27 protein-coding genes and 1 pseudogene are annotated in these 41,734 nt (G+C 48.4%); 21 read left to right on the top strand and 7 right to left on the bottom strand.

The genetic code is table 11. From position 1 onward, the window contains the following. Window positions 1-840: pseudogene (gene secA / locus KVT36_RS29280) on the bottom strand (preprotein translocase subunit SecA); the annotation flags it as partial. A 376-nt stretch (window positions 841-1,216) separates the two neighbouring features. Here secA and KVT36_RS29275 point away from each other — a divergent pair. The 9 genes from KVT36_RS29275 to KVT36_RS29235 all read left to right on the top strand — a co-directional run bounded on the left by KVT36_RS29275 (window position 1,217) and on the right by KVT36_RS29235 (window position 12,515). Beyond that, a complete protein-coding gene (locus KVT36_RS29275; RefSeq protein ID WP_217606986.1) occupies window positions 1,217-2,467 on the top strand; it encodes a sugar MFS transporter in 1,251 nt (416 codons plus the stop codon). Between the two features lie 67 nt (window positions 2,468-2,534). Next, on the top strand, window positions 2,535-3,701 hold the full coding sequence (locus KVT36_RS29270; protein WP_217606985.1) for a Gfo/Idh/MocA family protein: 1,167 nt from the start codon (window positions 2,535-2,537) through the stop codon (window positions 3,699-3,701). 150 nt (window positions 3,702-3,851) lie between these two features. After that, window positions 3,852-4,904: a sugar phosphate isomerase/epimerase gene (locus tag KVT36_RS29265; protein WP_217606984.1), complete on the top strand. Its 1,053-nt coding sequence runs from the start codon at window positions 3,852-3,854 to the stop codon at window positions 4,902-4,904. A gap of 154 nt (window positions 4,905-5,058) precedes the next feature. Then, a complete protein-coding gene (locus KVT36_RS29260) occupies window positions 5,059-5,478 on the top strand; it encodes a c-type cytochrome (protein WP_217606983.1) in 420 nt (139 codons plus the stop codon). Window positions 5,479-5,742: 264 nt separating this feature from the next. Beyond that, window positions 5,743-6,462, top strand: a complete 720-nt coding sequence (locus tag KVT36_RS29255) for a DUF1080 domain-containing protein (protein WP_217606982.1) — start codon at window positions 5,743-5,745, stop codon at window positions 6,460-6,462. A gap of 123 nt (window positions 6,463-6,585) precedes the next feature. Further along, window positions 6,586-7,326 (top strand): ThuA domain-containing protein, encoded by a 741-nt coding sequence (locus KVT36_RS29250; RefSeq protein ID WP_217606981.1) that lies wholly within the window; start codon window positions 6,586-6,588, stop codon window positions 7,324-7,326. Window positions 7,327-7,340: 14 nt separating this feature from the next. Continuing rightward, complete coding sequence (locus KVT36_RS29245) at window positions 7,341-10,763, top strand: ThuA domain-containing protein (RefSeq protein ID WP_217606980.1); 3,423 nt, start codon at window positions 7,341-7,343, stop codon at window positions 10,761-10,763. A 180-nt stretch (window positions 10,764-10,943) separates the two neighbouring features. Further along, window positions 10,944-11,219 carry a hypothetical protein gene (locus KVT36_RS29240; protein WP_217606979.1) on the top strand — a complete coding sequence of 92 codons (276 nt, stop codon included), beginning with the start codon at window positions 10,944-10,946 and terminating at the stop codon, window positions 11,217-11,219. 174 nt (window positions 11,220-11,393) lie between these two features. Continuing rightward, on the top strand, window positions 11,394-12,515 hold the full coding sequence (locus tag KVT36_RS29235; RefSeq protein ID WP_217606978.1) for a redoxin domain-containing protein: 1,122 nt from the start codon (window positions 11,394-11,396) through the stop codon (window positions 12,513-12,515). A gap of 226 nt (window positions 12,516-12,741) precedes the next feature. On the opposite strand, the gene KVT36_RS29230 is transcribed toward KVT36_RS29235, so the two are convergent. Beyond that, window positions 12,742-13,167, bottom strand: a complete 426-nt coding sequence (locus KVT36_RS29230) for a transmembrane 220 family protein (protein WP_217606977.1) — start codon at window positions 13,165-13,167, stop codon at window positions 12,742-12,744. Between the two features lie 321 nt (window positions 13,168-13,488). Here KVT36_RS29230 and KVT36_RS29225 point away from each other — a divergent pair, with 321 nt between their 5' ends. The 7 genes from KVT36_RS29225 (at window position 13,489) to eboC (ending at window position 26,751) form a co-directional block, all read left to right on the top strand. Continuing rightward, entirely contained in the window at window positions 13,489-16,701 is a 3,213-nt protein-coding gene (locus KVT36_RS29225; protein ID WP_217606976.1) for a TonB-dependent receptor, read from the top strand. A 102-nt stretch (window positions 16,702-16,803) separates the two neighbouring features. Next, window positions 16,804-18,546 carry a RagB/SusD family nutrient uptake outer membrane protein gene (locus KVT36_RS29220; RefSeq protein ID WP_217606975.1) on the top strand — a complete coding sequence of 581 codons (1,743 nt, stop codon included), beginning with the start codon at window positions 16,804-16,806 and terminating at the stop codon, window positions 18,544-18,546. Window positions 18,547-18,673: 127 nt separating this feature from the next. Continuing rightward, entirely contained in the window at window positions 18,674-22,246 is a 3,573-nt protein-coding gene (locus tag KVT36_RS29215; RefSeq protein WP_217606974.1) for a VCBS repeat-containing protein, read from the top strand. A 37-nt stretch (window positions 22,247-22,283) separates the two neighbouring features. Next, the gene (locus KVT36_RS33305) at window positions 22,284-23,690 is read left to right on the top strand and encodes a vanadium-dependent haloperoxidase (RefSeq protein WP_217606973.1); all 1,407 of its coding nucleotides are present in this window, start codon (window positions 22,284-22,286) and stop codon (window positions 23,688-23,690) included. 208 nt (window positions 23,691-23,898) lie between these two features. Then, window positions 23,899-24,795 carry an EboA domain-containing protein gene (locus KVT36_RS29205; protein WP_217606972.1) on the top strand — a complete coding sequence of 299 codons (897 nt, stop codon included), beginning with the start codon at window positions 23,899-23,901 and terminating at the stop codon, window positions 24,793-24,795. Between the two features lie 13 nt (window positions 24,796-24,808). Continuing rightward, window positions 24,809-25,795: a TatD family hydrolase gene (locus tag KVT36_RS29200; RefSeq protein WP_217606971.1), complete on the top strand. Its 987-nt coding sequence runs from the start codon at window positions 24,809-24,811 to the stop codon at window positions 25,793-25,795. 98 nt (window positions 25,796-25,893) lie between these two features. Further along, window positions 25,894-26,751, top strand: coding sequence for a UbiA-like protein EboC (eboC, locus tag KVT36_RS29195; RefSeq protein ID WP_089908188.1), 858 nt, complete (start codon window positions 25,894-25,896; stop codon window positions 26,749-26,751). Window positions 26,752-26,882: 131 nt separating this feature from the next. Here eboC and KVT36_RS29190 read toward each other — a convergent pair whose 3' ends face one another. Continuing rightward, a complete protein-coding gene (locus KVT36_RS29190) occupies window positions 26,883-27,521 on the bottom strand; it encodes a response regulator transcription factor (protein ID WP_217606970.1) in 639 nt (212 codons plus the stop codon). 63 nt (window positions 27,522-27,584) lie between these two features. After that, window positions 27,585-29,552 (bottom strand): sensor histidine kinase, encoded by a 1,968-nt coding sequence (locus tag KVT36_RS29185; protein ID WP_217606969.1) that lies wholly within the window; start codon window positions 29,550-29,552, stop codon window positions 27,585-27,587. Between the two features lie 446 nt (window positions 29,553-29,998). Between KVT36_RS29185 and KVT36_RS29180 the strand changes: the two genes are divergently transcribed. The 4 genes from KVT36_RS29180 to KVT36_RS29165 all read left to right on the top strand — a co-directional run bounded on the left by KVT36_RS29180 (window position 29,999) and on the right by KVT36_RS29165 (window position 35,512). Then, on the top strand, window positions 29,999-31,174 hold the full coding sequence (locus KVT36_RS29180) for a 3-dehydroquinate synthase (protein ID WP_217606968.1): 1,176 nt from the start codon (window positions 29,999-30,001) through the stop codon (window positions 31,172-31,174). Window positions 31,175-31,216: 42 nt separating this feature from the next. Then, window positions 31,217-32,428 (top strand): metabolite traffic protein EboE, encoded by a 1,212-nt coding sequence (gene eboE / locus KVT36_RS29175; protein ID WP_217606967.1) that lies wholly within the window; start codon window positions 31,217-31,219, stop codon window positions 32,426-32,428. 54 nt (window positions 32,429-32,482) lie between these two features. Further along, complete coding sequence (locus KVT36_RS29170; RefSeq protein WP_217606966.1) at window positions 32,483-33,847, top strand: alkaline phosphatase family protein; 1,365 nt, start codon at window positions 32,483-32,485, stop codon at window positions 33,845-33,847. Window positions 33,848-34,171: 324 nt separating this feature from the next. Continuing rightward, entirely contained in the window at window positions 34,172-35,512 is a 1,341-nt protein-coding gene (locus tag KVT36_RS29165) for a Gfo/Idh/MocA family protein (RefSeq protein WP_217606965.1), read from the top strand. Between the two features lie 98 nt (window positions 35,513-35,610). Here the strand turns inward: KVT36_RS29165 and KVT36_RS29160 are convergent, their stop codons facing one another. The 3 genes from KVT36_RS29160 to KVT36_RS29150 all read right to left on the bottom strand — a co-directional run bounded on the left by KVT36_RS29160 (window position 35,611) and on the right by KVT36_RS29150 (window position 39,756). Continuing rightward, window positions 35,611-35,961, bottom strand: coding sequence for an MmcQ/YjbR family DNA-binding protein (locus KVT36_RS29160; RefSeq protein WP_217606964.1), 351 nt, complete (start codon window positions 35,959-35,961; stop codon window positions 35,611-35,613). Between the two features lie 500 nt (window positions 35,962-36,461). Further along, window positions 36,462-38,228: a DUF885 family protein gene (locus KVT36_RS29155; protein ID WP_217606963.1), complete on the bottom strand. Its 1,767-nt coding sequence runs from the start codon at window positions 38,226-38,228 to the stop codon at window positions 36,462-36,464. Between the two features lie 151 nt (window positions 38,229-38,379). Further along, entirely contained in the window at window positions 38,380-39,756 is a 1,377-nt protein-coding gene (locus tag KVT36_RS29150; protein WP_217606962.1) for a DUF1080 domain-containing protein, read from the bottom strand. Between the two features lie 383 nt (window positions 39,757-40,139). On the opposite strand from KVT36_RS29150, the gene KVT36_RS29145 reads away from it, so the two are divergent. Next, window positions 40,140-40,967, top strand: coding sequence for a purine-nucleoside phosphorylase (locus KVT36_RS29145; RefSeq protein WP_217606961.1), 828 nt, complete (start codon window positions 40,140-40,142; stop codon window positions 40,965-40,967). Window positions 40,968-41,734: the final 767 nt, after the last annotated feature.

The raw sequence follows: 41,734 nt of genomic DNA, 5'->3' as shown, positions 1-41,734 counted from the left end.
CATGTTATCAGGCAGGTAGTCAAATCCCAATTCGTTATTGGTACCATAGGTAATATCAGCGTGGTAGGCGTTGCGGCGTTCCGCGCTGTTGGGCTGATGTTTATCTATACAATCAACCGTAATACCTAAAAATTCAAAGATAGGGCCGTTCCATTCGGAGTCACGGCGGGCCAGGTAATCACTCACCGTTACAATGTGCACCCCTTCACCGGCCAGCGCATTCAGGTAAGCCGGCAGGGTAGATACCAGGGTTTTACCTTCACCCGTAGCCATTTCGGATATTTTACCCTGGTGCAGCACCATACCACCTACCAGCTGTACGTCATAATGCACCATATTCCAGGTTACATCACTGCCTGCAGCAGGCCAGGTATTCCTCCACGTCACTTTGTCACCTTCAATGGTCAGGTATTTTTTGGTAACTGCCAGCTGGCGGTCCAGCTCAGTGGCGGTAGCCGTAAGGGTCGTATTCTGGGAAAAGCGACGGGCTGTTTCCTTTACTACGGCAAAAGCTTCCGGTAACAGCTCATCCAGCACTACTTCTATCTGTTTGTCCCGGTCTTTTTTCAGCTTATCTATTTCCTGGTAAATATTGTCTTTGGTAGAAACATCGGCTTCGTGTTCTGCGGCTTCCTGTTTGGCAGCAATAGCATCATCTATAGTGGCCAGGTGTTCTTTGATCCGTTGGCGGAAAACCTGGGTTTTATTACGAAGCTCATCCAAAGGAAGGGATTGCAGTTTTTCATACGCCTCATTGATATGTTTCACGCGCGGCAGTAAAGCCTTAACATCTCGTTCAGACTTATGTCCGCCAAAAATTTTTGTCAAAAAACCTAACATGAGTATAAATTATTGAATGCAATAATGGTCAACACAAATAACATGCTTGGAAAATACAGGTGACAAGCTGTCAGCAATACACCCTTTTTTACAAGGACTGTAAAATTATGAATTATTTACTGATAGGGGAGTATTAATTAACTGGTACTTATAAAGTGATCATTTAAGCCGGCGGGAATTGTCATTTTTAGCGCTGGCTGGCAACTGTAATTTTTTAACCGCAACCCACAAATGCAGGCTTCCATCTATCAAATAAAAACAAAATAATCAGAGGCAGGAGTGGAAAATATGCAATAAGTTTTTATAAATTTAAACGTTTTAAGGTCCATACTATATATTAACACGTTTAAAACTAAATCTAAAATTCACACGTAATATGGAGAATCTGATACAGCCCAAAAAACTGTTTTATACAAGTTGTTTGGCGTTAATTGTCACCGCTATGACCTTTGCAATCAGGGCTAAGATCATGACCATGTGGGGAACCGATTTTAAGCTTACCGGCGAGCAGGTAGGGCTTATTGCCGGCACAGCCTTCTGGGGGTTTACCCTGGCGCAGATCATAGGTGGCCCGTTAATAGATATAGTAGGTATGCGCAAAATATTAACGCTGGCTTTTGTAGGACATTTGCTGGGTGTGGCAGTTACCATTTTTGCTACCTCTTTCTGGACGCTTTTCCTGGGTACCTTGCTGATAGGCATTGCCAACGGAAGTGTAGAAGCAGCCTGCAACCCATTGGTGGCTACTATTTACTCCACCCAAAAAACCAAAATGCTCAACCGCTTTCATATGTGGTTCCCGGGGGGAAATGTAATAGGCGGCTTAATAGCCTATTTTATGATTGATGCGTTGCACCTGAGCTGGCAGGCGCTTATGGGCGTGTTGCTGGTACCGGCCATAATATATGGTGCATTGTTCCTGACCCAGCGTTTCCCGCAAACGGAGCGTGCCGCTTCCGGCATTTCATATAAAGGAATGCTGAAAGCCTGTATAGGCCCATTGTTCATATTTATGGTATTATGCATGTTCCTCACCGCCTCCACAGAGCTGGGAACCAGCCAGTGGATAGAGGCCCTGCTGAAACAAGTAGGTGTATCTGCCATCCTGGTATTTGTGTTTATAAACTTTATAATGGCCATTGGCCGTTTGTTTGCAGGTCCGGTGGTACACCGCCTGAACCCGGCTGGTATGCTGCTTTTCTCTGCCATATTTGCTACATTAGGCCTGTTCTGGTTAAGCCATGCCAGCGGGTATGAAGCTTTTGCAGCTGCTGCCGTATTTGCTGCGGGTGTTTGTTATTTCTGGCCTACTATGCTGGGTTTTGTATCAGAATATATTCCGGAAACCGGCGCGCTGGGCCTGAATATTATGGGCGGCGCAGGTATGCTGTCTGTAGCCATTATATTACCTTTTATGGGTAGCTGGTATGATGGTAATAAAGCCAAAGCATTACAGCAGGGCGCCGACCAGGTAGCCGCAGAATTACAGGCCGGCAGGGATACTATGATGACCGTGATCATCTTACCGGTAATACTGATCGTTGCCTTTTTGGTCCTCTTCCTGAAATTCAGGAAAAAATCAAAAGTTGCCTTAACACAAACACAGCCCGCTGCACAAACCTTATAACCTGAGCAGTTGAGGCCGCGATGCATATATATAAATCACTAAGCATAATTGATAAATTGATTTGCCAATGAACCGTAAGCTAAGAATGGGAATGATCGGAGGCGGTAAGGATGCCTTCATCGGAGCAATCCACCGTATTGCCGCCAACATGGACGGCCTGATCGAACTGAAAGCCGGCGCGCTGAGCGTAAACCCGGAAATAGCCGTGGATTCAGGAAAAATGTTATTCCTGGACCCCGAACGTACCTATACGGATTTTAAAGTAATGCTGGAAAAAGAGGCCGCCCGCCCTGCGGATGACCGCCTGGATTTTGTAACCATTGTTACGCCCAACTTTGCCCACTTTGAACCAGCCATGCTGGCCCTGGATAAAGGTTTTAACGTAGTAATTGAAAAACCCATCACCTTTACCCTGGACGAAGCCAAACAGCTGAAAGCCAAAGTAGAGCAAACCGGTTTAACCTTGCTGCTTACCCATACCTACACGGGTTACCCCCTGGTAAAACAGGCCCGCCAGATGGTGAAGGAAGGCGTGTTTGGCAAGATCCGTAAAGTGTGGGTAGAGTACCCGCAGGGATGGTTAAGCAAAATGTCAGAAAGAGAAGGTAATGCGCAGGCAGCCTGGAGAACAGATCCAAAACGCTCCGGCAAAAGCGGTTGTATGGGCGATATTGGTACCCATGCCGCCAACCTGGCAGAATATATCAGCGGCGCTAAAATTGAAAAGCTGTGCGCTGACTTAAACATACTGGTACCGGGCCGCGCCCTGGATGATGATGGCGGTGTGCTGCTGCGTTTTGATAACGGCGCAGCCGGCGTATTACAGGCATCGCAGGTAGCAGCCGGTGAAGAAAATGCATTACGTATAAGGGTATACGGCGAAAAAGGCGGCCTGGAATGGGCGCAGCATGAGCCCAATACTCTGCTGGTAAAATGGCTGGACCAGCCCACGCAGATCTACCGCGCCGGCGGCAATTACGGCAGTTACCAGAGCAGCTATGCCGTGCACAATACCCGCACCCCTGGTGGCCACCCGGAAGGTTACCTGGAAGCATTCGGTAACCTGTACCGCAACTTTGCACTCACGCTCACGGCTAAGCTGGATGGCACGCAGCCATCACCCGAAGCGCTGGATTTCCCCAGTGTAGAGGATGGCGTACGCGGCATGGCGTTCATTGACAATGTGGTAAAGTCAGCACAGAGCGAGCAAAAGTGGACGACGTTCGAGATTTAATAAGATCATACATGTAAATGCCGGAGGTAAAATGTAAAAGTATGTGAGCAAAGAGGCACTTATGCCAACGTTGGCTTTCCGCATTTACCTTTTGCAGCTGGCATTTACAGATGGTATTTTACATTCTTCACAACGGAAACAGAGCATAGTATGAAAACAATAAAAGGACCAGGCATATTCCTGGCGCAGTTTGCAGGAGATGCCGCGCCTTTCAATAACCTGAAAAATATTTGTGAATGGGCCGCCGGCCTGGGTTTTAAAGGAGTGCAGATCCCTACCTGGGTAAGCAGCTTTATTGATCTGCAAAAGGCTGCGGAAAGCAAAACCTATGCAGATGAAATTAAAGGGATCGTAAACGCCGCCGGCCTGGAAATAACAGAGCTGAGCACCCACTTACAGGGCCAGCTGGTAGCCGTGCACCCTGCGTATAATGAAATGTTCGATGGGTTTGCACCTGAGCAATACCGTAATAACGCCGCCGCACGTACGGAGTGGGCGGTGCAGCAATTGAAGTATGCGGCCAAAGCCAGCCAAAACCTGGGTTTAAAGGCGCATGCCTCCTTTAGCGGCTCGCTTCTATGGCATACCGTGTACCCCTGGCCTCAGCGCCCCGCCGGCCTGGTAGAAACCGGATTTAAGGAGCTGGCCAAGCGCTGGCTGCCCATCCTCAACGAGTTTGATGCCAATGGCGTAGACCTCTGTTATGAGATACATCCCAACGAAGACCTGCACGATGGTATTTCCTACGAGCGCTTCCTGGAAGCCACTGGTAACCATAGCCGTGCCTGCCTCCTGTACGACCCCAGCCATTTTGTATTACAATGTTTGGATTATCTGGAGTATATTGACATCTATCACGAGCGCATCCGCATGTTCCATGTAAAAGATGCGGAGTTCAATCCAACCGGCCGTTCCGGCGTGTACGGCGGGTACCAGGGCTGGATAGACCGCCCCGGCAGGTTCCGCTCCCTGGGCGATGGACAGGTAGATTTTAAAGCGATTTTCAGTAAATTAACGCAATATGGCTTTGACGGCTGGGCAGTAATGGAATGGGAATGCTGTATAAAACATCCTGAAGACGGTGCACGCGAAGGCGCGCCTTTCATCAAAGATCATATCATAAGAGTAACGGAAAAAGCCTTTGATGATTTTGCCGGCACCGGCCCTAATGAAGCGCTCAACAGGAAAATACTGGGACTTTAAAAAGCAACTGGCTTTTAGCTATTGGCTATTAGCATGCACTTAAAATTACAAACGCGTGAACAATTGGCTAACAGCAGCTAAAAGCCAACAGCTAAAAGCTAACAGCTTAGAAATAAACGATCAACATTTAACAACTAAACTACGAGAATCAAACATGAGAAAGCGATTTTTGGCGCCGTTTGTACTGAGTGCCTTTTTCTTCGCAGCCTGCGGCGGTGGACAGAAAAGTGGTGAGCAGGCAAGCAGCAGCAACGCAACAGCGGGCCAGGAAGGTGGTGCGGTAGATACCTCAATGGTATCACCCGGTGCCAATGCACCCGTGGCAAAAGGCAAAACCCTGATCGATGACCAGGATTGCAAAACCTGCCATAAGGAAGATACCAAGCTGGTAGGACCAGGCTATAAGGAAATAGCACAGAAGTACGAGAATAACGACAAGAACGTGGAAACCCTTGCTGACAAGGTGATCAAAGGCGGAAGCGGTAACTGGGGCGAAGTAGCTATGCTGCCACATCCCACCTTACAGAAAACCGACGCTGAAGAAATGGTGAAGTATATTTTGTCATTGAAATAAATGAACGATCCCGGAAAAACACCTGTTTTTCCGGGATACTGTTTTACTGCCCTTGTTACGCAGGAACAGCCCCTACACACAAATTAGGAGATCCGGAAACCATGCGGCCAGCAAATGAACGGCACGCACAGGATATGATTTGTCTGTTACGCAGGAGCATAGGCAGCAGCAGGAACACGGCCCGTTCCGTTCATAAAAAACAATATCAAAAAGAAATTAATCTTATCTACATTACAACTGCTAAAATTCTAAACGTACTCAGTTATGAAATTACCATTCAAAAGCTTGCTCCTGGCTGGTACCCTCATTACCACGTCTGCCATGGCGCAACAGGTGAATACATTATCATCCAAGGAAAAAAAAGAAGGCTGGAAACTGCTGTTTGATGGTAAAACCACCAAAGGCTGGCATACCTATCTGCAAAAAGATGTAAGCCCCGCCTGGAAAGTAGTAGATGGCGCGCTGGAGCTGGATCCGGAAGCTAAAAAGAGCGGCGCACCCGGTGGCGACCTGGTAACAGATGGCGAATATGAAAATTTTGAGCTGTCCGTACAATGGAAAATATCAGAAGGCGGTAACAGCGGTATCATCTTCCTGGTACACGAAGATCCTGAGTATAAGCAAACCTATCTTACCGGTCCTGAAATGCAGGTGCTGGACGATGCTAAACATCCTGATGGTAAGATCACCAAACATAATTCCGGCGACCTGTATGATCTGAAAAAATCAGCGCAGAACGCAGTAAAACCAGTGGGAGAGTGGAACACGGCTAAGATCAGGAAAAACAACAACCAGCTTACTTTATGGCTCAATAATGTTGAAACCGTGAATGTAACAATAGGTTCCGATGAATGGAAAGAGCTGCTGGCCAATAGTAAATTCAAAACCTGGCCAGGTTTTGCCAAGTTCTCCAAAGGGCACATTTCCCTGCAGGACCATGGCCATGAGGTATCGTATAGAGATATTAAGATCCACGTTCTTTAATTTAATTACGATGAATGCTGAATGCAGGGCGCTTAACGCTAAAGACCCTTTGCTTGGAACAAAACACGATCAGCGTTAAGCGTTCGGCATTTAGCATTCAGCATTCCTCACTATTACGCGCATATGAAAACTAAAAACATCACACTCCTCTTATGCTTGCTGGGCTTCTTCCTCACTTCCCAGGCAAAGCCTAAACCCAAACTATTGGTGTTTGCAAAAACCGCTGGCTTCCGGCATGATTGTATACCCGTTGGCAAACTGGCCATGATAAAGCTGGGTGAGGAAAACGGCTTTGCAGTAGATACTACGGAAGATGCCAGTGTATTCACCCCTGATAACCTGAAACAATATGCAGCCATCTTATTCCTATGCACCACCGGCAATGTGCTGGATGATGCGCAGCAGGCAGCTATGGAAGGTTACATCCGCGGCGGTGGCGGTTTTATGGGCATCCATGCCGCAACCGATACGGAGTACGACTGGCCCTGGTATAACAAGCTGGTAGGCGCCTGGTTCCTGAGCCATCCCAAACAGCAGGAGGCAACTTTGCTGGTGGTGGACAAAAACAATGCCGCCACCAAACACCTGCCTGAAAAATGGATCAGGAAAGATGAGTGGTATAACTTTAAAGACATTAATCCGGATACGCACGTACTGATTAAAATAGATGAAACCTCCTATGAAGGAGGTAAGAACGGGGATAACCATCCAATGTGCTGGTACCATGATTTTGATGGCGGCCGCGCATTTTATACTGAAATGGGCCATACCAAAGAATCCTATGCCGATCCCCTGTATTTACAACATGTGCTGGGTGGCCTGCAGTACGCTATGGGCACCGGTCATACAAAAAAGAAGCATTAAGCACTTACCATAAAATGAGATACATACTAGCTATTACGGTAATGCTGGGCCTGGGCGTCCTCATAACCGCTTGTCACAAAACCCGTCCCGGAAAACCCAAAGTACTGGTGTTTTCTAAAACCATGGGTTTTCGTCATTCCTCTATACCTGCCGGCATCAAAGCAATTCAGAAGCTGGGCGAAGAGAATGGCTTTGATGTGGATACCACAGAAAATGCCGACCGGTTCCGGGAAGACAGCCTGCAGCAATACGCAGCCGTTATTTTCCTGAACACCACCGGCGATGTTTTAAACAACTACCAGGAAGCAGATTTTGAACGCTACATACAAGCCGGCGGCGGATTTGTAGGGGTGCATGCCGCTACAGATACGGAGTACGATTGGGGCTGGTATGGCCAGCTGGTAGGCGCTTACTTTGATAATCACCCGCCCGGCGTGCATAAGGCTACCTTAACCATAAAGGATAAAACCTTTCAGGCCACCAAAGACCTGCCGGAGAAATGGGAGCATTCCGATGAGTGGTATAACTTCAAAAAGCTGGATAAAACCACGCATGTGCTCATAACGGTAGATGAAAAAACTTACCAGGGCGGCACCATGGGCGAGCACCCCATAAGCTGGTATCACGACTTTGACGGCGGCCGCGCTTTTTATACAGAGCTAGGGCATACCGATGAAAGTTATACGGAGCCAAACTACCTGAAACATTTACTGGGCGGCATTAAATATGCCATTGGCAGCAACCAGTACATGGATTACAGCAAAGCCACTACACTGCGTGTACCGGAAGAGGATCGTTTTACCAAAAATGTGCTGATCTCCGGTGAGTTCTTTGAACCAACGGAAATGGCTATACTGCCGGATCTGAACATACTGGTGGTACAACGCCGTGGTGAGATCCTGTACTTTGATCAGGCCACCAAAAAAATCACACAGGCAGGGTCCTTACGGGTGTATTACAAAACAGATGTACCCAATGTAAATGCAGAAGAAGGTTTGCTGGGTATTACAGCCGATCCCGATTTTAAGAATAACCACTACGTTTATTTATACTATTCACCGGCAGATACGTCTGTGAATCGCCTGTCGCGCTTTAAGTTCGAGAATAATAAGCTGGATACGGCATCTGAAAAGATCATCCTGCAGCTGTACTCACAACGTAATATCTGCTGCCATACCGGTGGCTCGTTAACGTTTGATGCCAGCGGCTTGCTGTACCTCTCTACCGGCGATAACAGTACACCGTTTGATGAACCAGGCCAGAAATATGTGAGTAAAGGGTACGCGCCCCTGGACGACCGCCCCGGCCACCTGCAGTACGATGACCGCCGTACAGGCGCCAACAGTAACGACCTGCGGGGTAAGATCTTACGTATAAAAGTGAATGAAGACGGCAGCTATTCCATACCGGAAGGTAACCTCTTTAAACCAGGTACCAAAAATACCCGGCCGGAGATATACGTAATGGGTACACGAAATCCGTATCGTATCTCTGTAGATAAAAAGAATGGTTACCTGTACTGGGGTGAGGTAGGCCCGGATGCCAACAACGATGATCCTAACCGCGGCCCCCGTGGTTATGATGAAGTGAACCAGGCTAAAAAAGCCGGTAACTTTGGTTACCCCATGTTTGTAGGCAACAACTACCCCTACCGTTTGTATAATTATGAAACCGGTGAAAGCGGTCCTGCATTTGACCCTGCCCACCCGGTAAATAATTCGCGTAACAATACCGGTATAAAAGACCTTCCGCCCGCGCAGCCGGCCTTTATCTGGTATCCGTATGCCAAATCGCCCGACTTCCCGCAGGTAGGCAGCGGTGGCCGTAATGCCATGGCAGGTCCTGTATACTACAGTGATCTGTATGCCAACCAGCAGGCCACCCGCTTCCCGGACTACTATAATGGTAAGCTGTTTATTTATGACTGGGTACGTGGCTGGATCAAAGCCGTAACACTGAACCCGGATGGCAGCTACTCCAAAATGGAGCCCTTTATGGAGCATACCAAGCTTAATGCGCCTATTGATATGGAAATGGGCCCGGATGGCCGTATCTACATCCTGGAATATGGTAATGGCTGGTTCAGCAAAAATCCGGATGCAGCGCTGGTGCGTATAGATTACAATGGTGGCAACCGTGCGCCTAAAGCCGTATTAACGGTAAATAAGCTCACCGGCGGCCTGCCCTTTAAAGTAAAGCTCAGCGCCCGCAGCTCTATAGACCCGGATGGCGATAAGCTGAAATACCTGTGGTACTTTGGCAATGGCAGCAAAAAGGAAACTACAGAGCCGGAGGAAGAATATACCTATACTACTGCCGGTGAATACCCGGTAGCCGTAGAGGTGACCGATGATAAAGGCGCCAGCACCCGCAGTTATACCACTACCTTATATGCCGGTAATGAAACCCCGGATGTGAAAATAGATATCATTGGTAACAAGATGTTCTACTTCCCGGGTAAACAGGTACACTACACGGTAACTGTGAATGATAAGGAAGATGGCAACAGCGCAGATGGTAAGCTGGATGCATCCAGCATCTTTGTAAAAGCGGAGTATGTGGAAGGCCGCGATAAAGCCGCCTTGCCGCAGGGCCACCAGATTATTTCCGGCGCCATTGCCGGTAAGAATATGATGGAAGCCAGCGATTGTAAAACCTGTCATAAGCTGGATGAAAAATCCATCGGGCCTTCCTTTAAGGAAGTAGCGGAAAAGTATAAGAGCGATCCTGCTGCACCGGACTACCTGGCCAATAAGATCATTAAAGGTGGTGGTGGTGTTTGGGGAGAAACTGCAATGTCGGCCCACCCCACTATTACCAGCGGGGAAGCGCACCAGATCGTGGAATACATTATGTCACAGTCGGCAGATGCCAAGAAACCACAATCCCTGCCGCTGAACAGCTCTATAGATCCTACCCTGGGTAACCCGCTGAAAGATAAAGGCGTGTTTTACCTGATGGCCAGCTATACGGATAAAGGCGGTCCTGGTATTAAACCTATTACCGGTACTGCAGCTGCGGAGCTGTTTAACGCTAAGCTGTCTGCAGCGGATTATGATAAGGCCGATGGGGTATCCACCTTTAGTGTAGACGGGCAAAAGTACCTGTTGCCGGCTGCCAACGTAACCGGCTGGGCCGCTTATGATCATATAGACCTTACCGAAGTAACCGGTATTGAGCTTACCTACTTTGCACAAAAGGCCCCGCAATATGGCTACACGGTAGAAGTGTTGCTGGATGGCCTGCAAGGCACCAAGCTGGGTGAGGTAACAATTGGCCCCGGCATGAAAACCGTGCCAGCGCCTAATACTGCGCTCATTACCTTTGCACCAATATCAGATGCCAGGCAGCATACTATTTACCTCCGTTTAAAAGCAGCCGATGCTGCAGAACAAGCGCCGGTAGCAATTGCCAGCTGGCAGTTAATGTCAAAATAGTTTAATTATAAAGTTGTTCAAGTAAAGGGCAGCCTGGTATCAGGCTGCCCTTTTTGATTAAAATTTGAAAGCTTTTTAATGTGAAATATTAAGTTGATATATCTCTTATCGATTGATTTTTAAACATTTGGCTCGTGTATAAAAACTAATTATCTTAGCAATCGTATAAATCTTGTAGAAATGGATAACAATGTCCTTGAACAGCTACTAGCGAAATTTGATTCAATGGAACAAAGGTCTGAACAAAGATTCAATGCCATTGATAAAAAATTTGACATGATTGACAAAAGATTCGATGCTATTGATAGCAGACTCGATTCAATGGACCGTAGGTTCGATTCAATGGATCAAAGATTTGATTCCATCGACAAAGATCTCAAAGTCATAAAAGACGATATTGAAAAGATCGCAGAATGGGTGCCTTTCCGAACGCCTCCGTTAAAACGGCTCCATTAACAGGAACAAAAAGATCAGCACATAATTATTCCACTATACTTCATCCGTAAAAGCCCTTCATGGCTTTTCTTTTTGCAGACACCCAGCCCAACCACCTCATCAAATCTTTCACCCCTTCCAAATCCCATTATCTTTCCTTAACTTATTACCCCGTTCCCAACCCATATTTCAGTTATGAAAAAACAACTGCTTTACCTCCTGTTAATGGTTTTTGTATTACCCGCCATGGCTCAAAGCCATCACCCGGAGCCCAAAACCTTATCCATTGGCGCTGCGGCGCCTGCCTTTTCCCTGAAAGGCACGGATGGTAAAACCTATACCCTCACCAGTTTTGCTAAAGCCAAAGTGCTGGCTATTGTTTTTAGCTGCAACCATTGCCCCACGGCACAGGCTTATGAAGAGCGTATTAAACAGCTGGCCAAAGACTATGGCCCGCAGCAGGTAGCCGTGGTGGTCATATCCCCTAACAGCCCTACAGCCGTGAACCTGGGTGAGCTGGGTTATACGGAAATGGGAGATACCTATGAGGAAATGCAGCTCCGCGCCAAACAACACGTTTTTAACTTCCCGTATTTATATGATGGCGATGATCAGAAGGTAGCCCTGGCCTATGGGCCGGTAGCCACGCCCCATGCCTTTATTTTTGATGAGGGCCGCAAGCTGCGCTACACCGGCCGCCTGGATAGTAAGGAAAAACCCGGCACCGGCCAGGCAGAGGATATCCGCGGGGCTATTGATGCAGTACTGCACCATGAGGAAGTGAAAACACCGGTGCAGAAAACCTTTGGCTGCTCTATTAAATGGGCCTGGAAAGATGAGTATAACGCACAGCTGTATAAAGAATGGGCCCAGCGCCCCGTAAGCCTGGATACCCTGGATGCCGCCGGCATCAAAGAATTATTAAAGAACAAGGGCGATAAGCTGCGCCTCATTAATATCTGGGCCACCTGGTGCGGCCCCTGCATACAGGAGCTGCCTGCCTTTATAGATACCGACCGTATGTACCGGGAGCGGGATTTTGAATTTATTACCATTACCACTGATAGCCCGGAGAAAATGAGCAAAGCCCTGGCCCAGCTTAAAAAGCTGCAGGCCTCCAATAAGAATTACCTGTACTCAGGCAGCGATAAATACCAGCTTATAGAAGCTGTAGACCCGGACTGGCAGGGTGCTTTACCATATACCGTGTTGGTAGAGCCCGGCGGTAACATTGTGTACCGGCACCAGGGCGCGGTGAACATGCTGGAGCTGCGCAAAGCTATTGTGGAGAATAAGCTGATAGGGAGGTATTATTGAATTCCCGTGTCTTTCTCATGTCTTTCCCTACTGGATCCCATGTTTTTCCCTAGTGGATCCCTAGTGAAGTTCATGTCAGGTACTCAAAATGAGGGGCAATTCCATTGCTGTCCTATTCGGGTGCAACTGGTACCCTTCCCTCCTAAAAAGGCCCCGTAATTGCTGCGACATTGGTGCGCAACTCCTCCCCCCTACATAAAACCCTACATGCCCCCACATGCAAAGATCACCGCTTCGTGATCTTCATCATCTCCTTCCTTTGCTTTTTCAGCGACCGTTGGCTGGCATAGGTATAATCGATCAGCAGCACAATGATCAGGATGAACAGGCCAAAGAACTCCCGGGTTTCTTCAATCCAGGGTTTGGTGGCCTTCATGGTTTCAGCAATATTTTCCGCATGGTGGTGTACGGCCCAGTCCATTACCCCGTATTTGTCAAAGAACAGGTATACCGCATAGGCCAGGTACACAAATACCCCTGCCAGGTAAGCGCCCCGGTAAAACTGTTTACGCGCCGCCAGCGCACACAGCACTGCAGCATACAGGTAAATGGGCATCCACACATAAGGGTCCGGATCGTTGTATTGTAAACCGGCAAATACAATAAAAACCAGGCAAAATAGTATGTTGAATATTTTCATGAAGATTTTCATGATATATAGCTTTTTAACACAAATTATAAATGTTTATATGAAATACGGTTATTTTATACAGTGTGTTGGCATTCAGCGAAGATTTTTTCAAAAACGTTAAATAAACACTTGTAAATGTTAAAATAAAGTTATAAATTGGTCAGGCAAACGAGCATGATAAGTGAGAAAGAGCCCGTACAACAACCAAAATCTATTTAGCCAGGACTTGTTATCTATTTATGCGAATCAAGTAAAGCTTTTCCATGTTAACTTAAAAAGACCAAAATCTTCTAAAAGATAATCACATAATTACACACTATTAAGTCTTTATAAAGCCACGTTATGAAAAAAATCTACCACAGCCTGGTGGCAGGGTGCTGTTGCATGTTATTACTACTTTGCGTCAACAGCACCTTTGCCCAAACCAAGAAAATTTCCGGGAAAATTACTGCAGAAAACAATGAACCTGTTACGGGTGCAACCGTTCAGGTAAAAGGTACCAGCACTGGCACCGTCACAGATGTGAGCGGTGTCTTTTCATTAACGGTACCCAACAACGCAACACTGGTAGTTTCTTTCGTAGGGTACAAACAACAGGAGCTCACCGTAGGAGCGGGCTCTGTCTACAACATTAGCCTGGAAACCTCTGCCAGTGCGCTCAATGAGCTAGTGGTAACAGGGTACACCACCCAGCAGCGCAAAGATATCATTGGCGCTGTATCCACTGTAAAAGCAAAAGAGCTGGTAGCCGTACCGGCCGGTAACGCAGAACAGCAGTTGCAGGGCCGCGTAGCCGGTTTAACGGTATTGTCCTCCGGCCAGCCAGGTACCACCAGCCTGGTGCGCATCAGGGGTTTTGCCTCTTTTGCCGGTAACGAACCGCTGTACATTGTGGATGGGGTGCCTACCTTCAGTATCGAAAACCTTAACAGTTTTGATATTGAAACCACTACCGTGCTGAAAGATGCCGGTTCCGCCTCCATTTACGGCGCCCGTGCCTCTGCAGGCGTAATTGTGATCACCACTAAACATGGCAGCCGCCGTAATGACGGTAAGATCCAGGTAACCTACGATGGTTCCTATGGCTGGCAAACACCCGGTAAAGGTTTTGATATCCTGAACCCGGAAGAAACCGCCAAATGGACCTGGATAGCTGAACGTAATGCCGGTAAGGTAGAAGCTAATGGCAACCCTACCCACCCCCAGTACGGTACTGGCGTAAATCCCGTGCTGCCGGACTATATCCTGGCAGGCGGCAAAACCGGTGTGTTTGCCGGTGATCCGGCCATTGATGCCAGCAAATACAATGTAGATTTTAATAAAGGCGACATTTACCAGATCGTAAAAGCTAACAAAGCCGGAACGGACTGGTATGATGCAATTACCCGCACAGCGCCCATTCAGCAGCATGCAGTAGGCCTGTCCGGCGGTAGTGAAAATTCCCGCTTCTACGCAGGTTTCGGGTATTATAACCAGGAAGGGGTAGTGCTGAGCACTTACCTGAAACGTTACTCCATCCGCGCCAACTCAGAGTTCTCTATCAAGAACCGGGTGCGCATTGGGGAAAACATTCAGATGACCTTCCGCGATAACCCGCAGCTTACCAACCTGAATGAGGGTAACGCCATATCCCTGGCTTACCGTATGAACCCGCTGATCCCTATATATGATGAATTTGGGGGCTGGGCCGGTACTGCAGCCAAAGGGTTTAATAACCCCAGTAACCCGGTAGCCAACCAAACCCGTTCAAAAGATAATAAAGGTCATGCCTTCGGTATTTTCGGTAACGTATATGCAGAGGCAGACATCTTAAAAGACCTCACCTTCCGCAGCAGCTTTGGTGGTAATCTGTTTAGCTTTTATGCAAACGGTATTACCTCCCGTACCTATGAGAATTCTGAAAACATAGGTAGCGATCAGCTGTATGAAAATTCAGGGTATGGCTACAGCTGGACCTGGACCAACACCATGCGCTATGAGCATACTTTTGGGGTAAATAATATTAAAGCCCTGGTAGGCATAGAAGCCATCCGTGATGGTGCCGGCCGTGATATGAACGGTACAGGCCTCAACCCTTTTACTAATGTAGTGAACTACCGCACCCTTACCGGTACCCAGTCATCCGGCCGTACCGTAGGCAGTGAAGGCAGCCCTGGTAATGATATCTTCTCCATCTTTGGTAAAGTGGATTATACCCTGATGGACCGTTACCTGATCAGCGCCGTGCTCAGAAGGGATGGTTCCTCCAACTTTGGTATCGCCAACCGTTATGGTACCTTCCCGGCCGTTTCCGCCGGCTGGCGCGTTAGCCAGGAAGAGTTCCTGAAAGGTGTTTCCTGGATCAATGAATTAAAGCTCCGCGGTGGCTGGGGTAAAATGGGTAATCAGCGTATAGATCTGAACAACCAGTACAACCTGTACGCCGCCAGCGCCTCCTTCTCTGCTTACGCCATAGACGGGGCCAGCACTGCCACCTTCGAAGGTATTAACAAAGCCAGGATCGGTAATCCGGAAGGCCGTTGGGAAACCAACATCACCACCAACGTAGGTCTGGATGCAACCTTGTTCAACAACACACTGGACTTTATATTTGATATCTATAATAAAAAGACCAGCAATCTGCTCTTTAACCCGGAACTACCCGGTACAGTAGGTCAGGTAACTTATCCTACCATTAACGTAGCCAGTATGAGCAATAAAGGCATAGATATGCAGCTCATTAAACGCGGCAACTTTGCCAGGAACTGGCGTTACGAAGCCAATTTAACCTTAACAACATATAAGAACAAGATCACCAAGCTGTCCGAAGGGGTAGACTACTTTGATGGTAACAGCTTTGGTTCATCCCGTATCGGTACTTTTACCCGTAATGCCGTAGGGCAACCTATTTCCGCCTTCTTTGGTTATGATGTAGTAGGTCTTTTCCAGGACGATAATGATGTAAAGAACAGCGCTGCACAGGATGGCGCTGCCCCCGGCCGTTTCAAGTACCGGGATGTGGATGGCGATAAAAAGATCACGGCCGCCGACCGTACCTTCTTTGGCGATCCCAATCCCCGTGTGACCTCCGGCCTGGATATCACCGTCGGTTACAAAGGTTTTGATTTTAACGTGTTCCTCTACGCCGTAACCGGCGCCAAGGTAATTAACTACACCCGCTGGTTCACCGACTTCTTCCCCTCTTTCCCGGGGCAGGCCATCAGCGGCCGTGTACGCGATTCCTGGACACCTGAGAACAAAGGCACTACCGTACCCATTTTTGAGGATGTATCCAACTTCAGCACCAATACCCAGCCTAACTCTTACTACATGGAGAATGGCGCTTACCTGCGGGCCCGCAATGTGCAGCTGAGCTATACGCTGCCCGCATCCACTATCCGTACTATTGGTATGGAAAAGCTGAAGATATATGTACAGGCCGTTAACCTGTTCACCATTACCGGTTACAAAGGGCTGGACCCTGCCGTGAGCGGTGTGGATACAAACTTTGGGGTAGACTATGGTAACTATCCGCTTACACGCCAGTTTATCCTGGGTTTAAATGCCATTTTCTAATAGGTAACGATAGAATATAAAATATACACCTGCAACCGGGCAATTGCCTTAAAGCAGCAGGCCCGGTTCCAGGTGGTAACTCAAAGCACAAAAAATTTCCACATGAAAAATAAGATCATCATAGGCATGTTGCTGGCCGGAGGAATTGCAGTGGGGTTATATGCATGCAAAAAATCTTTCCTCTCACGGGATCCCATCGGTCAGCTGGGCGATGCAGACGTAGCTACCAAAAAAGGCGTGGAAGAGCTGCTCATAGGCGCCTATGCGGTGCTGGATGGCAACTATAACGGTTTTAACTGGCAGGCCTCCTGCACCAACTGGGTATACGGCAGTATTTCCGGTGGTGATGCGCATAAAGGCTCGAACGCCGGTGACCAGGCAGATATAAATCCCATTGAAAGATATGAGGCATTATCTACCAACGACTTTTTTAATGTAAAATGGAAAGCCGTTTACGACGGGGTAGCTCGCGCTAATAACGTACTGAAAGCACTGGCAAAGGCCGATGTAACGGACGAGGACCGTGGCCGTATACGGGCAGAGACCCGCTTCCTGCGTGGTTTCTATCACCTGGAAGCTAAGAAGATGTGGAACAACATCCCTTATGTAGATGAAACCGTTGACTACGTAGCCAACAACTACAAAGTATCCAACACGGAAGATGCCTGGCCTAAAATAGAAGCCGACCTGAAGGCCGCTTATGACAGCCTGCCGGCAATAATGTCGCAGGTAGGCCGCGCCAATAAATGGGCAGCAGCCGCTTTTTTGGCCAAAGCCTATATGTATGAGAAAAAGTATGCAGAAGCCAAACCACTGCTGGAAAGTATCATTGCAAACGGTGCAAATCCCAAGGGCGTAAAATATGCCCTGGCCGCCCGCTACCAGGATAATTATAATGCAGACACCAAGAACGGCCCGGAATCCATATTTGCTGTACAGTCGTCTGTAAATGATGGCGGTGCAGGTAACAACTCCAATCCCGATCAGATCCTGAATTTCCCTTACTCCGATAAAGGAGCCCCCGGCGGCTGCTGCGGATTCTTCCAGCCCACACAGGAGCTGGTGAACTCTTTCCGCACCGCAGGCGGCCTGCCTTTGCTGGATGGTACCTACAATGCCAACCCGGTAAAAAGCGATATGGGCGTAGCCGCTGATGCCGCCTTTACCCCGGATGCAGGTCCGCTGGATCCGCGCCTGGACTGGACAGTAGGCCGCAGGGGTATTCCCTACCTGGACTGGGGCGCACATCCCGGCATCTCCTGGATCCGCGACCAGTCTAACGGTGGCCCTTACTCACCTAAAAAGAACGTGTATTACAAATCACAGGAAAAGGTGCTTACAGACGGCTCCTCCTGGACCAATGGCCTCACTGCCATTAACTACATCCTCATACGTTATGCAGATGTAATTTTGTGGGCTGCAGAATGTGAGGTAGAGATCGGTTCCCTGGAAAAAGCCCGGCAGTATGTGAACCTCATCCGTGAGCGTGCCGCCAACGAGAACGGCTGGGTAAAAAATGCAGCCGGTACTGCACCCGCTGCTAACTATGTAATTAATGAGTATACAACTGCCTGGACCGATAAAAATGCGGCCCGTAAAGCAGTTCACTTTGAAAGGAAGCTGGAATTTGGAATGGAAGGCCACAGATTTTTTGATTTAGTGCGCTGGGGAGAGGCAAGTTCCACTTTAAATGCTTATATTGCATACGAAACGACAATAATGAGCCTGTTAAAAGGCGTTAAGTTCACTGAACCGAAAAATACTTATTACCCGATACCGCAGCGGCAAATTGATTTGAGCGCGACCAATGGGGTCTCCGCTCTGGAACAGAATCCTGATTATTGATCAGGTTTTAGAATGGCGGAAGGAGAGGCACTTGTGCCTCTCTTTTATTTCCATCTGATTTATATAAGAATACCACAACAACAGATACCTACAACACGCATTACAAGAGAACAAATTCCACCGGACAATGAAAGCGCCTAAACACTTAGGCTGGTGCATGTGGATGTTATTATTTACTGTAGCCTGTACGCATACACCTGTCCTGTTTGAGCAAATAACTGCATCCCGCTCAGGGATTGATTTTGCAAACACCATAACAGAAAGTGACAGCCTGAATGTGCTGAACTTTGAATACATCTATAACGGTGGCGGCGTAGCCATAGCCGATTTTAATAAAGATGGCAGGCCCGATGTGTTCTTTACCGGCAACATGGTGCCCAACCGCCTGTACCTGAATACCGGCAGTATGCATTTTAAGGATATTACTGCCAAAGCAAACGTAAATGTGCCCGGCCGCTGGAATACCGGCGTATCAGTAATAGATATTAATAACGATGGCTGGCCCGACCTCTACGTGTGCGCCGCCATGAAAAAAGACAGCGCGAGCCGGCAGAACATGCTGTTCGTGAACCAGGGCCTGGATAAAAGCGGCACACCGGTATTTAAAGAAATGGCACAGGAATATGGCGTTAACGATGCCGGTTATTCCATTATGGGCGCTTTCTTTGATTATGATAATGATGGTGACCTGGACCTGTATGTGCTCACCAACCAGATAGATTCTGCACACTTTCCCAGCAAATACAAACCCCGCCACCTGGACGGCAGCAGCCTGAATACAGACCGCCTGTACCGGAACGACTGGAACGATTCCCTGCATCATGCCTGCTTCACCAATGTATCCAAACAAGCCGGTATCCTCATAGAAGGTTATGGCCTGGGCATCAACATCACCGACATTAACCGCGATGGCTGGAAAGATATTTATGTAGCCAACGACTATCTCTCCAATGACATCTTATACATCAACAATCATAACGGCACCTTTACAGACCGTTCTGCCAACTACCTGAAACATACCGCCTACTCCGCCATGGGTACAGATATTAACGATATTAATAACGATGGCCTGGCCGACATCATTAGCCTGGATATGCTGCCGGAAACCAACCTGCGCCGGAAAATGATGATGAATGCCAACAACTATTTCACCTACATCAATAACGATCAATACGGTTACGAATACCAGTACCCGCGCAATATGCTGCAGCTGAACCAGGGGCCCGTACCCGGTAAGGATAGTATACCCGCCGTAGCCTTCAGCGATATTGGTTTTATGGCCGGCATAGCAGCCACAGACTGGAGCTGGACGCCCATGGTAACAGACTTTGATAACGATGGGTACCGGGATATTGTGATCACCAATGGTTTTCCGCGGGATATTACGGATCATGATTTTGTATCCTTCCGTGCAACCGCCACCCCTTATGCTTCTACAGAATTTATGCTGGAGCAGCTGCCCCGGGTAAAAGTGCCTAACTATGCTTTCCGGAATAACGGCAACCTTACTTTTTCCAATGTTACCAAACAGTGGGGCATGGAAGCCCCCACCTTCTCCAATGGCGCTGCCTATGCGGATCTGGATGGAGATGGTGACCTGGATTATGTGGTCAATAATATAAACGACGTAGCCATTGTATACGAAAACCATAGCAACAGGCAGCCCCATGCCGCGCACTGGTTACGTGTACAGTTCAAAGGCCCCCCGGGCAACCGTCTGGGCCTGGGCGCCTGGGTACAGGTAACTGCAGGTAATCAACAGCAACAGCAACAGGTATACGAAAACACTATTTACCGCGGTTATCTATCGTCCGTAGAAAATGTAGCGCACTTTGGTTTGGGCATTGCAGACACGGTTACCGCCGTTAAAGTAACCTGGCCGGATGGTAAGGTGCAGGTATGGAACAACATACCTGCCAACCAGGTATTAGCCGCAGACTATGCCAATGCCACGCCCGCGTCACCCGCCGCCACACCAGCCCTCAGTGCTCCGCTGTTTGCAGATGTAACAGACAGCAGCGGCATTACCTTTAAACACAAAGAATTTGATTATATAGATTTTAATGACCAGCGCCTGCTGCCGCATAAATTATCGCAATACGGCCCTGCGCTGGCCGTGGGCGATGTGGATGGCAATGGGCTGGATGATATTTTCATAGGTGGCGCCACCCAGTACAAAGGCACTTTCCTGTTACAGCAGCCCAATGGCAGGTTTATGGAAAAAGACCTGCTCCCGGGCCTGGCAGATAGCAAAGCCGCAGAAGATATGGGCTGCCTGCTGCTGGATGTGGATGGCGATAATGACCTGGACCTGTACATAGCCAGCGGCAGCTGTGAGAACAAAGCCGGCAGCCTTAGCTACCGCGACCGCTTGTACCTCAATAACGGCAAAGGCGGTTTTACAGAAGCGCCGCAGGCCCTGCCCGCCACTTATACCAGTAAATCGTGCGTAAAGGCCGCAGATTTTGACCGGGATGGTGATCTGGACTTGTTCATTGGCGGCAGGGTAGAACCGGGCAAATACCCCGCTCCTGTTAGCAGCTACCTGCTCAGGAACGATACGCACAACGGCGCTGTAAAATTCACAGACGTTACTGCCCAGGCAGCACCCGCCTTGCAGCACCTGGGCCTGGTATGTGATGCCCTGTTTACGGATTATGATAATGACGGTTATACCGACCTGCTGCTGGCAGGGGAGTGGATGCCGCCCGTATTCCTGCACAACAATAAACAGGGCCGGCTGCTGCCCGCTAAAACCGGGCTGGAAGCAGAAAAAGGCTGGTGGGGCAGCCTGGTGTCCGGTGATTTTGATAACGATGGGGATATGGATTACATAGCCGGTAACACAGGCCTTAATACCTTATACAGCGCCAGCGCGCAGGAGCCGGTATGTATCTACGCCGCCGACTTTGATAAGAATGGTAGCTACGATGCCATACCCACCCTGTTCCTGGCGGACAGTATGGGCCGCCGCCGGGAGTTCCCTGCCCATACCCGGGATGACCTGATCAAACAAATGATCATGATGCGGGCGCGGTTTCCTAAGTATCACGATTTTGCAGTAGCCACTATCCAGGATATTTTAAAACCGGAGGAATTGAAAGATGCCCTGCAGCTAAAGGCTGTCAACCTGCGCTCCTGTTATCTTGAAAATAAAGGTAATGGCCGTTTTACCTGCTCACCGCTGCCTTTGCAGGCACAGGTAGCGCCCCTGTACGGCATGGTGGCCGCTGATGTGAATGGAGATGGTAACCTGGATGTAGTGATCAATGGAAATGATTTTGGAACGGAAGTATCTGCTGGCCGTTATGATGCGCTGGATGGGCTGGTGATGCTGGGTAATGGCAAAGGAGCTTTTTCACCCATGGATATACGCAGCAGCGGTATTTACCTGCCCGGTGATGGTAAAGCCCTGGTGCAATTACAGGGGCCGCGCGGGCAGCTGTTGCTGGCAGCCTCCCAGAACCAGGGACCGTTAAAATTGTTTAGCAGCAGCAAAGCTGTGCGTGTATTGCCTTTGCAAAGTAAAGATGCCTGTTTAACGGTGCATTACGCCAACGGGCACACGCAAAAGCAGGAATGCAGCTACGGGCAGGGTTTCCTGTCACAGTCCGGCCGTTATGCAGCATTTACCGCGCCGGTAACAACGGTGGATATTACGGATTTCAGCGGCCGCAAAAGAACGGTTAACCTGCCGTAACACCAATAACATTGTAGTAAGTAAAAGAAATTCCACAGTGCAACGTATCATTCATATAAGTATCCTGTTATGCCTTACCGCTCTTTTTGCGTGTAAGCAGCCGGCGCCTGCACCTAAGGCCAATCCTGCGCAGCTGCAGGATCCGGAGGTGATGCATGCCTCCGTAAAACGCTTAACAGACGTAATTGTGTACGATATTTTTTCGCCCCCGGTAGCCAGCCGTATCTACGCTTATTCCTGTTTGGCTATGTATGAGGCGGCACGGTATAATGAGCCTGCATACCCTTCCCTGGCTGCGCAAATGTGGGCATTTGCGCCCATGCCGCAGCCGGAAAAAGATAAACAATACAACTTCCTGCTGGCCGGCGCCCGCGCCTTTGAAGTAATAGCGCAAAAGGTTACTTTCTCAACCGACTCGCTTAAACTGTTTGAGCAGCAGCTCTACAACCGCTTTAAAGCAGCAGGGTTGAATGATACCATCTTTAATAACTCTGTTGCTTTTGGAGAAGCTGTTGCCGCCAAAGTGCTGGAACGCGCTGCCAAAGACAATTACAAGGAAAGCCGCGGTTACCCGCGTTACACCGTACCCCGGCAAAAAGGCACCTGGCAGCCTACCCCGCCGGATTATATGGATGCGATAGAACCTTACTGGAGCAGCATTCACCCTTTTATGCTGGATACCTGCAGCCAGTTTAAACCCCTGCCTGCCAATAACTATAATGAGGCGGATACTACCAGCCGTTTTTACCGGGAAATGATGGAAGTGTACAACACCTGTACGCATTTAAGCAAAGAGCAAATAGCCATTGCCAGCTTCTGGGACTGCAATCCCTATGTAATGCATCATACCGGCCACGCTATGTTTGCCACTAAAAAAATTACCCCGGGCGGCCACTGGATGGGTATTGCAGCCATTGCCTCCCGGCAGGCCAAAGCAGGATATGTGCAAACTGCACAAGCCTATGCATTAACCGCCGCTACTTTGCTGGATGCCTTTATTGCCTGTTGGGATGAGAAGTACCGCAGCAGGGTTATACGTCCGCAAACGGTCATAAACCAGCTGGTGGATCCCGGTTGGGAGCCGCTGTTACAAACACCGCCTTTCCCGGAATATACCAGCGGCCATAGTGTAATATCCGGCGCAGCAGCCGTTACACTTACCCGGCTGTATGGCGATAATGTGGTCTTTGCAGACACCACGGAAGTGGAATACGGCGCCGGGCAGCGTAACTTTACTTCGTTCACACAGGCAGCAAATGAAGCCGGTATCAGCCGTTTATACGGCGGCATTCATTACCGCTCATCTATAGAGAACGGGTTACAGCAGGGCAGAAGCATTGGCGCATTCATTGTACAAAAAATACAGGTACACACCCCCGGTGTGCCGGTAGCGCAAAACGCCACCGCCTCCCTGCAGGCCGGTATACACAAGGCTAAACGGTAGATCCTGACAGGGGCTGTCATACCAGGTATTCATTTTCATGCACCTGTTCACAGGAGGGCATCTCCGGCACCGGCCGCAGCAGAAACCACTACGCTCCGGTCAGCATTCGGCGTTCCGCATTCAGCGTTCCGCCTTTTTTCCCGTTCATCAAATTCTGCTATCTTTATCCCCTTGATCATCTATTTTTCGTGATCAGAATACAGGCGCAATGGAGCAACCATATGACTATGACAGAGATAAGGTGAGCGCTTATCTATATGCTATTATTGAGCAGCGCAGTACAGATCAGGCCCTTGCCTGGCTGGCGCAACGCAGTAAAGTGTTGCAGGATTCAGCATCTGTACAACAGTTTAATCTGACCTTTAGCGCTATCCCGCGTTTTACAGGGAAAGAGATTGTTACGTTACCTGCCGGTACTACCCATGAGTTACAGGAAACCGCTCATGGATTCTTCGTACAGGGCTATACGTTAGACCGGCTGGCTCGTACCTGGTGGTTATTACAGTGGCCGGCAAATGACCGGGTTAATTACGTACAAACAATAGAAGGGCTGTTTAATGCCGCAGAAATGAATGAGCTGGTAGCGCTGTATGGCGCGCTGCCCCTGCTGCCCTGGGCGCAGGAGTGGAAGCTGCGCACTTCAGAAGGCATCCGCTCTAACATAGGCACGGTGCTGGAAGCTATTATGCTGCACAATGCGTACCCGGCCCGGTACCTGGATGAGCCGGCCTGGAACCAGCTGGTGCTGAAAGCATTTTTTACAGAGAAAGCCGTACATGATATTGTAGAGCTGGATGAGCGGGCCAATGCAAAGCTGGCCGCCATTCTTATTGATTATGCGCATGAGCGCTGGGCTGCCGGCCGCCCGGTAAATCCCATGCTCTGGCGCCTGGTAACCCGTTTTATTAATGATGCCAATATGCCGGATATACAACGGGTATGGCATTCCGCAGAAAATATTGAAAAGGAAGCCGCTGCCCTTACCTGCTATTATTCTACGTATGCCCCTGCCCGCGCACTGTTGCAGCAAGCACCGGTGCTGGAGCAGGAAATAAAGGAAGGCCTGTTAAGCTGGGGCCGGGTAGCAGCAAAACAAGTGAACTAAAAAGAGATTTTCCATGTGTTATAGTCATCAGTTATCAGAAAAGGACCTGCAGCCATTATCCGTGCTGCCGGATTACCTGGAGCATATTAAGGGAATGCGTTTCTTTGATCCGCATGTACATATGACTTCCCGTACTACAGACGATTACCAGGCCATGGCAGATGCCGGGGTCACCGCAATAATAGAACCCGCCTTCTGGCTGGGACAGCCCCGCACCGGGGTAGATACCTTCCGTGATTATTTCAGCAGCCTTATTGGCTGGGAAAGGTTCCGCGCAGGCCAGTTTGGTATAAAACATTATTGCACCATAGGCCTTAACTCCAAGGAAGCTAATAACGAAAAGTTAGCAGAAGCCGTAATGGAAATACTGCCCCTTTTCATTTACAAAGAGGGTGTAGTAGGTGTAGGTGAAATTGGTTTTGATGACCAGACAGCCCTGGAAGAAAAGTATTACCGCGCCCAGCTGGAGCTGGCTAAGGAAGCCAATTTACCCGTACAGATCCATACGCCGCACCGCGATAAAAAACAAGGTACCCAGCGCAGCATGGACATTGCCATAGAACATGGCCTGGATCCCGCCATGGTGATCGTAGACCATAATAATGAAGAAACCGTAAAAGAAGTGTTAGACCGCGGTTTCTGGGCTGCATTCACTATTTACCCCTTTACTAAAATGGGTAATGAGCGCATGGTAGAAGTGGTAAAACAATATGGCAGCGAGCGCATTATGATTAATTCTGCGGCAGACTGGGGTATCAGTGATCCCCTGGCAGTTCCAAAAACAGCAGCATTAATGCACGAAAGTGGTATTGACTTGCATGATATTCATTTGGTAACTTACCGGAATGCTATAACAGCCTTTGCCCAAAGCGGCCAGATTAATGAAGCCGACTTTGAAAAGGTGAAAACAGTAGATCAGAGTGAAAAATTTAACGGAAGCACAGTGCTAAGAGGCGGCCAGCAGCCGCGGATGGATAGGAACACTATGCGGATCCGCTAACGTAATGGATTGTATGGAGAAAAGCAGATTTATTGATAAAACCCCTATATCCGGTGAGTAGTTATATACTTAGCAAATCGTTGGGTTATTTGAAGTTGGTGCGACCAGCCAATTTGTTAACCGCAGTGGCAGATATACTGGCAGGGGTAGCTGTTTCCGGTTTTTTGCACAAAGCATATACAAACTACCTGGATCTATTACCCGTAGCCTGTTTGTGCCTGGCCACTGTAGGCCTGTATGGCGGCGGCGTGGTGTTCAACGATGTATTTGACGCATCCCTCGATAAAATTGAACGGCCCGAAAGACCCATTCCCAGCGGGCTGATAACAAAAACACAGGCAGTGATACTGGGCAGCTACCTGTTCCTGTTAGGCATACTGGCAGCATTTACCGTAGGCCGTGCCGCCGGTTATATAGCCCTTGCCATTATGGCCTCCGCGCTTATTTATAATAAGTGGGGTAAACACCTCAGCTGGGGGCCGGTGAACATGGGCCTGTGCCGTGGCCTGAACCTGCTGCTGGGCATAAGTTTAATTGAACCTGTATTACAACATTATACCTGGCTGGCCGTAATACCCGTTATTTACATTGCAGCAGTAACCGCCATCAGCCGGGGAGAGGTGTATGGCGGCAGTATTAAAACGCTGCGTATAACCGCTGTGTGTTATGCATTTGTATATGGCACTATCGGGGTATTAGCCGTGGCTAACAATCATTTATTACCGGCATTACCCTTTTTAGTATTAATGATCGTAATGATCAATGCGCCCCTGATCCGTGCCATGAAAGATCCCAGCGGGCCTAATATTGGGAAGGCCGTTAAGGGAGGCATTCTTGCCCTCATAGCCATGGATGCCGCCTGGGCAGCGGCTTTTGGCTCCTGGCCATATGCATTGCTGATCTTATTGCTGCTGCCGTTATCGGTACTATTGGCAAAAGCTTTTGCGGTAACCTGAGTAATGTGCAAAGGATAAATATGCAGATGTGCAAATGAAGTGCTCCGTGAAAACATTTTATGCACCGGTACTCACCAGCACATCAGCACATTCCCCTCATCTGCACATTTGCATACCGGCACATCCGCACATTAATCCAGCAGCCCTCTCCGTATCGCCTCCTTCACCAACCCTGCCGTGTTTTTCACCGCCAGCTTCTGGGTTAGGTTCAAACGGTGCGTTTCTACCGTACGCAGGCTAATGAACAGCATATCCGCTATTTCCTGGTTGGAATGTTCTTCCGCTATTAGTTTCAGTATTTCTTTTTCCCGGCGGGTTAAAGGTATTTCATAGCTGTTCCTTTTCTGGCCGGTCAGTACTTCATCCAGCAGGCTTTGTTTCAGGGAATCATCCAGGAACTGTTCGCCTGCATGCACTTTTTCAATGGCGGTTGCCAGCGTAGTGGGGTCGGTGTTCTTCAGCAGGTAACCGGCTGCCCCGTTGCGCAGCATTTGTTTAATGTAATGCGTTTCCATAAAGCTGCTAATGGCAATCACCTTAATATCAGGGTATGCTTTGTACACCTGCCGGCAAAGCTCCATCCCATCTATACCGGGCATTTGTATATCCAGTAACAGCACGTGGGGCGGGTTGGTGCTAAGACCATTAAGTAATTGACCCGGGTCAGTGGTCTCGTAAACAACGGAAATATGCGCGTAGGGCGCCAGCATAGTTTTTATGCCATTGATCACCAGTAAATGATCATCAGTAATGGCCACTTTAATCTGCATATAGTTTTAAATTATGGCTGCGCTGTAAACGGTTACTTAATACAGAAGGCTTATCGTTTACAGCTAATTATTGGTTACAATGCTTACGTCAAATTCAATGTATGCGGTAGTACCCTGCCCGCTGGCCGCATCAATGGCAATGTTACCATTCAGCGCCCGTATGCGGGACTGCAGGCTAATAAGGCCATTGCCATGCTGCTGCACATGCTGTTGGTTAAAGCCTACGCCGTTATCCTCTACTGTAATGGCCAGGATGCCGTCGTGCTGGGTTAGCTGCACCAGGGCTTCGCTGGCCTTTGAGTGTTTAATAATATTGTTCACCAGCTCCTGTACAATGCGGTATACAGACAGTTCAAAGTTGGGCTTAAACCGGCCGATATCCCCGTTAGTATAAAAGCTTACCTGCAGCGTGCCCGAGTAGCTGATGTTCTTACAGAATGTTTGCATCGCCTCTTTTAACCCCAGCCGGTACAGGGTTTCCGGCATCAGGTTATGGGCGGTTTTTCGTATATCCGTAATGGCGTCATCCAGCAGGCCAATGGCATGGGTATACGCCGGGTTCTGTTTTAATACTTCCTGGTTTTGCCGGATGGCGCTGAAGTGCATTTTTACGGCAGATAGCAGCCCGCCCACACCATCATGCAGGTCTTTGGACAGGCGCACCCTTTCCTTTTCCTCCCCCTGCATCAGGGCTTCCAATACCTGCACGGTTTTTTCCTTTTCCAGTGTTTGCAGCTGTTGCGCCTGCAGCTTGTTCCGTTGCCGGTAGCGGTACCAGAACAGGAAGGCCAGCGCCGCTAACAATCCAATGGCCAGCAGGAAAATGGCCTGCCACTTGGCTTTGGATGCCAGCTCCAGGTCTTTTTGTGTAAGCAGCAATTGCTTCTCTGCAAGTGCTTTATCTTTCTCAGCTGTTTGAAAAGCTATTTCCAGCTGATGCACCTGTTTGCGGGTGCTGGCGCCTAACAGCGTATCATTCAGCGCCTCATATAACTTACGGTATTGCAGGGCCTGCGCCGGCTGGTTAAGCGCTTCTTTTATTTCCGCCGCTGTTTGGTAGGTTTGGCGCAATTCATCATTGGCCTGCATGCGTTGGGCCAGTGTAATGGTAGCGGCAATCACCCCATCTGCTTTAGCTGCCTGCCCGGTTTTCAGCAGCTCCTGTCCAAAGCCCAGCTGTGCATATAAGCGGTAGTCCTGGTCATCATAAGTGTCTGTAATAGCCATGGTTTGCTCATATTGGCCCAGGGCTTTCTGGTGCTGGTTCAGGTCAGAGTAAATGCTACCGGTATTGATCAGCCCATCCATTACCAGCGTACTGTCGCCCAGGTAACGTCCCAGCTGTATCACCTCCTGGTAGGTGGCTATTGCCTCGGGAATGTGTTTTTGCCGGGTAAGGGCCCCGCCCAGGTTCACCAGCGCAGCCGCAATACGGCTGGTATCTTTAAGGGTCCGCGACAGTGCAAGGGCGCGGGTGGCGTACAGGTGGCTCTTATCATAATCCTCTGTATTGAAAAATACGGAGGCCAGGTTATTATATAGCTTGGTCAGCTGTTTGGTGTTCTTATGTTTTTCAGCCAGCGTTATAGCCAGCAGGTAATAGCGGGCAGCCTCCGGGAAGGCGCCCATATTATGATACTCGTTGCCAATATTATTGTAAGCCGCCAGCAGGTTGGGCTCATCTTTCAGCGCTTTAAAAATAATAGCCGCCTGGCTTACCAGGTGCAGGGCTTTGGCATACTCCCCGCGCTGGTTCAGCACAAATACATAATAGGATGTAAAAAGAGCTACGCCCCGCTGGTAGTGCATTTGCTGCGCCAGGTGCAGGCCTTTTTGGTAAAAAAAGGCAGCGCTGTCCAGCTGCTCCGGGTAATACAGGTCGCCATAATGAAAGCAGGCCATTACACTGTTGGTATCAGCCGGCTGGCGTTGCATGATGCGGTATAAGCTGTCTTTATGCAACGGTTGCTGGGCACGGGCATAAGATCCCGTGAAGCAGCATAGCAGTATGTAAATAAAAATCCTGTTCATACCTGTGATCTTGGTGTTGGCGTACCCCACAATATGCGCCGGAGCGCTATTGCAACAAATGATGTGTACGAAAAACCTACAGCTTTGTTACAGGGTTAACAGTTGGGTAGTAGTGTTTTAAATGTATTGTCCGGTGCAAAAATCGTTATTTCAGTTTAGATGCACAAGAGGGAACAGTCCTGATCTTTTACGTACTAATACGTAACACGGAAATTGGGGATTACTACGCTTATGGGCCCGCTGGAAATCCGCTTATTTTACAGTCTTAAGGATCCAATAATCTCTGCATATAGATAAGAGGCACATGTAATGCCCTCAAAACAACAAGCTCCGGTGTTTACCGGGGCTTTTTACCGTTAAAATAATTGCGGCGCCCGCCCCGGCTAATTTTAGATATTTTTGTACTTTGATACTTTAATTTATTCAACAGAAAGGAGTTTTGGGAGATGCAGATCAGCAATTATATCCAGCAGTCATTCCAGGTAAACTATGCTTACCGGGTTTTCTTTACCCATCATATTTTCAGCCCAGATAATAATACACTGTCGGCCTACCTGCAGGAGCAGGCCAGCCCCTATTATCAAAAGCGGTTGCTGGTAGTGGCAGATGAAGGGGTATGGCAGCAGCACCCCTACCTGCAGCAGCAGGCAGGCGCTTACCTGCAAAATGTACCCGGTTTCGAGCTGGCCCCGGAGATCATTATTATTCCCGGCGGGGAAGCAGTGAAGAATGATGAGGCGCTGTTTTTCCGTTTGGTTGATGCCATTGACAAATATGCCATTGACCGCCACTCCTTTGTAATAGGCATTGGCGGCGGCTCTGTACTGGACCTGGTAGGTTTTGCCGCAGCAGTATCACACCGCGGGGTGCGGCATATTCGTATACCCACTACCGTATTATCGCAGAACGATTCCGGTGTAGGGGTAAAGAACGGAATTAACTATAAAGGCAAAAAGAATTTCTTAGGTGCTTTTGCGCCACCTGCCGCGGTATTCAACGACGCACATTTTCTAACCACCCTGGAAGACCGCGACTGGAACGCCGGTATGGTAGAAGCAGTAAAAGTGGCGCTGATAAAGGATGCCGCCTTTTTTGAGTGGATGGAACAGGAAGTAACAGCCCTGGCTAACCGCGATATGGAAGCCATGCAACAGCTGGTATACCGCTGTGCAGAGCTGCATTTGAGCCATATTGGCGGTGCAGGTGACCCGTTTGAAAGCGGCTCATCCCGCCCGCTGGATTTTGGCCATTGGAGCGGGCATAAGCTGGAACAGCTTACCAACTTTACCTTGCGCCATGGCGAGGCAGTTGCTATAGGCATTGCATTAGACAGCGTATACACGCAGCTGTTAGGTTGGCTGGATAAAGATGCAACAAACCGTATCCTGCATTTATTGCAGGGAATGAACCTGCCTATTTATCATCCCCTGCTGGATATGCAGGCAGGCGCCACATCGCCGGTAATAAAGGGTTTGGAAGAGTTTCGTGAGCACCTGGGCGGCCGCCTTACCATTTGCCAGCTTAAAGGCATTGGTTATGGTGCAGAGGTAAATGATATGAATATAACACTGCTGCAACAGGCCGGTGAAATACTCAAAAAGTTATCAGCAGCTGGCGAATAGTATAATATATGTACCTAAGTACGCATCAAAAGAACTGTAACTATGCAAACACCTTACGGTCATCTTACCTACTGCACTAATATACACCCCGGTGAAAACTGGGACGCGCATTTTAAACAGCTGCAGCTGCATATACCATTGGTAAAAGCTGCCTTAAGCCCGGATCAGCCTTTTGGTATTGGCCTGCGCCTTTCCAATAAAGCCAGCCTGGAGCTGAGTAAAGAAGCGGCTTTGCAGGAGTTTAAAGCCTGGCTGCAGGAGCAGGACTGTTATGTGTTTACCATGAATGGTTTTCCTTACGGCGGTTTCCATAATGTAACGGTAAAAGACCAGGTGCATGTGCCCGACTGGACCACCGGCGACCGCGTAACCTATACCATTCGCCTGTTCCGCTTACTGGCAGCGCTGTTGCCGGAAGGTATGGAAGGCGGGGTATCCACCTGCCCCTTGTCTTATAAATTATGGAACCGCTGTGCAGAAGAAAAGGCATCTGTCACAGAAAGCGCTACCTTAAACCTGTTATTAGTAGTAGAGCAGCTGGCCCGTATACGCCGCTCCGGCGGGCCTTTGCTGCATATAGATATAGAGCCTGAACCGGATGGTTTGCTGGAAAATTCGCAGGAATATATTGACTGGTATTTTCAGCAGCTGATGCCCGCAGGCATTCCTTTCCTGTCAGATAAATTAGGTGTAACGGAAGAAGCAGCAGCTCAGATGCTCAAAGACCATGTGCAGCTGTGTTATGATGTGTGCCACTTTGCGCTGGCCTATGAGCAGCCGGAGGCCGTGTTGAACAGCATGCGGCAGTATGGCCTTAAAATAGGTAAGCTGCAAATAAGCGCAGCGCTGAAAGCCTTACTGCCGGCAGCCGGCAGCCAGGAGCGCGCCAATGTTATAGATGCCTTCCGTGCCTTCAATGAGCCCACTTACTTACACCAGGTAATAGCGCGTACCGGTAACGGCTACACGCATTATCCTGATCTGCCGGAAGCGCTGGCCGATGCAGAGAACCCGCAGGTGCATGAATGGCGTTCGCATTTTCACGTGCCCCTGTTCATAGATCATTATGGTTTACTGTCAGCCACGCGGGAAGATATTCAGCAGGTGCTTGCGCTGCAGCAAACGCAGCTCTTCACCACCCACCTGGAAGTGGAAACCTATACCTGGGAGGTATTACCGCCGGATCTGAAGCTGCCCATGGACCAGTCTATAGCGCGTGAGCTGGCCTGGGTACAACAACAATTGGAATTATAAAGCATTCATTATAGCTTTGTTAAGGATTAGTAAGTACGGTCATATCAATGTTCTATGAGAAAAACAGTAGTATTGGATGTAGTAGGGCTGTCTACATCAATAATAGGCAGGCATACACCATTTTTACAGCAATATGTACAACAGCATCACCTGGCTACGGTAAAGCCCATGTTACCCGCCGTAACCACCGCAGTACAAAGCACCTATGTAACCGGTAAATGGCCTGCGGAACATGGCATTGTTGGCAATGGATGGTATGACCGGGAAGATTGTGAAGTGAAGTTCTGGAAACAATCCAACAAACTGGTACAAAGCGAGAAGATCTGGGAAAAGGCAAAACGTCTGCAACCGGATTTTACCTGCGCAAAAATGTTCTGGTGGTACAATATGTACTCCACAGCAGATTACTCTGTAACCCCGCGCCCGCAGTACCTTTCAGACGGGCGTAAAATGCCGGACTGTTATGCGCATCCCGCTTCTTTAAGAGATCACCTGCAGAAAGAGCTGGGCCAGTTTCCGCTGTTCCAGTTCTGGGGGCCGGGCGCCAATATTAGATCCACTCAATGGATAGCAGATGCATCCCAGGTAACAGATAACCTGTACGACCCAACGCTTACCCTTATTTACTTACCTCACCTGGATTATTGCCTGCAAAAGTTTGGACCCGATGAAAGTAAGATCAGCAAAGAGCTGCAGGAGATAGATAATGTGTGCAAACAGCTGGTTACCTTCTATGAAAAGAAAGGTGCGCAGGTGATCCTGTTATCAGAATATGGTATTAACCCGGTGAATAACCAGGTACACCTGAACCGCATATTACGGCAGGAGGGATTGTTGCAGATCCGCGAAGAAAGAGGATTGGAGCTGCTGGATCCCGGCGCCTCAAAAGCCTTTGCCGTAGCGGATCACCAGATAGCGCATATTTATATCAATGACCTGGCCAGCGCCAAAAAAGTGCGGAATATTATTGAAAATGTGCCGGGTGTGGCACAGGTGCTGGACCGGGAAGGTAAGCGTAAACACCAGCTGCACCATGAGCGGGCCGGTGATTATATATTGGTAGCGGACAGCGATAGCTGGTTCACGTATTACTATTGGTTAGATGATAATAAGGCGCCGGACTTTGCGCGTATTGTAGATATTCACCGCAAACCCGGTTATGATCCGGTAGAGATGTTCCTGAACCCCGCAGACCCGCTGGTGAAAGCAAAGATCGTAGGTAAGCTGCTGAAAAAGAAAATGGGCTTCCGCTACCTGATGGATGTTATTCCGCTGGATGCTACGCTGATCAAGGGCTCACATGGCGCTTTGCCGGCAGATAGCGCCTACCATCCGGTGCTTATTACCCCGCAGGCGCTGAATAAAGAGCAGCTGGCAGCAACAGATGTATATGATGTGATCTGGAATACTATGCAGTAACGTATTATTGTCCTACACCACTGTGGTGTAGGACAATCCAATCCTTAACTTCACCACCACCATCAACACTTCATCCTCCAATCCTCAACGCATCTTTCAATACCTGTCCTCCAACCCTTAATCTCACCGCTACCACCTGACTTCTCATCTTCCAATCCTTCCAACCTGTCACCCGCCATCCATTTAAACCCAAACACCTTCTTCATTGTTAACTATAATCGCTCGCTCATCACTAATTATTTGCATTTCTATTCTTTGTTCCCTTATTTTATACTTTATGCAACCGATTGTAGTTGCGGAGATCATCCTAAAAAAACACACGTAATGAAAAGACGAGATTTCTTGAAAACCGGTACCATGGCTGGCATGGGCGCTGGTCTTACCTACCTTAACTTCCCGGTGTTCGGCCAAAAGGCCCCCAGCAATAAAGTAGTACTCGCTGTAATGGGTGTGAACTCCCGCGGTAACTGGCTGGCCCAGGTAGCCGCTAAGTTGCCCGGCGCAGAAATTGGTTATATATGCGATGTGGAGGACGGCGCCATTGATAAAGGCCTGAGAGCCGTTGCCCGCGCCGGGCAGCAGCGCAAACCCGAAGTAATTAAAGACATCCGCAAGCTGCTGGAGAAGAAGGATTTTGATGGGCTGATGGTAGCCGCTCCTGACCATTGGCACGCCCCAGCTGCTATTATGGGCTGTGCAGCCGGTAAACATGTGTATGTAGAAAAACCCTGCAGCCAGAACGGGAATGAAGGCGAGCTGCTGGTACAGGCAGCCCGCAAGTATAACCGCCTGGTGCAAATGGGCAACCAGCGCCGCTCCTGGCCCAATTTACAGCAGGCCGCAAAAGAGGTGAAGGAAGAAGGTATTATAGGTAAGGTATATTATGCCCGTGGATGGTACGTGAATAACCGCGCGCCCATTGGCATTGGTAAAAAAATTGCCGTACCCGCCACCCTGGACTGGAACCTATGGCAGGGCCCTGCGCCGCGTAAAGATTACCTGGATAATATAGTGCACTACAACTGGCACTGGCGCTGGCATTGGGGCACCGGCGAAGTTTGTAATAATGCCACGCACGAGCTGGATTGTATGCGCTGGTTCATGGGCGTGGAGTTTCCCACCAAGGTAACCTCTGCCGGTGGCCGTTATGCCTACCCGCCGGATGATTGGGAAACACCGGATACCCAAACCATCAATTTTGAATTTGAAGGCGGCAAGTCCATTTCCTGGGAGGGCCGTAGCTGTCATCCTTTTGAGCTGGAAGGCAGTGGCCGCGGTTTCGTTATTTTTGGCGATAAGGGCAGCCTGTATAACTCCGGCGGCGATAGCTACAAGATCCTGGATATTAAAGGCAAGCTGGTGAAAGAAGTAAAACAGCAGGATGCGCAGCAGAATGTAACCAATACCGTAAGCCCGGGTGGTGAGTTCCTGGATGGTATTCATATCAACAACTTCCTGGAAAGCATTCGTGGTAAGGCTAAGCTGAATTCAGATGTTGAAACCGTGGGGCATCCGTCAGTAGTACTATGTCATTTGGCTAATATTGCACAGCGGGAAGGGCGTGTGTTACACTGTGATCCTAAGAACGGACATATCCTGGATGATGATGCAGCGGCTGCGCTGTGGTCCAGAACGTATGAGAAGGGCTGGGAACCAAAAGTATAATTTCAATATATGATTTACGATTTTAGATTTGGGGGTTATTGAGAGGTATACACGATCGCATGATCAAATCTAAAATCGTAAATCTAAGATCTAACCATTTACACTCTCGCCTTTAAAACGGCATCCCGTTCTTCCGGAGGCAGCATCTTCACAACTAGGTCATAGGCCTGTTGTATAAAAGCCTGCAGCTCGCTCCAGTCAAAATTGGAAGGATGTTTTACCTGCACCCAGTGATAGCGGGCCAGGTAGGGCATAGGCACAATATCAGGCCTTGCTATCAGGCTGTGAAATTGGTCCGGTGTGCATTTGAAGGACAACTTGTAGGGAGAATCTACCCGCATGGAGCAGAACAGCTTTTCTCCTACAGAGAAACACATTTCCTCATTCCACTTCTCTTCGGCGGTTACGCCCGGAAATGACAGGCAGTAATTGAATGTAAGATCTAACATAATGCCCCTAGGTTAAAGCAGTTAATAAAATAGATAACCTGTGCTGATTAAAGCACCAAGCCGCAAAAAGAAATGAGGTCGAAAGCTGGATTGACTGTCAAGAACCAGTCAGCGGCGTTTCATAGAATAAAGCGTGGCTGAAAGTTGGTAACCATCCAATAAAAAAATATGGTCAATCTGCCTCTGACCTGAAGGTTCCCTCTGATGTTGTGTTGATCCCGTATAGCCATATAAATTTAAGTATCTTTTCTCAAACAGAAATGATAAAATTGTTAATGTTGGGCCTGACAAAAACGCCTGCTGGGAACGGGCTGAATGCCATTTTAGGTAAAGCGCGCTGTAAATAACAGATGATAAAAATGAGCATGTATAAGAACTGTGGTCACAGTGCCCTACTTAAACAAGCAAGAAGGGCAACAAAACAATTTTAAGCATAGCTCTCATTGTTTTATTGCCCTTTTGGTAAAAAACTTTCAGGTGAAGTTACCTAACAGAAAGCATTATTTTTCAAAGCGGCGTTTCATTTTTTGTTCCAGGATGCTCAACGGCACGCTGCCGTCTTTCAGCAGCTCATCATGAAAGTCTTTCAGGCTAAACTGGTTACCCAGCAGCTGCTCATACTTATGCCGCAGCTCCAGTATTTTCAGCTCACCGGTTTTGTAGGAAAGCGCCTGCCCGGGTATGGCCATGTACCGCTCTATTTCGGCAGTGGCATCATGTTCAGAGGTAGGCTCATTATCCAGCATATATTTCAGCGCCTGCTCCCGGCTCCAGCCTTTGGCGTGCATCCCTACATCCACCACCAGGCGGATGGCGCGGTGAATTTCATCGCTCAGGCGGCCAAAGTATTGGTAAGGATTCGTGTATAAGCCCAGCTCTTTACCCAGGCCTTCACAGTACAGAGCATATCCTTCACCATAAGCTCCATTCCAGCTAAAACGCCGCAATTTGGGCAGGGAATCATTTTCCTGCTGCAGGGATATCTGGAAGTGGTGTCCCGGAATAGCTTCGTGTAAGAACAGGGATTCCATGCCTACATAGCTGAATTCTTTAGCGTTCAGGATGGGTACGTAAAAAATACCGGGACGGGTACCATCGGCGCTGCCCTGGTTATATTCCGCACTGGCTGATGCGGCGCGGAAAGCCTCTGTTTGCCTGATCTCAAACGGTGTTTTAGGAATATGCCCGTATATGCGCCGCACGTTAGGCATGATCTTATCTTCAATGGCTTTAAAAGAATCCAGCACCTGTGCCGGTGTTTTAAAGATCTTGAACTGTGCATCATTGCGCACAAATTCAAAGAAGGCCGGCAGGTCGCCTTTAAAGCCGGTGCTGTTTTTTACTGCTTCCATTTCACCGCGTATGCGCGCCACTTCTTTTTCGCCGGTAGCAAATATTTCATCCGGTGTTTTATCTGTAGTGGTCCAGTAACGGATCAGGTAAGCGTAATAGGCCTTACCATCTGGTATGCCTCCAATGCCGCTGCTGGCGCGGGCTTTAGGCAGGTACTCCTTTTCAAAAAAGGTTTGCAGCTTGGCGTATGTAGGTAATACATACTGTTCAATGGTCTGGCGGTAGGTGCCGGCAAATGCAGTGTCAACCCCGGCTGGCAGGGTTTTCAGCGGGCTGTAAAAAACATTGCCGGTATCTTTTTTAGCCAGGTCCCTCATTTGCGGGATCACTTTTACCACCAGTGTTTTGGGTAATACATAACCCGTTTCCATGCCTTTGCGCATGCAGGCAATAGCGGTATCGCCCCACTCTGCAAAGCTTTTCATACGCTGCATAAATTTCTCATAATCCTCTTTGGTCTTGAACGGCTGTGCGCTGGTGCCGGAGCCCAGCTGCCCCAACGTAAGCGTAAGGCCCCAGAACTGTTGTATAGGCATCAGGTGATCATGGAATTGCAGCCCTTCTTTGTAGATGTTTAATTCACGTTGTAATACATCGTAGCTAATACGGTCATTGGGTGTTAAAGCAGCAGTGTCCACACCCTGTAATTGTTGCAGGTAGTTGCTGAAGAAGCTATCCTCGCGCTGGCGGAAAGCCTGGCTAATATCAATATTCAGCAAGCCATCATATTGATGTTCGCCATTGAAAGTAGCATCCAGGGGGAACAATTGCATTTTCCCGTCATAATACTTATCAAGTATATGATGGAGTGAATCGGCAGCAGCCTTTGTATCCTGCCCGCCCTCATGAGTGCTGCAGGCGTTGAATCCCAGTACTGTGGCCAGTAGTAAGCAAATAGATCTTATTGTAATCATTGAAGTGGGTTTGACTAAAAATAAAAAAACACTCCGAAGAATCGGAATGTTTTATATAGAACAGTGAACAATGAAAACTTTTTAATGACGGTGTAGCATGATCTGCAAACGCACTTAATCGATTACCACTATACTAAGACCGCTGCACCGGTTATAATGTTTTTATACGCAGGCTGCGGAAGGAAACCTCATTACCATGATCCTGTAAGAGAATGTGACCTTCCGGCCATAAGCCGAAATTTTGCCAGTTTTTATATTTGCTGATGGCTACTAAGTCTTTGAAAGCCTGTGACCCACGTTCATACTCCAGCACTTTGAAGCCGTTTAGCCAATGTTCCACATGGTTATTTCGAAACACAATAATACGCCCTTTATTCCATTCTCCAATCGGTTTCAACGCTTGTTTTATCTGTTTTCGAGGCATCAGGTCATACAGGGACGACAGGGTACGATCCCCATCACGCCCCAGCTTGGCATCGGGATGTTTTTCATCATCCAGCACCTGGTATTCCAGCCCAATAGCTGATTTACCGTCTGTTTTATATGACTCGTTAACAAAATATTTCAAGCCGCTGTTAGCGCCTTCTGTTAGCTTAAACTCAAATTCCAGCTCAAAAGTGCCGTATTCCTTATCGGTTACAATATCGCCCCCGGAGCCCATTTCATTCCCGTTAGACTGGTGAATGGTAATGGTGCCGTCATTCAGTGTCCAGCCGGCGGTTGGAAACTCTTTTTTATATGCGCCTCTCCAGCCTTTGCTGGTTTTGCCATCCCATAACAGCTGAAAACCATTCTTTTTCTGCTGGGCGGAAAGATCGTTCGGGATATTATCTACAACATAGATCTGGTCATACGGAGAATACTGGTTATTAGCCGGATCTTCTATGATGCGGATATTACGCCAGCGGATATTCTTACCTGCATCGTCGGCTTTTTTGCCAATGCTATGTACCTGCAGTGCAATGAACCCTTTGGCCAGGGCTGTATCCACTAAATGAGCAGTAGGTACGCCATTTACCCAGGTGCGTATTTCAGAACCCCGGCATTCTATACGGTATTTATTCCAGTCGTTTTTCTTAAAAGCATTTTGTCCGGCCGGATTAAGCTCCATGGGATATTGCCAGCCGCGGCGTCCTTCCTCATAAATACCTCCGCTCCATTTCCTGTCTGAGGGGTCTATTTCCATCTGGTAACCAAACACGCGGCCATTCTGGTAATCCTGCCGGCTTTGGCTGCGGAACTGAATGCCGGAGTTAAACTCTTTGTCCAGCTTAAATTCCAGTTCCAGTATAAAATTGCCGTATTCTTTTTCTGTAGCCAGGAAAGAGTTTGGTGTTTCTAATACAGTTGTCCCGATGATTTCGTTGCCTGTTGCGCTGTATTGAGCTTTACCACCCAGTTGTTTCCACCCCTTCAGGTCCTTGCCGTTAAAAAGTGATTGCCATTGTCCTTTCTTGTCGCCCGGACCGGCGCTTACTACGCCGTGTAACAGCAGTGCACTGCTGCATAGTATTAGTAATTTTTTCATCCCGTGTATTTATAGTTTTAGCAGGTGCCGCAAGTGCGGTATCTGATTAGTGTTTCTCTACATGCTGATTCTGACCCAATTTATAAAATTTGGGGAGAAAATACACAACCGATTGCATGAAATTGTGATGAACGGAAAACTTATCAGGCCGGGCCGTTGTTACAGCCGGCTGAAATGCTTACCTGTTCAGCAATGTGGTGTATGCAACCGTTTGCGTAAAAATGCAAAAAAAGAGTGTTAATTACTGTTAAATTTTGTGCGATTATTTGCTGAATAAACCCGCTCCGGGCTACAATAATTTGCCCGCAGAATGTTGCCTCCGTTCCGGCGGTAAACCTGCTTTTCCCGTTTTTTCCTTCCTGATTTTCCTTTTTCTTTGTGCCATGCAAACACTTTTACAACAGATCAATGACACGGCAGCTTATTTGCAAAAGTTCAACTATCACCAGGCTAAAGCAGGTATTGTGCTTGGTACCGGGCTGGGAGAGCTGGTGCAGCATATACAGGTCGAAAAAAGCATTCCTTATCACGAGATACCCCATTTCCCCGAATCTACCGTGGAATCGCATAAAGGGCAGCTGATCTTTGGCCGCATAGGAGCCGTACCAGTAATAGCCATGCAGGGGCGTGTTCATTATTATGAGGGGTATACCATGCAGCAGATCACGTTTCCCATACGCGTAATGAAAGCACTGGGCATACAACAGCTGCTGCTTAGCAACGCGGCCGGCGGCATGAATCCCGCATTCAAAAAGGGCGACCTGGTGTTGCTGGATGATCATATTAACCTGCAGCCGGAAAGCCCTTTGCGCGGATTAAATTCCCCGGCTTTCGGGCCCCGCTTCCCGGATATGAGCAGCCCGTATGATAAAAACCTGGGGCAGCTGCTGTTACAGGCTGCTGCGGATAAAGGATGTACCCTGCACAAAGGGGTATATGTTTCCGTAATGGGCCCTAACCTGGAAACCCGTGCAGAATATCGTTTTCTGCGGATGATCGGTGCGGATATGGTGGGTATGAGCACCGTGCCGGAGGTGATTGTTGCCAATCAGTTACAGCTGCCCTGTGCTGCTGTTTCCGTGATCACCGATGAATGTGATCCGGATAACCTGCATCCGGTTTCTATTGAGGAGATCATTGCTGTTGCGGGCAAGGCAGATGAAAAGCTGAGCAGTATTTTTGCAGAAGTAGTGAAGCGGATTATTCTGTAGGAGGGAAGAAGGTACGGATTATCAGACCGTACCAATATGGAAGTATAATAACCTTCCCTGGCATGCCGTTCCCGGCAGTCGTGCCGTTCTATATTACAGGCAATGGTACGGTACCATTTTCCAAAAGTTATTCTTCTGTGACGCGCCATACCGTATTCCTTATTTTTTCATCATAGCCTTCACATCTGTCGCGGCTGCATTCAAAGCCAAATGAATATACGATGATTTCCTCCCCTTCCGGTGTGGTCAGAAAGTATTGGCTGAAATACACTATATAAGTGATCCCAGCGTCTGTTGTAAATTGATAACCGTCTTTGTGAGGAGCTAGATTATATCGGTTTAACAAACTTTATATCTTTAAGAGAAGATAAGGATTGTCCTTTACGGATAGCCGCATGAATCCTTTTCTTATCTTCAAAGATCTTTATAAAAGGATTTTCTTCCTTTTTGTGGTAGGTGCTAATATGTGGCTTCTTGTTTTTCACTAATAGTGAAGTTAGTGTTTTTTTTCAGATAAAAGCCACTAAAAAAAATAAAAAATTCCTATAAGGTGCTTATTTACAAGCAGATAAGTCTCTTCCTGGGTTTTAAGAATAGCCTATAAAGCAGAAGTCCCGCCAACCGGCGAGACTTCTTGATGTTATCTTTTATTGTCTTCTTCGTCTTGATCTTCTTCATCCTCATCGTCGTCAAAATCATCGTCTTCATCGTCTTCATTAAAATCATCATCCTCCTCATCGTCTCCGTCCTCGTCGTCATCATCCTCT

The sequence above is a fragment of the Chitinophaga sp. GbtcB8 genome (assembly GCF_019091455.1).
GTDB lineage: Bacteria > Bacteroidota > Bacteroidia > Chitinophagales > Chitinophagaceae > Chitinophaga.
This window is presented reverse-complemented; position numbering and strand designations above follow the sequence as displayed.

Bases quoted from the DNA above. Each gene is read 5' to 3' on its own strand.
- KVT36_RS29275 (WP_217606986.1), top strand. From the start codon at position 1,217: ATGGAGAATCTGATACAGCCCAAAAAACTGTTTTATACAAGTTGTTTG.
- KVT36_RS29270 (WP_217606985.1), top strand. From the start codon at position 2,535: ATGAACCGTAAGCTAAGAATGGGAATGATCGGAGGCGGTAAGGATGCC.
- KVT36_RS29265 (WP_217606984.1), top strand. From the start codon at position 3,852: ATGAAAACAATAAAAGGACCAGGCATATTCCTGGCGCAGTTTGCAGGA.
- KVT36_RS29260 (WP_217606983.1), top strand. From the start codon at position 5,059: ATGAGAAAGCGATTTTTGGCGCCGTTTGTACTGAGTGCCTTTTTCTTC.
- KVT36_RS29255 (WP_217606982.1), top strand. From the start codon at position 5,743: ATGAAATTACCATTCAAAAGCTTGCTCCTGGCTGGTACCCTCATTACC.
- KVT36_RS29250 (WP_217606981.1), top strand. From the start codon at position 6,586: ATGAAAACTAAAAACATCACACTCCTCTTATGCTTGCTGGGCTTCTTC.
- KVT36_RS29245 (WP_217606980.1), top strand. From the start codon at position 7,341: ATGAGATACATACTAGCTATTACGGTAATGCTGGGCCTGGGCGTCCTC.
- KVT36_RS29240 (WP_217606979.1), top strand. From the start codon at position 10,944: ATGGATAACAATGTCCTTGAACAGCTACTAGCGAAATTTGATTCAATG.
- KVT36_RS29235 (WP_217606978.1), top strand. From the start codon at position 11,394: ATGAAAAAACAACTGCTTTACCTCCTGTTAATGGTTTTTGTATTACCC.
- KVT36_RS29230 (WP_217606977.1), bottom strand. From the start codon at position 13,167: ATGAAAATCTTCATGAAAATATTCAACATACTATTTTGCCTGGTTTTT.
- KVT36_RS29225 (WP_217606976.1), top strand. From the start codon at position 13,489: ATGAAAAAAATCTACCACAGCCTGGTGGCAGGGTGCTGTTGCATGTTA.
- KVT36_RS29220 (WP_217606975.1), top strand. From the start codon at position 16,804: ATGAAAAATAAGATCATCATAGGCATGTTGCTGGCCGGAGGAATTGCA.
- KVT36_RS29215 (WP_217606974.1), top strand. From the start codon at position 18,674: ATGAAAGCGCCTAAACACTTAGGCTGGTGCATGTGGATGTTATTATTT.
- KVT36_RS29205 (WP_217606972.1), top strand. From the start codon at position 23,899: ATGGAGCAACCATATGACTATGACAGAGATAAGGTGAGCGCTTATCTA.
- KVT36_RS29200 (WP_217606971.1), top strand. From the start codon at position 24,809: ATGTGTTATAGTCATCAGTTATCAGAAAAGGACCTGCAGCCATTATCC.
- KVT36_RS29190 (WP_217606970.1), bottom strand. From the start codon at position 27,521: ATGCAGATTAAAGTGGCCATTACTGATGATCATTTACTGGTGATCAAT.
- KVT36_RS29185 (WP_217606969.1), bottom strand. From the start codon at position 29,552: ATGAACAGGATTTTTATTTACATACTGCTATGCTGCTTCACGGGATCT.
- KVT36_RS29180 (WP_217606968.1), top strand. From the start codon at position 29,999: ATGCAGATCAGCAATTATATCCAGCAGTCATTCCAGGTAAACTATGCT.
- eboE (WP_217606967.1), top strand. From the start codon at position 31,217: ATGCAAACACCTTACGGTCATCTTACCTACTGCACTAATATACACCCC.
- KVT36_RS29170 (WP_217606966.1), top strand. From the start codon at position 32,483: ATGAGAAAAACAGTAGTATTGGATGTAGTAGGGCTGTCTACATCAATA.
- KVT36_RS29165 (WP_217606965.1), top strand. From the start codon at position 34,172: ATGAAAAGACGAGATTTCTTGAAAACCGGTACCATGGCTGGCATGGGC.
- KVT36_RS29160 (WP_217606964.1), bottom strand. From the start codon at position 35,961: ATGTTAGATCTTACATTCAATTACTGCCTGTCATTTCCGGGCGTAACC.
- KVT36_RS29155 (WP_217606963.1), bottom strand. From the start codon at position 38,228: ATGATTACAATAAGATCTATTTGCTTACTACTGGCCACAGTACTGGGA.
- KVT36_RS29150 (WP_217606962.1), bottom strand. From the start codon at position 39,756: ATGAAAAAATTACTAATACTATGCAGCAGTGCACTGCTGTTACACGGC.
- KVT36_RS29145 (WP_217606961.1), top strand. From the start codon at position 40,140: ATGCAAACACTTTTACAACAGATCAATGACACGGCAGCTTATTTGCAA.